The 55,420-nt window shown below is 64.3% G+C and carries 57 protein-coding genes, 1 tRNA gene and 2 pseudogenes (1 of these 60 cut by a window edge); 31 read left to right on the top strand and 29 right to left on the bottom strand.

The features are described from left to right. The 3 genes from C481_RS08735 to C481_RS08725 all read right to left on the bottom strand — a co-directional run. Positions 1 to 1,458: the 5' portion of a Na+/H+ antiporter NhaC family protein gene (locus C481_RS08735; RefSeq protein ID WP_006108819.1), read on the bottom strand. It extends 279 nt beyond the left edge of the window; 1,458 of the gene's 1,737 nt are visible here — the first part of the coding sequence; it begins with the start codon at positions 1,456 to 1,458; its stop codon lies off the left edge, out of view. Between the two features lie 99 nt (positions 1,459 to 1,557). Then, a complete protein-coding gene (locus C481_RS08730) occupies positions 1,558 to 2,565 on the bottom strand; it encodes a hypothetical protein (protein ID WP_006108818.1) in 1,008 nt (335 codons plus the stop codon). A 102-nt stretch (positions 2,566 to 2,667) separates the two neighbouring features. After that, positions 2,668 to 3,780, bottom strand: a complete 1,113-nt coding sequence (locus C481_RS08725) for an OBG GTPase family GTP-binding protein (RefSeq protein WP_006108816.1) — start codon at positions 3,778 to 3,780, stop codon at positions 2,668 to 2,670. 209 nt (positions 3,781 to 3,989) lie between these two features. On the opposite strand from C481_RS08725, the gene C481_RS08720 reads away from it, so the two are divergent. Further along, positions 3,990 to 4,193: a VNG_1110C family protein gene (locus C481_RS08720; RefSeq protein ID WP_006108815.1), complete on the top strand. Its 204-nt coding sequence runs from the start codon at positions 3,990 to 3,992 to the stop codon at positions 4,191 to 4,193. A 35-nt stretch (positions 4,194 to 4,228) separates the two neighbouring features. On the opposite strand, the gene C481_RS08715 is transcribed toward C481_RS08720, so the two are convergent. Then, positions 4,229 to 5,617 carry a tRNA(Ile)(2)-agmatinylcytidine synthase gene (locus tag C481_RS08715; RefSeq protein ID WP_006108814.1) on the bottom strand — a complete coding sequence of 463 codons (1,389 nt, stop codon included), beginning with the start codon at positions 5,615 to 5,617 and terminating at the stop codon, positions 4,229 to 4,231. A 236-nt stretch (positions 5,618 to 5,853) separates the two neighbouring features. Here C481_RS08715 and C481_RS08710 point away from each other — a divergent pair, with 236 nt between their 5' ends. Continuing rightward, the gene (locus C481_RS08710) at positions 5,854 to 6,819 is read left to right on the top strand and encodes a transcriptional regulator (RefSeq protein WP_006108813.1); all 966 of its coding nucleotides are present in this window, start codon (positions 5,854 to 5,856) and stop codon (positions 6,817 to 6,819) included. A 139-nt stretch (positions 6,820 to 6,958) separates the two neighbouring features. Here the strand turns inward: C481_RS08710 and C481_RS08705 are convergent, their stop codons facing one another. Beyond that, the gene (locus tag C481_RS08705; protein ID WP_006108812.1) at positions 6,959 to 7,204 is read right to left on the bottom strand and encodes a glutaredoxin family protein; all 246 of its coding nucleotides are present in this window, start codon (positions 7,202 to 7,204) and stop codon (positions 6,959 to 6,961) included. 246 nt (positions 7,205 to 7,450) lie between these two features. Then, a complete protein-coding gene (locus C481_RS08700; RefSeq protein WP_006108811.1) occupies positions 7,451 to 8,896 on the bottom strand; it encodes an NCS2 family permease in 1,446 nt (481 codons plus the stop codon). Between the two features lie 185 nt (positions 8,897 to 9,081). Here C481_RS08700 and C481_RS08695 point away from each other — a divergent pair, with 185 nt between their 5' ends. After that, positions 9,082 to 9,732, top strand: coding sequence for a potassium channel family protein (locus C481_RS08695; RefSeq protein ID WP_006108810.1), 651 nt, complete (start codon positions 9,082 to 9,084; stop codon positions 9,730 to 9,732). A gap of 3 nt (positions 9,733 to 9,735) precedes the next feature. Here C481_RS08695 and C481_RS08690 read toward each other — a convergent pair whose 3' ends face one another. The 3 genes from C481_RS08690 to C481_RS08680 form a co-directional block, all read right to left on the bottom strand. Next, on the bottom strand, positions 9,736 to 10,848 hold the full coding sequence (locus C481_RS08690) for a class I SAM-dependent methyltransferase (protein WP_006108809.1): 1,113 nt from the start codon (positions 10,846 to 10,848) through the stop codon (positions 9,736 to 9,738). Between the two features lie 130 nt (positions 10,849 to 10,978). Next, on the bottom strand, positions 10,979 to 11,254 hold the full coding sequence (locus tag C481_RS08685) for a DUF7513 family protein (protein WP_006108808.1): 276 nt from the start codon (positions 11,252 to 11,254) through the stop codon (positions 10,979 to 10,981). Beyond that, positions 11,251 to 12,822, bottom strand: a complete 1,572-nt coding sequence (locus C481_RS08680) for a Na+/H+ antiporter NhaC family protein (RefSeq protein WP_006108807.1) — start codon at positions 12,820 to 12,822, stop codon at positions 11,251 to 11,253. Before C481_RS08680 ends, C481_RS08685 begins: the two co-directional genes overlap by 4 nt. A gap of 142 nt (positions 12,823 to 12,964) precedes the next feature. Here C481_RS08680 and C481_RS08675 point away from each other — a divergent pair, with 142 nt between their 5' ends. Beyond that, positions 12,965 to 14,071, top strand: coding sequence for a calcium/sodium antiporter (locus C481_RS08675; RefSeq protein WP_006108806.1), 1,107 nt, complete (start codon positions 12,965 to 12,967; stop codon positions 14,069 to 14,071). Between the two features lie 56 nt (positions 14,072 to 14,127). Beyond that, positions 14,128 to 15,132: a glutathione S-transferase family protein gene (locus tag C481_RS08670; protein ID WP_006108805.1), complete on the top strand. Its 1,005-nt coding sequence runs from the start codon at positions 14,128 to 14,130 to the stop codon at positions 15,130 to 15,132. A gap of 104 nt (positions 15,133 to 15,236) precedes the next feature. Here C481_RS08670 and C481_RS08665 read toward each other — a convergent pair whose 3' ends face one another. The 3 genes from C481_RS08665 to C481_RS08655 form a co-directional block, all read right to left on the bottom strand. After that, positions 15,237 to 15,446 carry a DUF7535 family protein gene (locus C481_RS08665; RefSeq protein WP_006108804.1) on the bottom strand — a complete coding sequence of 70 codons (210 nt, stop codon included), beginning with the start codon at positions 15,444 to 15,446 and terminating at the stop codon, positions 15,237 to 15,239. 99 nt (positions 15,447 to 15,545) lie between these two features. Then, positions 15,546 to 15,971: a hypothetical protein gene (locus C481_RS08660; RefSeq protein WP_006108803.1), complete on the bottom strand. Its 426-nt coding sequence runs from the start codon at positions 15,969 to 15,971 to the stop codon at positions 15,546 to 15,548. A 152-nt stretch (positions 15,972 to 16,123) separates the two neighbouring features. Then, positions 16,124 to 16,894 carry an NAD-dependent epimerase/dehydratase family protein gene (locus C481_RS08655; RefSeq protein WP_006108802.1) on the bottom strand — a complete coding sequence of 257 codons (771 nt, stop codon included), beginning with the start codon at positions 16,892 to 16,894 and terminating at the stop codon, positions 16,124 to 16,126. A 394-nt stretch (positions 16,895 to 17,288) separates the two neighbouring features. Between C481_RS08655 and C481_RS08650 the strand changes: the two genes are divergently transcribed. From C481_RS08650 to C481_RS08645, 3 genes are all read left to right on the top strand, one after another. After that, positions 17,289 to 17,774: an SRPBCC domain-containing protein gene (locus C481_RS08650; protein WP_006108801.1), complete on the top strand. Its 486-nt coding sequence runs from the start codon at positions 17,289 to 17,291 to the stop codon at positions 17,772 to 17,774. Between the two features lie 98 nt (positions 17,775 to 17,872). Continuing rightward, positions 17,873 to 18,079 (top strand): DUF7577 domain-containing protein, encoded by a 207-nt coding sequence (locus C481_RS23315; RefSeq protein WP_449406453.1) that lies wholly within the window; start codon positions 17,873 to 17,875, stop codon positions 18,077 to 18,079. 268 nt (positions 18,080 to 18,347) lie between these two features. After that, positions 18,348 to 18,998: a DUF6735 family protein gene (locus C481_RS08645; RefSeq protein WP_006108799.1), complete on the top strand. Its 651-nt coding sequence runs from the start codon at positions 18,348 to 18,350 to the stop codon at positions 18,996 to 18,998. 46 nt (positions 18,999 to 19,044) lie between these two features. On the opposite strand, the gene C481_RS08640 is transcribed toward C481_RS08645, so the two are convergent. Further along, on the bottom strand, positions 19,045 to 20,865 hold the full coding sequence (locus C481_RS08640; protein WP_006108798.1) for a MutS-related protein: 1,821 nt from the start codon (positions 20,863 to 20,865) through the stop codon (positions 19,045 to 19,047). 207 nt (positions 20,866 to 21,072) lie between these two features. Between C481_RS08640 and purF the strand changes: the two genes are divergently transcribed. After that, complete coding sequence (gene purF / locus C481_RS08635) at positions 21,073 to 22,545, top strand: amidophosphoribosyltransferase (protein ID WP_006108797.1); 1,473 nt, start codon at positions 21,073 to 21,075, stop codon at positions 22,543 to 22,545. 151 nt (positions 22,546 to 22,696) lie between these two features. Continuing rightward, positions 22,697 to 22,840 (top strand): hypothetical protein, encoded by a 144-nt coding sequence (locus C481_RS22155; protein WP_006108796.1) that lies wholly within the window; start codon positions 22,697 to 22,699, stop codon positions 22,838 to 22,840. 29 nt (positions 22,841 to 22,869) lie between these two features. Here the strand turns inward: C481_RS22155 and C481_RS08630 are convergent, their stop codons facing one another. Together C481_RS08630 and C481_RS08625 are read right to left on the bottom strand one after the other, a co-directional pair. Beyond that, positions 22,870 to 23,439 (bottom strand): DUF420 domain-containing protein, encoded by a 570-nt coding sequence (locus tag C481_RS08630; RefSeq protein ID WP_006108795.1) that lies wholly within the window; start codon positions 23,437 to 23,439, stop codon positions 22,870 to 22,872. A gap of 270 nt (positions 23,440 to 23,709) precedes the next feature. After that, positions 23,710 to 23,794 (bottom strand) — tRNA-Leu (locus C481_RS08625). 143 nt (positions 23,795 to 23,937) lie between these two features. On the opposite strand from C481_RS08625, the gene C481_RS08620 reads away from it, so the two are divergent. The 4 genes from C481_RS08620 to C481_RS08605 all read left to right on the top strand — a co-directional run bounded on the left by C481_RS08620 (position 23,938) and on the right by C481_RS08605 (position 28,355). Beyond that, positions 23,938 to 24,456 (top strand): helix-turn-helix domain-containing protein, encoded by a 519-nt coding sequence (locus C481_RS08620; protein ID WP_006108794.1) that lies wholly within the window; start codon positions 23,938 to 23,940, stop codon positions 24,454 to 24,456. A gap of 106 nt (positions 24,457 to 24,562) precedes the next feature. Then, positions 24,563 to 25,855, top strand: a complete 1,293-nt coding sequence (locus C481_RS08615) for an alanyl-tRNA editing protein (RefSeq protein ID WP_006108793.1) — start codon at positions 24,563 to 24,565, stop codon at positions 25,853 to 25,855. A gap of 206 nt (positions 25,856 to 26,061) precedes the next feature. Further along, positions 26,062 to 26,553, top strand: coding sequence for a redoxin domain-containing protein (locus C481_RS08610; RefSeq protein WP_006108792.1), 492 nt, complete (start codon positions 26,062 to 26,064; stop codon positions 26,551 to 26,553). 356 nt (positions 26,554 to 26,909) lie between these two features. Further along, positions 26,910 to 28,355: a GntP family permease gene (locus tag C481_RS08605; protein WP_006108790.1), complete on the top strand. Its 1,446-nt coding sequence runs from the start codon at positions 26,910 to 26,912 to the stop codon at positions 28,353 to 28,355. 180 nt (positions 28,356 to 28,535) lie between these two features. Here the strand turns inward: C481_RS08605 and C481_RS08600 are convergent. Further along, positions 28,536 to 28,766, bottom strand: a pseudogene (locus C481_RS08600) (sugar ABC transporter permease); the annotation flags it as partial. Positions 28,767 to 28,858: 92 nt separating this feature from the next. On the opposite strand from C481_RS08600, the gene C481_RS08595 reads away from it, so the two are divergent. The 6 genes from C481_RS08595 to C481_RS08570 all read left to right on the top strand — a co-directional run bounded on the left by C481_RS08595 (position 28,859) and on the right by C481_RS08570 (position 35,987). Beyond that, entirely contained in the window at positions 28,859 to 29,944 is a 1,086-nt protein-coding gene (locus C481_RS08595) for a TrmB family transcriptional regulator (RefSeq protein ID WP_006108787.1), read from the top strand. Between the two features lie 136 nt (positions 29,945 to 30,080). After that, positions 30,081 to 30,734, top strand: a complete 654-nt coding sequence (locus C481_RS08590) for a bifunctional 4-hydroxy-2-oxoglutarate aldolase/2-dehydro-3-deoxy-phosphogluconate aldolase (protein WP_006108786.1) — start codon at positions 30,081 to 30,083, stop codon at positions 30,732 to 30,734. 510 nt (positions 30,735 to 31,244) lie between these two features. Then, positions 31,245 to 32,324 (top strand): glucose 1-dehydrogenase, encoded by a 1,080-nt coding sequence (locus tag C481_RS08585; protein ID WP_006108785.1) that lies wholly within the window; start codon positions 31,245 to 31,247, stop codon positions 32,322 to 32,324. A gap of 64 nt (positions 32,325 to 32,388) precedes the next feature. Next, positions 32,389 to 33,627: a mandelate racemase/muconate lactonizing enzyme family protein gene (locus C481_RS08580; RefSeq protein WP_006108784.1), complete on the top strand. Its 1,239-nt coding sequence runs from the start codon at positions 32,389 to 32,391 to the stop codon at positions 33,625 to 33,627. A gap of 167 nt (positions 33,628 to 33,794) precedes the next feature. Beyond that, positions 33,795 to 34,952: a S1C family serine protease gene (locus tag C481_RS08575; RefSeq protein ID WP_006108783.1), complete on the top strand. Its 1,158-nt coding sequence runs from the start codon at positions 33,795 to 33,797 to the stop codon at positions 34,950 to 34,952. Between the two features lie 78 nt (positions 34,953 to 35,030). After that, positions 35,031 to 35,987 (top strand): TIGR03557 family F420-dependent LLM class oxidoreductase, encoded by a 957-nt coding sequence (locus C481_RS08570; protein ID WP_006108782.1) that lies wholly within the window; start codon positions 35,031 to 35,033, stop codon positions 35,985 to 35,987. A gap of 10 nt (positions 35,988 to 35,997) precedes the next feature. Here C481_RS08570 and C481_RS08565 read toward each other — a convergent pair whose 3' ends face one another. After that, entirely contained in the window at positions 35,998 to 36,234 is a 237-nt protein-coding gene (locus C481_RS08565; protein WP_006108781.1) for a hypothetical protein, read from the bottom strand. Positions 36,235 to 36,334: 100 nt separating this feature from the next. On the opposite strand from C481_RS08565, the gene C481_RS08560 reads away from it, so the two are divergent. Both C481_RS08560 and C481_RS08555 read left to right on the top strand, forming a co-directional pair. Continuing rightward, a complete protein-coding gene (locus C481_RS08560; protein WP_006108780.1) occupies positions 36,335 to 36,511 on the top strand; it encodes a protein translocase SEC61 complex subunit gamma in 177 nt (58 codons plus the stop codon). Further along, complete coding sequence (locus C481_RS08555; RefSeq protein WP_006108779.1) at positions 36,511 to 36,948, top strand: transcription elongation factor Spt5; 438 nt, start codon at positions 36,511 to 36,513, stop codon at positions 36,946 to 36,948. Before C481_RS08560 ends, C481_RS08555 begins: the two co-directional genes overlap by 1 nt. An 88-nt stretch (positions 36,949 to 37,036) precedes the next feature. On the opposite strand, the gene C481_RS08550 is transcribed toward C481_RS08555, so the two are convergent. Beyond that, the gene (locus tag C481_RS08550) at positions 37,037 to 37,324 is read right to left on the bottom strand and encodes a DUF7565 family protein (protein WP_006108778.1); all 288 of its coding nucleotides are present in this window, start codon (positions 37,322 to 37,324) and stop codon (positions 37,037 to 37,039) included. 265 nt (positions 37,325 to 37,589) lie between these two features. Here C481_RS08550 and C481_RS08545 point away from each other — a divergent pair, with 265 nt between their 5' ends. Further along, a complete protein-coding gene (locus C481_RS08545; RefSeq protein WP_006108777.1) occupies positions 37,590 to 38,363 on the top strand; it encodes a PHP-associated domain-containing protein in 774 nt (257 codons plus the stop codon). A gap of 80 nt (positions 38,364 to 38,443) precedes the next feature. Here the strand turns inward: C481_RS08545 and C481_RS08540 are convergent, their stop codons facing one another. From C481_RS08540 to C481_RS08530, 3 genes are read right to left on the bottom strand one after another with little or no spacing between them, the layout of a single operon-like run. Further along, positions 38,444 to 38,950 (bottom strand): Mut7-C RNAse domain-containing protein, encoded by a 507-nt coding sequence (locus tag C481_RS08540; RefSeq protein WP_006108776.1) that lies wholly within the window; start codon positions 38,948 to 38,950, stop codon positions 38,444 to 38,446. Between the two features lie 27 nt (positions 38,951 to 38,977). Beyond that, positions 38,978 to 40,762, bottom strand: a complete 1,785-nt coding sequence (polX, locus tag C481_RS08535; RefSeq protein ID WP_006108775.1) for a DNA polymerase/3'-5' exonuclease PolX — start codon at positions 40,760 to 40,762, stop codon at positions 38,978 to 38,980. A 5-nt stretch (positions 40,763 to 40,767) separates the two neighbouring features. Then, positions 40,768 to 41,208: a DUF5788 family protein gene (locus C481_RS08530; protein WP_006108774.1), complete on the bottom strand. Its 441-nt coding sequence runs from the start codon at positions 41,206 to 41,208 to the stop codon at positions 40,768 to 40,770. Positions 41,209 to 41,324: 116 nt separating this feature from the next. On the opposite strand from C481_RS08530, the gene C481_RS08525 reads away from it, so the two are divergent. The 5 genes from C481_RS08525 (at position 41,325) to C481_RS08505 (ending at position 46,656) form a co-directional block, all read left to right on the top strand. Continuing rightward, positions 41,325 to 42,272 (top strand): rhomboid family intramembrane serine protease, encoded by a 948-nt coding sequence (locus C481_RS08525; RefSeq protein WP_049904536.1) that lies wholly within the window; start codon positions 41,325 to 41,327, stop codon positions 42,270 to 42,272. A gap of 237 nt (positions 42,273 to 42,509) precedes the next feature. Continuing rightward, on the top strand, positions 42,510 to 43,313 hold the full coding sequence (locus C481_RS08520) for an endonuclease V (protein WP_006108772.1): 804 nt from the start codon (positions 42,510 to 42,512) through the stop codon (positions 43,311 to 43,313). A gap of 116 nt (positions 43,314 to 43,429) precedes the next feature. Then, positions 43,430 to 44,800 (top strand): MATE family efflux transporter, encoded by a 1,371-nt coding sequence (locus C481_RS08515; protein ID WP_006108771.1) that lies wholly within the window; start codon positions 43,430 to 43,432, stop codon positions 44,798 to 44,800. Between the two features lie 117 nt (positions 44,801 to 44,917). Next, complete coding sequence (locus tag C481_RS08510) at positions 44,918 to 45,940, top strand: SDR family oxidoreductase (RefSeq protein ID WP_006108770.1); 1,023 nt, start codon at positions 44,918 to 44,920, stop codon at positions 45,938 to 45,940. A 65-nt stretch (positions 45,941 to 46,005) separates the two neighbouring features. Further along, positions 46,006 to 46,656 (top strand): hypothetical protein, encoded by a 651-nt coding sequence (locus C481_RS08505; RefSeq protein ID WP_006108769.1) that lies wholly within the window; start codon positions 46,006 to 46,008, stop codon positions 46,654 to 46,656. Here C481_RS08505 and C481_RS08500 read toward each other — a convergent pair. Both C481_RS08500 and C481_RS21150 read right to left on the bottom strand, forming a co-directional pair. Further along, the gene (locus C481_RS08500) at positions 46,630 to 46,857 is read right to left on the bottom strand and encodes a MarR family transcriptional regulator (protein ID WP_006108768.1); all 228 of its coding nucleotides are present in this window, start codon (positions 46,855 to 46,857) and stop codon (positions 46,630 to 46,632) included. The two genes, C481_RS08505 and C481_RS08500, sit on opposite strands and share 27 nt — an antisense overlap. Before the next feature lie 227 nt (positions 46,858 to 47,084). Then, positions 47,085 to 47,286 (bottom strand): annotated as a pseudogene (locus C481_RS21150) (anion permease); the annotation flags it as partial. Positions 47,287 to 47,695: 409 nt separating this feature from the next. Here C481_RS21150 and C481_RS08495 point away from each other — a divergent pair. After that, positions 47,696 to 48,100 carry a hypothetical protein gene (locus C481_RS08495; protein ID WP_006108766.1) on the top strand — a complete coding sequence of 135 codons (405 nt, stop codon included), beginning with the start codon at positions 47,696 to 47,698 and terminating at the stop codon, positions 48,098 to 48,100. Between the two features lie 243 nt (positions 48,101 to 48,343). Here the strand turns inward: C481_RS08495 and C481_RS08490 are convergent, their stop codons facing one another. The 4 genes from C481_RS08490 to C481_RS08475 form a co-directional block, all read right to left on the bottom strand. Then, positions 48,344 to 49,600, bottom strand: coding sequence for an ArsA family ATPase (locus C481_RS08490; RefSeq protein WP_006108765.1), 1,257 nt, complete (start codon positions 49,598 to 49,600; stop codon positions 48,344 to 48,346). A gap of 92 nt (positions 49,601 to 49,692) precedes the next feature. Next, positions 49,693 to 50,136, bottom strand: coding sequence for a universal stress protein (locus tag C481_RS08485; protein ID WP_006108764.1), 444 nt, complete (start codon positions 50,134 to 50,136; stop codon positions 49,693 to 49,695). Further along, positions 50,133 to 50,525 carry a DUF2267 domain-containing protein gene (locus C481_RS08480; RefSeq protein ID WP_049904545.1) on the bottom strand — a complete coding sequence of 131 codons (393 nt, stop codon included), beginning with the start codon at positions 50,523 to 50,525 and terminating at the stop codon, positions 50,133 to 50,135. Before C481_RS08480 ends, C481_RS08485 begins: the two co-directional genes overlap by 4 nt. A 155-nt stretch (positions 50,526 to 50,680) precedes the next feature. Continuing rightward, positions 50,681 to 51,781, bottom strand: coding sequence for a pyridoxal phosphate-dependent aminotransferase (locus tag C481_RS08475; RefSeq protein ID WP_006108762.1), 1,101 nt, complete (start codon positions 51,779 to 51,781; stop codon positions 50,681 to 50,683). Between the two features lie 151 nt (positions 51,782 to 51,932). Here C481_RS08475 and C481_RS08470 point away from each other — a divergent pair, with 151 nt between their 5' ends. Both C481_RS08470 and C481_RS08465 read left to right on the top strand, forming a co-directional pair. Beyond that, positions 51,933 to 52,538 (top strand): CinA family protein, encoded by a 606-nt coding sequence (locus tag C481_RS08470; protein WP_006108761.1) that lies wholly within the window; start codon positions 51,933 to 51,935, stop codon positions 52,536 to 52,538. A gap of 48 nt (positions 52,539 to 52,586) precedes the next feature. Continuing rightward, the gene (locus C481_RS08465) at positions 52,587 to 53,072 is read left to right on the top strand and encodes a metal-dependent hydrolase (protein WP_006108760.1); all 486 of its coding nucleotides are present in this window, start codon (positions 52,587 to 52,589) and stop codon (positions 53,070 to 53,072) included. Between the two features lie 22 nt (positions 53,073 to 53,094). Here the strand turns inward: C481_RS08465 and C481_RS08460 are convergent, their stop codons facing one another. Both C481_RS08460 and C481_RS08455 read right to left on the bottom strand, forming a co-directional pair. After that, complete coding sequence (locus C481_RS08460) at positions 53,095 to 54,102, bottom strand: DUF7139 domain-containing protein (RefSeq protein WP_006108759.1); 1,008 nt, start codon at positions 54,100 to 54,102, stop codon at positions 53,095 to 53,097. 100 nt (positions 54,103 to 54,202) lie between these two features. Beyond that, positions 54,203 to 55,420, bottom strand: a 1,218-nt coding sequence (locus tag C481_RS08455) for a thiamine pyrophosphate-dependent enzyme (protein WP_006108758.1), incomplete at its 5' end; no start/stop codon positions are given.

The raw sequence follows: 55,420 nt of genomic DNA, 5'->3' as shown, positions 1-55,420 counted from the left end.
CGCGCCGGTGAACGTCGAAGAGAGTACGGAGGTGTCCGAGATCGGCGAGGTGTGATCGCCGAAGATTGCCCCGGAGAACACTGCGCCGACGACGATCGGCATCAGTTCGAAGTTCCCGGTGAGGTTGTAGGCGACCGTGATAGCGGTCGGCGTGACGATGCCCATGGTCGCCCACGACGAGCCCATGGTGAACGAGACGAACGCGGAGACGAACAGGATGGCGATCGGGAGGAGTTCGGGCGAGACGACGCCCTCCGCGACGGTTGCGACGTAGTCACCGGTGCCGAGGTCCTCGGCGACGGCGCTGATGGCCCAGGCGAGGACGAGCACGGTGACGGCGGTGAGCATGAGGTGGAATCCTTCGAGTACGGTCTCGATACCGTCGTCGAGGTCGAAGAGGTCGTAGACGATGCCGATAGTGACCGCCGTTGCGACCATCGCGAACGAGCCCCAGATGAGGGCGGCGGCGAAGTCGCCGTTGCCGACGATGTCGACGAAGACCTGGATGGCACTCCCTGCCCAGTCGGTGAGATTGCCGCCGCCGATTGCTTCAAGTAGGGCCGTTGGCTCGCCCGCGTCGGCCTGGTCGGTGAGCCACGTCTGGTACCCGGTCCAGAACGCACCCGAGAGCGCGACCGCGATCAACACGCCGATCGGGGCGAAGAACGTCCGCAGCATCGGCCGTTTCTCGATCGGCGCGCGGAGGTCGTCCTCGGCCTCCTGTAACGGCTGTGCATCATCGCGATTGACTTTCCCGGTCTGCCAGGCGCGGTGTTCGGCACCGAGCATCTCCCCGTAGTCGCGACGCGAGATGATGATGATACCGACCATCACGATCGCGAGCAGCGAGTAGGTGTTAAAGGGGATCGAGGCGGCGAACGTGTCGAACGCATCCGGTGTCTCCGCTGCAGCCACGTTTACCTCCTCGCTGTCGACGAGGCTCGCATACCCGTCCTCGATCATCGAGAGCTGGAAGGCGACCCAACTCGAGAGGCCGAGCGTCGCAACCGGTGCGGATGTCGAGTCGACGATGTACGACAGTTTCTCGCGGGAGATCCGCATCTGATCGGAAATCTCGCGCATCGTATTCCCGACGATGGCAGTATTTGCGTAGTCGTCGAAAAATAGGAGCATTCCGAGAAGCCAGGCCGCGAGACCGGCCTTTCGCTGGGTCTTGAGCCGTGCGGTCGCCCAGTTTCGAACCGCAGTCGCACCGCCGAGTCGCCAGATGAGTGCAACGCCCGATCCGAGCAACAGCGTGAAGATGAGGATCTGAGCGTGGAACATATCCGCCATCGAACCGGCGATCCAACCGAACGCCCGTCCGAGTCCGATACTCCCAGTTGCGATGACGCCACCCGACCAGATCCCGACGAACAACGACAGGATCGGCCGACGCGTCACGATCGCGAGCATAATCGCGAGCAACGGTGGCACGAGTGAGAGCGCTTCCGCCATATGCTCATACTCAGCGAGTCGCGGTATAAATAGGATCGGCATCCGAAGTCGCCGTGTCTCTGACTCAAGTATCGGAGAACTGTGTAGTATCAGACATGCTCATCCGCTTTCGCCAGTATTGCTCCATTCGGTAGTATCCAGTTCGACCGTCACCGCAACTGCGAACTCGTCGTCCGCGAGTTCGTCTCGGTAGTCCGTCGCCTCCGCGCGCTCGAGCAGTCGGTTTGCCTGTCTCTCGTGGGCCGTTCGAGCGGCCTCGAGAACGCCCTCGTCGGCGTCGAGTTCAGCGCCGACCTCGACCGTCCAGGCGTCCGCGGGGACGGGAAAGATGACGCGGCCGTCGACCGAGAGCGGTTCTCGACCGGGAACGATATCCTCGATGCTCAGGAGGTCGTACTGGTGGATCCTCTCGAGTGCGTCGGCGAGTTCGCTCTCGGCGGTTTCGGTTTCGTCGACGACTGTTGCGATGATCTCCGCATCGATCGGTGCGTCGACGGTTTCGAGGCGCGGCGTCGCCCTGGTTCCGGCTTCGGCGTCAGTATCGGCCCCGAACTCGTGAGCGAGGGTTTCCTCGGCGACGGGATCGCTTTCGGACGGCGTTTCGGGAAGCGGCTCGGCGTCGAACGGCGTTCCGTCGGCGAACCTGGCCGGGAGGAGGCCGATCGTCTCGTCGGTCGCGACGGCTTCGAACAGGAGCGGGTTGTCGTCGTCGTAGGCCGCCAGGTCGATACCGAGTCCGCTGCTCGGATCGATCCGTAGCAGGTCGTCGGGGACAGGTGCGTACGTCCCGTCGTCGGTCTCGATGACTCGCCGCGGGAAGGCCGCGTCGTCGATCTCGTCCGGCGGGAGGGGTGCGAAGACGAGCATCGGGTCGGCATCCCGGTCGTCGGTGCTCCAGTCGATGATGGGGTCGGGTGGAAGCTCCGTACGCTCGACGAGATCGGTTATGTTCACGACGTACGTTCGCTCGTCTCCGCTCTCGGTGCGGCGCTGATCTGCGGCGGCCGGGAGTGGATCCGAATCCGTCTCGGCCGGGAGCACGGCATCTGCCACGCGGAGTTCGAGGAGCCGGTCCACGTCCATCGTTCCGGTCGGGCGTTTCGACATCGGTGGTCGTAGAACGGCACGGCCGGTAAGTCTCGTGCCGGCGAACGACTGTTCATCGCCCCGGGAACTGTCGCACCAGACCAGACACCGCTCGGTCGATCTCTACCGCCGTAAAATGAGCTTCAACACGTCCTCGTCCTCGAGCACGTGGCCCTCGCCGACCTGCTGCTCGTCGTGGGTCGCACTGGGGCCGCTCACGCGGGCGAATCGGAAGCGCTCTTCCATCTCGCCGCCGAGTTTCTCGACCGCCTCACCGACGGTCGAACCGCGTTCGATCACGAGCGGTTCCTCCCAGTCGATGCCGCGGCTCGGCTTGTCCATGTAGATGCGGATCAGATCGAGGTTGTTCCAGATTCGATCCTTGAGCGCGTCGAGTCCCTTCTCCTTCTCGGCGCTGATGAACGTCACCTCCTCGGGATCGAGGTCGCGCTCGCGAAGTTGCTCGTCGACCGTTTCCTTGTAGGACGGTTCGATCAGATCGACCTTGTTGACGCAGGTGATCGACGGGATGTACTCCCGGTTCTCCATCAGGCCGTCGATCAGCCGGTCGATCGTGACGTTCTCCTGTAAGTTGAGATCGGCGTTGACGTAGCCCTGATCGCGCAATACGTCCGAAATCGTCTCCTCGTCGAGGTCCTGCTCGGTGCTCGAGGTGATCTTGATCCCGTCTTTGATCTTCGGTCGCACCGTCACCCGCGGCGGCTCTCGGTCGACGCGGATGTTAATGTCGTACAGCTCCTCCCGTAACCGGTCGTACTGCTCGATCTCGAACACCGACAGCACGAACATGATCAGGTCGGCGTTCCGGACGACCGCGAGCACCTGCTTGCCGTCGCCGCGGCCCGACGCCGCCCCCTCGATCAGTCCGGGCACGTCGAGCATCTGGATGTTCGCCCCGCGGTGGCTGAGCATCCCCGGGTTGACGTCGAGCGTCGTGAACTCGTAGGACCCCGTCTCGCTCTCGGCGTTGGTCAACGAGTTCAGCATCGAGGACTTCCCGACGCTCGGGAAGCCGACGAGGGCGACCGTCGCGTCGCCGTGCTTTTCGACGGAGTAGCCGCCGCCGCCGCCGGAGCCGGATTGCTGGTTCTCGAATTTTTCCTTTTTCTCCGCGAGCTTGGACTTGAGGCGACCGATGTGGGCCTCGGTCGACTTGTTGTAGGGGGTGTTGGCGATTTCGTCTTCGATCTCCTCGATATCCTCCTCGAGCCCCATTTGTCTATACCCAGCCGGTCGTCCCGAAAAACCCTTTCCATGCGACGGAACGAGCGGCGGGGGCCGCAACGCGGTGACGATCGCCCCCAGCGAGCATCAGCTGTCGCTTGCGGATCGTCTCGATTGCAGTGGCGTGCGAACTCCAATCACCAATACAAATATACATCGACACACATAAACGAGGTGCGAATAGAAGATCGCCTAGACGAATGTCGGATCCGTCGCAGTTGCGCGAGAGTACGCAGATCGTGCTCCCTCGGGAGACGCTCGAGAACCTCGAGCCGCGGCTCGACGACGAGTTCGTCGTGACGATCGTTCCGGAGGGCGAGCGCTACTATCGGATCATCGGCAGTCCGGTCGAGATCAAGGACGCGAGCGAGTTTCTCGTGCGCCGCGGCGTCAGTATGCCCTGACTGTCCCTGATCGTCCCGGCTGGAGAGCCCGGCGATCAGCGCTCCGGGTGAATCGGGCCGTCGAATCCGCCCCGGACCAGCGGCTTCGCGATGTGTCGTCGCGCGCACGGCGGCACCTCGTACCAGCCGCGCTCGAGCGACCGCTCGATTGGCACCCGCTCTTTTCCGGCTGCACTCGTCTTGCAGTCGCGACAGCGATACCCCTGATTTCGCCCGGCGCTTTCCATCGTTCGCTCGCAGTCCGGACAGGTGGGCGTGGCGAGTTCGGTGGTCACGAGGTCGCGGAGGGCGAACTTCTCGAGTTTGAGGGTGCCGCCCGCGAGTTCGCCGCAGACGGTGAGTTCGTCCCCGGGGCGAAGGGCGCGGATGCGGTCGCGAAAGCGTTTGGTGGGTTCGAAGGCGGCGCAGGTGAGTGTGTGGCGTGACGGCGTGGTGGATGCGGCGTCGACGTCGCTGGCCGTCGCTCGAGTTCCGTTCGCGCCCGTAGCTACCTCCACGAACACGTGTCCTCCGCGCCGCGTTTCGGGCGGTTCGGCGACGCGCGCGTCGAGCCGATAGGAACGACCGTCCCGCAGTTCGGCCGGCGGGTGCGCCGCGTCCGTCTCCGATTTCCGCGTTTGTTTCGCCGCTTCGTCCGCGGTCAGATCCCGCAGATGCACGTCCGTTCCCTGGTTCGTGACGAACAACTGGCTCGTCCGCACCGGCTCGCTCTCGATCCGTTCGGCGACCCGGCGGACCCGATCGGGATCGTCCCCGCGGATGCCGTGCAGAATCGGCCCCGGCGTGTGTGGCACGCAAACGGTCTCGTTCTCGTCGCGGTCGACGGTGTCCCAGACTGCAGGATAGCCTCGCTCCGCCGCGACGAAGACGCTCTCGGGATCGACCGTCCGCGTCGTCCCCCAGCGATCCGACTCGCGGTAGGTAATGAACTCGTACGTCCACGCGGAGAGCGCGCGCCAGGCACCGATCGCGGCCAGCGCGCCGATCCGCCCGCGGCCGTTACCGGCGTGCCACGACCGGTACCCGTAGCCGTCGATTACAGCCCGTGCCTCCTCGAGGGAAAGGTGCTCTCGAATCGCTCGCATCGCGAACCGGCCGAGTTCAGCCGGCAGGTCGTCGGCGTCCGGGCGGACGTCGGCGACGACCAACCCCGGGTTCGTTCGTTCGTCTCCCGTTTCCGCGAGCGACTCGAGTTCAGCGCGCGCGAGTTCGAACGCGCGGTCGGGGTCGCAGTCGGTGTGAATCGCAAGCGCCGCGTTCCCGCGCGTCTTGAACTCGACGGCGGGATTGAGCCGGACGAGGAGAACGCGATCGATCGAAGCGCCGGCATCGCGGCGCAGCCGCTCGGCGATCGTCGCGGCGGCGTAGGTCGTACACATGCCGCGTTCGCGGGAGTCCGTATCGTCGATCCCGACGACGGTCATCGACGGTGGTTGTGCCGGCGGCGAGTAACGCCTTTCGATGCGAGCGACGCGTTTCACCTGGGACGAGGACAGGTGCCGCGAGGACGGCGGCGGTGTAGCGTCAGCCGGAACGAACAATTATCACAATGCAATAGAAGCAGTATATAAGTATACTGCTGATACACCCCGCAATCGCGACACCGCAGACGGGCCTCTCGGGGAAACGCTCTTATATGAGGAATAGCTTACATCCCCCTATGTCCCGCTCCGCACTGGTCGGCAACGTGACCGCGATGTTAGAGGACGCGGGATTCGTGGTGAGCGATCGGTGTGCGATCCGACCGAAGAGTTTCGATATCGCTGCGCGTCGCGGCGAGGATCTGTTACTCGTCAAGATTCTCGGCAACATCGACGCCTTCAACGAGGCAACCGGCCACGAGATGCGTCGTCTCGGTACCTACCTGCAGGCGACGCCGGTCGTGATCGGCTTGCGCAGTCGCGACGAGGATCTCAAACCGGACGTCGTCTACTTCCGACACGGCGTTCCGGTCTTCAGCCCCGATACCGCGTACAACCTGTTCATCGAAGGCGTCCCGCCGCTGATCTACGCCGCACCGGGCGGCCTCTACGTCAACATCGACGGCGACTTGCTCGCCGACGAACGCGAGGACCGCGACTGGAGTCTCGGCCAACTCGCGAGCGAACTCGGCGTCTCCCGCCGGACCGTCTCGAAGTACGAGGACGGGATGAACGCCTCCGTCGAGGTCGCCATGGCGCTCGAAGACCTCTTCGAGGCACCGCTGACCAGTCCCGTCGACGTCCTCGATGGAACCGACGATGTCCACGAGACGGAGTCGACGCCGGACGATCCCGAGGCGGACCCTGGCGACGAACAGGTCGTCGCCGTCCTCACGCGGGCCGGCTACAGCGTCCACCCGACGATCCGCTCGCCGTTCAAGGCCGTCAGCAAGGACGAAGACGACAGCGAAGTCGTCCTCACCGGTCACTCCGAGTTCACCAAAGCCGCCGAGAAACGCGCCCGAATCATGAGTTCGATCGGCCGCGTTACTCGCACGCGCTCCGTCTACGTCGTCGACCGGGCGAAACGCGACGCCGTCGACGGCACCGCGCTCGTCGAGCGCGATGAACTCGCGGATCTACACGACACGGACGAACTTCGGGACGTGATTCGGGAGCGAGCCGAGCACGAGGAGGCGGCTTGAGTTCTGCGACGGCGGATTTCTGGCGCGAGTTCACTAGTAGTACCGGTATCGCGTAAACCGACGGCTGATCGTCAGTTCTGGTGAACGTCAGAAATCTCAGTAACCGACGAATAGCCGCTCGCTCGCCCGACGCTCGGTTCTATGCGTAGGTTTCTTCTAAGTATTCGACGATGTCGTCGCTTTCGTGCATTCCATCGATACCGTTGTCCTCGTCGGTGATGACGGGCACGCCGGTCTGGCCGCTTACCTCCTCGACTTCGGTCCGCTCGCCGTGTGAGCGCGGTACCTCGATGGTGTCGTACTCGAGTTCGAGTTCGTCGAGTTTCGAGCGGACTTTCGCACAGTACGGGCAGCCGGGGAGTTCGTACATGGTAATGGCAGCCATAGTGCAAGATAATGACGCGGGACGTATGAGCGCACCGGTCGCGGCGGGTATCGGCCGTGAGTTCGAGTAGTTGGGGTTCTGCGTTCGATAGTCAGTGTACGGGGTCCCGACATTTGGCGACCGAATCTCGTGTCACTGACTCTGCGGGGGCGGAGTGAGTGTGCAGGGGCGGAGTGGCGGAGAGTGGAACGGCAGCGGAACACGGTGGAGTAGGCGGATCAGGGAACGGGACGGAGTGGGAGAGAGTTAGAACGTCAGGAATCCGGCGTCCGTGGCGAAGTACGCGCCAAAGTAGAGGACGAACGCGAGGGCGAGCGCCCACTGACCGGGCGAAACGTCGGCTCGTTCGCCGGCGGCAGCCTTGACGAGGGGGTAGCTCATGATCCCGGCGGCGAGCCCGTTCGCGATCGAGGTGGTAAGCGGCATGACCGTGATCGTCAGGCCGCTGGGGATGAGCCAGGTCGATTGCTGCCAGTCGATATCGGCTGCGCCCTGGAGCATGATGATGCCGACGACGACGAGGGCGACGTAGATCGCGTACTGCGGGATGATGGCTACCAGGGGGACGACGAGCAACGAGAGGACGAAGAATCCGCTGACGACGAGCGCGGTGAAGCCGGTTCGGCCGCCCTCCTCGAGTCCGGCGGAGGACTCGACGAACGTCGTGACGGTCGACGTGCCGATCATCGCGCCGACGGTGGTGCCGACGGCGTCGGCCAGCAGCGGCTTTTCGATTTCTGGGAGATTCCCCTCGTCGTCGAGGAGGCCACCGATCTGGGAGACGCCGATGAGCGCACCCGCCGTATCGAAGAAATCGACGAAGAAGAAGGTGAAGACGACGAGTGCGAAGACAAACGGGTCTTCGGCGATCATCCCGAGGCCGTCGACGAAGCCGGCGATGAGCGGCGTGAAGTCGTACTGGACGTTCAGAATCAACTCGATGATACCGCTTAGCCCGTCGTTCGTGACCAAGTTATACTCTCTTTCGAGTGCGAGTTCACTCGGTGAGACGACGCCGAGGAGGGTCACCAGCCAGCCGGCGAGGGCGGTGAAGATGATCCCGATGACGATTGCACCGCGGGTGCCGCGGGCGTAGAGGACGAGCGTCAGGGCGAGGCCGACGACCGAGAGGGCGGCGATGGGGCTGGTCGCGGCGTTGCCGAGGGTGACAGCCGTTTCGGGGTCGGAGACGACGAGTTCCATTTCCTGCAAGCCGAGAAAGAGCAGGAAGATCCCGATCCCTGCACCGACGGCGAACTTGACGGGTTCGGGGAACAGTTCGATGATGTAGCGGCGTGCGCCGATCACCGTCAGGAGGATGAAAATGATCCCCTCGACGAAGACGGCGGCGAGGGCGACTTGCCAGGGTACGCCGAGACCGAGGACGACGGTGTACGCGAAGAACGCGTTCAGTCCCATGCCAGGTGCGAGTCCGAACGGGCGATTCGCCCACAGCGCCATGACCGTGGTCCCGACGACCGACGCGAGGATGGTCGCGACGGCGATCATTTGCGTCACCTGCGCTCCGGAGTAGCCCTCGATCTCGATTGCTTCTCCCAGGATAAGCGGATTGACGACGATGATGTACGACATCGCCAGAAACGTCGTCAGTCCCGCGATCAGTTCGGTCGAGAGGTCCGTCTCGTACTCGTCGAATCCGAAGTAATCCGCGATCGTTTCGGTAACCCCCATGTTGGATGGTCAAGCATAACCACAGACCTTAGTTAAAAGTTCTTGTCTGGCCTCCCACCCATATCCTACACGTTCGTGCATACACAGTCGGCGACGTGGAGTGCCGTCCGCACACCGTTGAACGACTGCGACCGAGGTTCTATCGAGACCAACGTATTTTAGCCCCGGCTACGTACTGTGATACCATGAGATTCGTCATCGTGGGGTATGGGAGAGTCGGCTCGCGAACAGCCCGCATCCTCGCGGAGGAGGGCCACGAGGTCGTCATCGTCGACAACGACCACGATCGGATCGATCGAGCCGCGGACGAGGGCTTCGAGACGACCCACGGCGACGGCGCTGACGAGGCGGTTCTCACCGACGCCGGAATCGCAACCGCCGACGCCATCGGCGCGTTTACGCCCGACCTCAACGCCAACTTCGCCGCCTGCATGGTCGGCAACCACCACGGCTGTCGGACCGCACTCCGGATCGACGAGGACTACCGCGAGGACATCTACGAGCAGTACGCAGACGAAGTCGACGAAATCATCTACCCCGAACGCCTCGGTGCCGCCGGCGCGAAGACCGCCATGCTCGGCGGCGACTTCAACGTCGTCACCGACCTGGCGGCGACCCTCCAGCTCACGGTCCTCAAGATCCCGGACGAGTCAGCCGCTATCGGTAAACGAATGAGCGAACTCAACCTGCCGGAATCCGCCCGAATCTACGCTCACGGTCGCGCGCGCGAATCGCTTACTATCCCGCTTCCCGGCACCGAACTCGAGGCCGGCGACGAAGTCGCCGTTGTGACGGAAACCAGCAGTGCAGACGAAGTCCGAGCGGCGCTCCAGTAGCCGCTATGCCCGGTCAGACGTGGATTCTCCGTCCGGCCGAAACACGAGCACGTTCTGGTGGACCATCGACGGCACGAACGAGAACGGATAACCGTAGACGTGCAAGTCCTTCGTCGGATCGTACCAGATCAAATTCGCCGCGAGCGTCACCGGCGCAGTCGACTCGATCGCGCGTGCGAGTTCAGCCGAGAGGAACTCGTAGGACTGGTCGCGGTACATGTCGCCGATGAAGACGACGATGTGGCCGTCGGGGGCGACGGCGTCGGTGAAGCGGTCGAATTTCGTGGCCATGTCGTCGAGCCAGTCTGCTTTCGTTGCGGTTGTTGATTCGGACGCGGACGCGGACTCAGTTCCGGTCTCGGCCGTCCCCTCACTGTTTGCATCCGCTGCGCCTGCTGCGTCGGCCTCGAACGATCCCAGTTTGCTTTCCCGCGTCTCGCGTTCGTTTCGCGTCTGTTCGAGTTCGTCCATGTGCCAGTAGGGAACGTCGGTCAGCAGGAGGTCGACGCTGTCGTCGGACACGTCCTCGATCAGCTCGCGACAGTCGCCGTGGCGGAGCTCCTGTGCGGCGAGTTCGGGCTCGCCGCGTGCGCTGCGGGCGTCGTTCTCGCGCTCGAGGACGTCGTCGTAGATTTCGACCCACCGCTTGGTGCGCTCGAAGCCGATAGCCTCCCGGAGACCGGTCCCCTCGTGTTCGCAGAAACTCGCGCCGAGGAGGGTGCCGCCGACGCCGGCGAACGGATCGAGGACCGTGTCGCCGGCCTTGCTGAACCGGTCGATGAGAGCCGCACAGAGTCGGGGCGGTTTCTGCCCGCCGTGTTCGCTGCGTAGGTCGTGTTGCACGTCGGGCGGATACCCCTCCGCGATCACCGATTTGGTCGCGTACTTCCACTCCTTGCCGGTGAGGTCGTTGATCCGGTTTCGGTCGTCGTAGATCCCTCTCCCCTCGACGTAGTGCTGGTGGTCGGCGAGTTCGTCCGTGTCGATGACTTCGCCGTCTTCGATCGGGAGGGATTCGGTGCGGGCGCGCTCGGCATCGAACTGGCCGTCGTCGTCGGTGACGAGTCGACTCTGTCGGTGTCGCCCTTCGTCGGCTGCTTCGCCCTCGTCTGGCATGCTCGGGACCACCTATATCCAGTGGATGCACACGCACCCGCCTTAAAGACTTGATTCCAGTCTGCACGCACACCGTTCCGACAAAACGCGCAGCGGAGCGAAAACGACTCCATCGGGATCGCAGGCAACGCTAGTTCGTGTACGAACTCTCGCCGACGATCTCGATGAACTCGGCACGACCGGTTGCGTTCGTCTCGTTGAACTCGGTGACTTCGACGCGAACGCGCCGTTCGACTGTCTCCGGACCAGCGCCCTCAACGAGCAGGTGCGTATCGCCGATGTAGACGTGACCGTTGCCATCGCCGTTCGCCTCGGCGACGAAGACGCTACATTCCTCGCCCACGGTGAGCGACGGACTCGAGTCACGGAACTGCCAGCCACGAAGGAATTTTGTGAAGACGCTCATAGCCGTGCCACCTCCTCGCTTTCGCGATCGATAATGTACTCCCGGCCGAAACCGGTCAGCGCTGCGATGATGAAGACGGCGACGAGTAACCAGCCCTGGAAGACGAACGGCACGACGTCGATCGGCGTCACGAGCATGCCGGTGTCGAACCACTCGAACTCGCCGGGCAGCTCCTGCATCGCCGAATAGCCGGCGAGCACGCCGCCGGACCACGGGAAGATGTAGCCAAGCGCGGCGGTCTGTGCGTCCAGAATGTTCGCTCGCCGGTAGCCGTTCAGGTTGAACCGCTCGCCGATCTTCGAGATGTACGGCCCGATCGCGACCTCCGCGGCCGTGTTGATCGTGATGACCGCGTTGATTAGCGCCGCCGAGCCGACCATCGTCAGTTCGGCGTTGCGAACGTTCGTCGCGAGGTTCTCGATCGACCAGTCCAGAATCGCCTCGAAGGCCCCGCCGCGGATCATGATCTGCGCCGCCGCGATGATCAACAACACGAGGATCGCGAGTTCGAAGAAGCCGGCCGCCCCCTGGATGAGGCTGCCGCCGACGCCGACGTCGTCTGGGTTCTCGACAACCGTCAGGATCGGCAAGAACTCGAGCGGTTGGGAAAGCGGCGCGTCCGCCGGCGCGTTAAAGGAGACGATGTCCCCGAGCGACAGCAGGCCGAGCGCGAGACTGGAGGCCGCCGCGACGACGATGCCCCACGAGATCGCCTCGACGATGTGGCGGCCGGCGACGGCCGTGCCGATCACGACGCCCATCGAGAGGAGGTGAACGAGCCCGATCGGTTCGCTTTCGGCGACGAGAAGTTCCTGCGCGTTGCCGCCGATCCCGAGGCCGCCCATGAACTGACCGGCGACGAGGTAGCCGGCGAACGCCACGATCGCGGCGACGATGACGTATTTGAATCGGGAGGCGACGACGCCGCCGATGTCCGAGTCCTGCGTGACGGCGCTGACGATCGTCGTGTCGCTGACGGGTGCGAGGTTGTCACCGAAGATCGCCCCCGAGAGGATCGCGCCGAACAGCAAAATCGGGTTGGCTCCCAACAGGAGTCCGGCCGGGAAAAACAGCGTGACGAACGCGATCGACGCGCCGTAGCCCGTGCCGATCCCCGTCGTGAACACCGCGGCGAGGACGAACGTCGCCGCCGGGAACAGCGCACCACCGATCCCGGCGGTGTTGGCGAACCAGACTAGACCGTCGACGAAGCCGCCGTCCTGGAGCAACTGGGCGAACATCCCGGCCCAGATCCACGCGACGATCGCCGTCACGGCGACCGGCTGGGTCATTCCCTCGAAAATCGTATTCGCATAGGTCTTCCAATCTCCCCGAACGAAGAACATCCCCCCGATCAGGCCGACCAGAATACCGACGACGAGTCCACCTTCATCCGAGATTCGCCAGAAGGCCGTCTGGGCAATCGCCCAGAGGATGAAGAACACGATCGGAAACGCGCTCATTCCCCGGCCACCGTAGAAATCGATTCGTGGCCCCTCTTCGCCGGTATCCTGGACGAATGACTCACTCGGGTCCGCGTCGGGTGAGTCACTATTATCAGTACTCATCGTAACACACGCGACTCGTTATCAAACTCGGCAGATAAGTGTTGTCGAATGGTGGCGACCTCACCCGCTCCCCCGGGCTATGAGATATCAGTCCTGCAGCGGTGAAACGGGTTTTTGTCGCAGCCGCACGATTGTTCGACTCGTGTCGACGCTCCTCACTGTCGTTGCACTGCTTGGCGCCACGATCGGCCTCTGGCTCGGCGCACGATGGCTCGTCGCTGCAGCAACCAGCATCGCGAGCGCAGCCGGCATCTCCCCGCTCGTGATCGGTCTGACCGTCGTTGCGTTCGGGACTTCCGCCCCGGAGCTGGCCGTCTCGACGGTCGCCGCATTCGAAGGAACCGGCGACGTTGCCGTCGGAAACGTCGTCGGATCGAACGTGTTCAACCTGGGTGTGATCCTCGGCATCGTCGCGATCCTCGCGCCGTTTCGCGTTACCGAAACGATGATTCGCCGCGATGCCCTCGCGCTGGCTGCAGCGACGGTAATCGCGGCGGGCGTTCTCGCAAACCGCGTCGTCTCGCGCCCGGAAGGCGCTCTCCTGCTCGTGCTGCTGATCGCGTATCTCGGAGCAATCGGCATCGAAATTCGGCGAACAACCGCGGACGAAACGACTACAGCACCCGCTACGAACGGTGTGCCCTCACAGACCCGAGACAACACTGCTGACGCCGCCGAGTCGGTACGCGGTGCGAGCAGCGATTCGAACACCGACACCACGAACGACGACCTGCGCGACCGACAGCGGCCGACCAGCCGACGGGGATCACCACGGGCCGCTGACCGGGAACACCCACAATCCCTGCACCGCAGCTACGAAAGCGCCCGCTTTCTCGTCGGCCTCCTCCTCGTCATCGGGAGTAGTCGCTTACTCGTCGATTCCGCGACGACGATCGCCCTCTCGATCGGGCTCTCCACGTGGCTCATCGGCGTCACGGTCGTCGCCGCCGGCACATCGCTTCCTGAACTCGTCACGGCCGTCGTTGCAGCCCGCCGCGGCGACGTTTCGATCGCCGCGGGAAACGTCATCGGTTCGAACGTGTTCAACCTCTTCGGCGTTCTCGGACTCGCCGCGACTATCCGACCACTGGCCGTCGATCCCGCCGTCCTCCCCGGGCTGGCGTGGCTGCTCGTCGTGACGCTCGTCGCAACGGTGCTGCTCGCGACCGGACGACGGGTAAACCGACTCGAAGGCGTCCTCCTTCTCGCCGTCGGCGTGGGATACTGGGTCGGGAGTGCGATCATCTGATCGCCGGTCTGCCGTCTCGGCGAGTCCCCTTTAGGGCTCGCCCGAGTACAGCCCCCATGAACATGCTCGTCGACGGCGAGTGGCGAACCGATGCGTCCGAATCGACCGACGACGAGGGAGCGTTTACTCGCCACGAGACCACGTTCCGGGACCGGGTTCGCGACGATCCCGACGCGCGATTTCAGCCGGCGGCTGACCGCTACCATTTGTACGTCTCCTACGCGTGCCCGTGGGCGCACCGAACGCTCGTGACACGCGCACTGAAGGGACTCGAAGATGCCATCTCGGTCTCCGTTGTCGATCCCTACCGCGAGGCGGGCGGCTGGCAGTTCACACCCGACAAGGACGGCTGTACGCGCGATCACGTCCACGATGCCGATTACTTGCGCGAACTGTACGTGCGGGCCGATCCGAACGCGACCTGCCGAGTGACGGTGCCGGTTCTCTGGGACACACAGGAAGACACCATCGTCAACAACGAGTCCGCGGAGATCATGCGGATGCTCGATACCGCGTTCGACGACCTGGCTCCACGCGATGTCGACCTCTACCCCGACGGCTACCGTGACGAAGTCGACCGAATCATCGACGAGATCTACGATCCGATCAACAACGGCGTCTATCGCGCCGGTTTCGCCACGGAGCAAGAGCCCTACGACGAGGCCATCGACGACCTGTTCTCGGCGCTCGAGCACTGGAACGACGTGCTCGAAGGGCAGCGATACCTCGCCGGAGACCGACTCACGGAGGCCGATATCGCGATGTTTACGACGCTGATTCGATTCGACCAGGTCTACCACACTCACTTCATGTGTAACGTCAAAGCCATCCACGAGTTCAGCGCGCTCTGGCCGTACCTGCGGGATCTCTACCAGACGCCGGGGGTCGCCGAGACGGTGAATATGGCCCACATCAACGAACACTATTACACGACGCATCCGGACGTCAACCCGAGCCGGATCGTCGCTCGCGGACCAGATCTGGCGTTCGATGCGCCTCACGAGCGGGATGAACTTTCGGGCGGGCCGCCGGATGAACTCGAGTCGTTGGTGTCCGAGTGAGCGGCAAGCGGTGACCAGTAAGCGGTGGCCGAGTGAGCGGTGACCAGTAAGCGGTGGCCGAGTGAGCGGTGACCAGTAAAAGCAGAGAGGATGGACCGCTACAGCTACTGATTCTGCGTCTCTGTGCGCCAGTCCTTGTAGCTCGACTCGACGGGCTCCTCCGCGAAGAAGACGCGCCAGAGGATCCACGCCAGAACGATGATCGGCAGCGCGGGCAAGAGCAACACCGCGAGCACCGCCGCCATCACGTAGCCGAACGCCGACATCTGGGGATTCGGCACGTAGCCCGTGGAGTCGGACACCTTCGTGGACATACGAGACGGTACGAACGTCCCGATATTCGGTCTTTCGATCCGAAAGGGACGCCCAAGACGGTTGCAACGTCGCCTAACACCGGCTGAGTCCGGCGTTTCTCACTGGACGGAAACGTCCGCCGTTCGCTGCCAGCGACGACCCGTGCGAACGGCTCCCTGCAAGAGTACGACCGCCGCGAGGACGATTCCGCTCAGGAGCGTAAACGCGCCACCGACGAAGACGCCGCCGGCCTCGGCGGCGTACAAAATGTACACGCTCATCGTCGCGAGAAACAGCGTCAGGGAGCCGAGGACACCGACGATCGGCGTTGCGCCACTGAACTCGTCGGTAAGAAGCCGTAACAGCACGACCAGGCTCAGCAGCCCCGGGAACACGAGTTCGGGATTTACCGGGACGGGACCGAGCGTCGGCCATGCTGGGTAGGGCTCTGGCACGCCGGTGAACGTACACACTGCAACGGCCACCACGACGACGGCGAGTGCGTAGTCGATGAGCCGTGGAAGCGACCGTCTCCCTCTTCCCATCACGCAAAGACATTCGCGTATCGATATAAAAACGTACGTGTGGAGCGGGTGCCCGTGGGGCGACTGGCTCACCCGGACTGCTGTCAGGCAGTTCCGAAGCACCCGCGACCCGTCCCTGCGATTGCGACGAGAAATCGGTACAAGGGACCGTCTCACTCGAGAACGGCTGCCGAGTCGTCCTGCGGTCGGTAACCCAGTTCGAGAAGCGTTTCCGAGAGCGAGAGGAATCGTTCTGCGTTGTCCGAAATACCGTGAGCAGTTAGGGGCGTTTCCGAGAGCGAGGCCGTCACGGAGACGCGCATGAGTTGTCGGCAGTCCGCGGGGCTGAGCCACATCGCGCGGGCGAATCGTTCGCCGGCACCGTCTCGGTCGGCGACCTCCGCTCGCAGTTCATCCCGCGTGAGGAGCCAGCCGATCCGGAGGTTGAGCACGTCCAGGCCGTGACGCTTGGCGTAGTACGATCCCATCGCTTCGCCGAACACCTTAGTCACCCCGTAGTAGGTGTCCGGATCGAGGGTATCGTCGGGCCGAACGATGTCGGGACTTCCAACTGTCGACTCCGGTCGCGTCGGGGAGACGGTGTTCGCCATGTTGACCGCGTGATTCGAACTCGCGAAGACGACGCGCCGTAGATCGTTCTCGACGGCCGCGGCATAGATATTGTAGACGCCCTCGATATTTGGCTCCATGACGGCGTCCCAGTCGGCGCGCGGGTCCGGATTGGCGGCGAGGTGGATCAGTACGTCCTGGCCTTCGAGTGCGTTCGCGACCGCCTCGCGGTCGGAGATTTCGATCGGTGTCGTCTCGAGATCCTCCGACTCACTGTGTGAGAACAGCGTAAGCGTCTCTTCCCGGTCTGCAAACGCCTCGATAGCTTCTCTCCCGACCCGGCCGGATGCACCGGTGATCGCGACGTTCGTCATAGGAGCATAGACACGAACTGCGGGGAAATAGGTCGGCCCGGCGCGTTCCGGGACGATTCCCGGTTGCAGTGTCCTTGGTGAGACAGTTCCCGAACGCTCCGTTCCGCGCCAATACGGACCGTAACTGCGGATCCGTCTTCTCTCGATCACGCCGGGACGCCATCGATCCTTTTCGTAGCTTTTCCGAGACGTTTCACAGATTATCCTCCCCCTGGGACGGCTGTAGAGAGTGTCTCCCGGAGTTTTATAATAGCTCTAACAGACGCAAATAGCTAAGTGGCGTGTTATGGCAGTCTACGAACGGGCTCGAGACGAATACTGACACGCCCTCGCGCCGATACTCACGGAGTAACGATCGGATACGCGAAACGTAATCGGAACGGTAACAACCACCATGAACGTAATCGAAGTATTCGAGGATATCGACGCCCCACCAGCCGTCGTCTGGGACGTACTCCTCGAGTTCGACAGCTACCCCGAGTGGAATCCGTTCGTCCGGTCGATCGAAGGAGACCCGACGGTGGAAGCAGAGTTGGAGGTCCGAATTAAGCCGCCCGGATCGCGGGGGATGACGTTTACGCCGGTCGTCGTCGCTGCCGAGGAGAACCGCCGGTTAGCCTGGCTCGGCCGACTCGGAGTCCCATTCATCTTCGACGGCTATCACGAGTTCCACCTCGATTCGATCGACGGGGGCGAACGAACCAGGTTGCTCCACCGCGAGACGTTCCGTGGGGTGCTCGTTCCGTTCCTGTTCGATGAACAGCAACTCGAACGGGGGTTCAGGGCGATGAACGAGGCGCTCAAAGCGCGGGCTGAGGAGCGAGTTCAGTCTCCGACGAACGGCCCCAACGATACCGACAACAACCCTGAAACGTCCTGAATCCTCCCGCGGTCTCCTGCAGTTCTTGGAGCAGCTTCCGTGAACTCGGAGACGGAATTCCTGTTACGGAATTACACGGACGGCGATATCGCTCATGAATGCCACGCCCTGCTACTGACGGTCCCTTCGAATGCCGGAGCTATCCTTTTCGCCGGCCGAACCGACGCTCGCATATGCGCGAGTCCACCGGTCTATCGACCGAGCCAGCCCCGCAGGGGCCGTGCCCGTACTGCTCGACGGAGAACGACTATTTCTATACGTTCTGTCGGAACTGCCTTCAGGAGCTGCCGAGCCGAACCGGATAGGAACCAGATAGAATCGATCCCGCTACCGGGAGTCGCTCGCTGTTTCGAACTCGTTCCACGCGGACTCTCGCATCAGTTCACTCCCGGCTTTCGCCCCGAGGTTCAAATACCGGGACGGAACCAGAACCAGCAATGGATCTCGAACCGAGTGGCCGTCGGCTGCCGGACCACTGGCGTGAGCGCGAAGGCGCGGATCTGTGCGGAACGAACGTTGATGCGGTGACCGGAGCGAACGACGCGAGCATGCCATCCCGTTCGGAGGGATCGAATGGGGCATAGAGCGCTCGTCGCGTACCGTCGGCCCGACCGCCTCTACGACCTCCGATACAGCCACTGGGGCGGGACCGATCTCACGCTTGCAGACGAGATTACCGCTGAGACGCCACTCGCCGATGGTACCGTCTCGTCGGAGTTGCTCGCGGACTCGATCGCCCGCGACCGAATTCTGACCGCTCATCTCGATCCGTGCGTTCACGAGGCGCTGTTTCTCGCCGACCCCGCCACCGGCTATACCGTCTCATCGTATCACGTTTGCTGGCTCGAGTGGGGGGATGGTCACGGCGACGAACGCGGCGCGATTGTCGAACCCGACCCGCACGACGGCACTGCGATCAGGACCTGGTTTCGCGCAACGAAGACGACGCTTACGGATATCATCGAGATGGGTGTTCTCGCGCGCCCTGCCGCACAGGCGTACCTCGAAGCGCGGGTTTGCGAGGAGTACGGCGGCATCGTCTACACCCATCTCGGAAGCGAGCAACAGGCCAGTCACGACGCTCGAGCACCGTCGGGCAGCGTCGCCGCATCGAGCACGACGGATACGACGGATACGACAGATACGACGGATGCGTTCGACACCGACAACTGGCCCTCGGAACGAACGTCTCGGTTCGACGCCGGCGACGACCGAGAGCCCTGACGGCCGCTGCGGTCCGCGGTCTCGATAATCACGTACGCCGGCCGCCCTACTCGCTCCAGCGCGCATCGGCCAGCGTCCGCTGGACCACGTCGTTCCCGACCGCCTCACCCAACGTTTCAAAGCCCGCTCGCTCCCCGCGGTCGTCCGCGTTCGCAACCAGACGCGAGACGATGAACTCCGGCGTCGACCGCCCGACCGTATCGAACCGCGGCTGGTAGTCGACCAGCAACTCGAGTTCGGGATTGAGCCCTTCGGCGAAGATGCCGTCGACGCGGGCTTCGGGCGGCAGCGGCTCCAGGTCATCGGCGAGGTGCGTGACGAACACGCCGAGGGCGTCGCGGTCGACGGTCAGCGTTACGAGGCCGTGTAACAGGTCGGCTGCGCTGCCGGGTTCCGTGATCGCTTCGAACTCGTCGACGAGCATCAGCGTGCGGCCGTCGGCGGACAACGGTGGCACGATCGAGCGGAGCGTCGACTCGAGCACGCCGGCGTTGAAACTGGCGTGGCGGCGGTGGAAGACGAGCGAGTCGACGGGCGTTACCTCGGCCCCTTTGGCGGGGACGGGAAGCCCCATCGACGCGAGCAGGACGACCTGACAGAGCGTTTCGAGCAGGGTCGTCTTCCCGCCGCTGTTCGCGCCCGTGAGGACGGAGACGCGCTGGCGGTCGGGAGCCGCGTCGGTGCTCCCGGGGACGGCAGCCGGATCGGTGACGCCGTGGTCGCCGAGCGCGTAAGTGATCGGCTGAACCGGTTCTTCGCCCTCGGTTCGTGCGGCGTTCGCGTCGGTCGCTGGCGACGCGAGCGTCAGGTTCCGCGCTTCGACGACCGATACCGCGGCCGATTCGCCCTCGACGAACGTCGGCCGGGTGCAGTCGTACGCGAGCGCAAAGCGCGCGAGCGAGAGGTGCAAGGCGATGTCGTCGACCGCCTCGACGGCCTGGTCGATGGCCGCCCGGGAGTCCTCGAGCGCGTCTCTGAACTCGCCGGCGACCCGCTCTTCACGTTCGTCGATCGCCGCGGTGAGGTCGCCGCGCAGCGTGCGCAGCGTCCCGCCGACGAAGTCCGTCGCGTCGGTCGCGTCGGTGGGCATCGCGTCGCGAACCTGCTCGACCGTGACCGCCGTCTCCGAGAGCAGGTGGTCCTCGAAGGCCTCGCGGAACTGGCTCACGTCGCGGACGCCGTCCGAGCGCAACTCCTCGATCAGTTCGAGCGCGTTCGCGTCCATGTCCTCCACCGTTCCGAGCGCGTCGCGGAGCCGATCGAGTTCGTCGTCGGCACCGCGGCGAAGCCGACCGCGGCCGCCGTCGTCCTCGAAGGCCGAAAGCGCGTCGGCGGCCGCCGCGAGCGTTTCGCTGTCGAGTTCGGCGATCGTTGCGAACGGGCCGGAGTCGACGCCGGCCTCGAGCAGCGCGAGTGCGGTTTCGACGGCGGCGCGCTCGCTCTCGTCGCGGTCGTCGTAGCGCTCGTAGGCCGCGAGGACGGCGTCCCGGTCTCCCTCGTCGAGGGCGGCCCAGGCGTCCCGGGCCGCGAGCACGTCGTCGAGTCGCGATTCCATCTCTTCGCGGGTGGAAAGCGGCGTGAGAACGCGGATTCGATCGGCCGCACGCTGCGTGACGGCGTGATCGACGGCCAGATCGAGCAGGTCCTTGTACGCCGCTCGGGCGTCGCTCGTCGCCAGAACGTCCATGCCGTCGCCGCCGGTCGCCCGTCGCAGGATGCGGGTCGCTCGCCCGCGGGCGAGGCCGGCGGTCGCGAGTTCGCGAACGTCGCCGCTCTCGATCGCGCGGACCGCGCGTTCCCGTCCCAAGTGCGTGACCAACGTCTCCCTCGTCTTCGGGCCGACTCCCCAGTACTCCTCGAGTCGCATACGCAAGGTGTTCGGGTCAATACGCTTGAATACTGTGTCATCGGTCGCGCCGACCGGCCGCGTTGTGCTCACAATATATTCACATACATGGATAGATGTTCGTTCCATCAGCCAGAAGGGAGGCACAAACACGGGGATTTTTATCGGGTCGAGGTCCTATGGACGACCATGACTGATGGGCGGGGCGAGACTCCCCGGCGAACAGGAATGACCGAAAAGTGCGGCGTCGTCGGCGTCTCACTGGACGGTCGAGACGCGGCACGACCGTTGTACTACGCGCTCTACGCACTCCAGCACCGCGGCCAGGAGTCCGCCGGGATCGTCACCCACGACGGCTTCCAGCAACACAGCCACGTCGACATGGGCCTCGTCGGGGACGTTTTCGGGGAGGACGACCTCGACCCGCTCGCGGGCTCGGCCGGCATCGGCCACGTCCGGTACCCGACCGCCGGCTCCGTCGACTCCTCGTGTGCACAACCGTTCTCCGTCTCGTTCAAAAGCGGCTCGCTCGGCCTCTCGCACAATGGCAACCTCGTCAACGCCGACGAGATCCGCGACGAACTCGCCGCCCTCGGCCACGCCTTCACGAGCGACGGCGACACCGAGGTCATCGCACACGACCTCGCGCGCAACCTCCTCGAGGAAGACCTCGTTCGTGCCGTCAAACGCACGATGGGACGCATCCACGGCTCCTACGCGCTGACGATCAGCCACGACGACACCGTCCTCGGCGTCCGCGACCCCCAGGGCAATCGCCCGCTCTGTATCGGCGAACTCGAGGACGGCTACATCCTCGCCTCCGAATCCGCCGCGATCGACACCTTAGACGGCGACCTCGTCCGAGACGTTCGGCCCGGTGAACTCGTCGTCCTCGGTGAGGACGGCAGCGGATTCGATTCCTACCAACTCGTCGAGGCGGACAATACCGCCCACTGCTTCTTCGAACACGTCTACTTCGCGCGTCCGGACAGCATCATCGACGACACGCTGGTTTACGAGGCTCGGCGGAATCTGGGCCGCAAGCTCTGGGCGGAAAGCGGCGTCGAAACCGACGTCGTGATGCCCGTTCCCGACTCGGGACGCGCCTTCGCGTCGGGCTACGCCGACGCGGCGACCGAGACGACGGCCGACGGTGAAGCGCGCGACCAGGACGACGACGGCGTCGAGTTCGCCGAGGGACTGATGAAAAACCGCTACGTCGGCCGGACGTTCATCATGCCGACCCAGGACGAGCGCGAGCGCGCCGTTCGCCTGAAGCTCAACCCGATCAAATCGACCGTCGAGGGCAAGACCGTCACGCTCATCGACGACTCGATCGTGCGGGGAACGACCTCGACGCAACTCGTCCAGTTGCTCAAAGACTGCGGTGCCGAGGAGGTCCACATGCGCATCGGCGCGCCGGAGATCGTCGCGCCGTGTTACATGGGAATCGACATGGCGACCCGCGAGGAACTCATCGCTTCGGACAAGTCGGTCGGCGAGATTCGGGATTCGATCGCTGCCGACAGCCTCGCGTACCTCTCGACGGACGCCGTTGCTGAAGTCCTCGGAAAGGGCCGCATCGATCTCTGTCTGGGCTGTGTGACCGGCGAGTACCCCTACGATATCGAGGGCGAAGAGACGGATCGCGACGTACAGCGACCGTCGCTCGACGGACCGACGCTGTCGGCCGACGACTGAGCGGGCTGGTGTGCCGATTTATCGGCGCAACCGCAGGACGGTTTGCGGTTGCCCCGAACATGACTGACAGGAGTTCGGACGAACGGGCCGCTCGGATGACCGCTCGCCCGTTTGCGCTAATTTTAAAATAGAGACGCGTGAACACCCAGCTATGGACATAAACGAGTTCCTCGAGGGGAGTTCACTGACCGGAAGGCAAGCAGTGGTTATCTTCTTTACCTTCCTGCTGTTGATCATCGTTTCGGCGTTGATCCTGATCCTCTTCAGCGACTTCTTCCAGCAGCTCATTTCATAGCCCGTCGTCTCGGGTTCGGTGACTCGGTATCAGTAGATGACGTAGCCGAGCAGGTAGACGACGATTCCGAGCGAGAACGAGATCAGCCAGAGCGTCGCGGCGAACCGGCCGATCCGAGCGTGGGCCGTCCGGCGGAGTGCCACAATCGGTCGAGAGAGCGCCAGGAGGAGGACGTAGTACAGCAGCGGAATACAGACGACTGCGAGGAAGATGTGAATCGCAAGTATCGGGAGGTACACGTACAGATAGACCCGTTCGGGTCCGGGAAAGGACGCCGGGCCGCCGATCGCGACGAGCCGGTAGAGATAGAGCCCGAGGAACGTCACGAAGAGGGCGAACGAGCCGAGCATCGCCCGACGGTGTGTCACGACGGCTCCGCGGCGAATCGCCCGCCAGCCGATCGTAATTGTGACGATCGCGGTCGCGCTGAGCGCGACATTGACGTGCGGGATCAAATCGAGAACCCACGCTGAGGGGGCCGGCACGGCCGATTGCGGAACGCGACCGCCCGCCGCCGAAAAGACGACCGCGAGTGAGACCACGCTCAGAACGGCCGTAAGCAACCTGACGCGTTCGCGGGGAACGAACTCCGTGTCCATACGTGATCGTCGGCTAGCAGGACGAAGTGCGTATCGACTTCGGGTCAGACCGTGTGTACCGTAAAAGCGGTGTCGCGACGACGGTGACGCCTCGAGAGCCCGCGCTCCGGTCGGGACCGGTGTGAAACCGGAAATCCAAACCGAAACCTGTTGCTCTCGATCAGTAGCACCGAAAGGAATTATGCGTGGGTGATGTCCACGAAGGGAAATCACCTGCATCGTTAGTGGTGGACAATCGTTCACGTGCAGTGAACGACTCCCACCAGGCGATGCGTGGGACCGGATTCGAACCGGCGGACCCCTACGGGACAGCGCCCTCAACGCTGCGCCGTTGGCCTGGCTTGGCTACCCACGCTCGCACTTGCGTTCTCTTTGTCTGCACTCAATCGTATCCAGTGTGGTTATAAAAGCCCTTTCCTTTGTGCTTGCGTCTGCGGCGAGGTCACATGGGACCGACCGGAACGGAGATTTCAAATGGCACAGTTGCCAAAGAATACCATGGCTAAGTACTCGACCGGCTCGTCCGGCAGCGGTGGCGGGACGAACTGCGAACTCTGCGGGGCCGAAAGCGATTCGCTCCGACGTGCATCGGTCGCCGGCGCTGAACTCGAAGTCTGTCCGGACTGCGCACCGCACGACGACGCCCAACAAACACAGCGCCAGCAGCGTTCAACCCGCGACTCCGACGACTCCCATGACGAACCCAGCCGCAAACAAAAAGCCGCCCAGAACGTCGCCAAAGCAAATCCCGTTTGGGACGACGACTCAGAGCACTGGGAGCAAGACGGCACCAACTACGACGACGACCCGCTTCCATACCTCGTCTCGGATTACGGCGAGACGCTCGTCGATTCCCGCCGCGATGCCGGCCTCCAGCGATCCGAACTCGCGGACGAACTCGACGTTCCCGAGAAGGACCTGCTCGCTGTCGAGCAGGGTCGGGCGACGCAGGCCGGTATCGGCGGCGGCCTGATCGAGGCGCTCGAGGATCGACTCGGTGTGACACTTTCCGAGTAACGGATCGAAATCGATCGATCAACGACCGAACGACGAAATCAATCGAACAACGACCGACCGCAGATCGGCGAGCAGCTTTTTGGTACCGGGCAACGGAGTGAGACCGATGAGTGGGCAACGGGCGGCAGCGGAGCCGTACGCCACGCGGTTCGAGACCGAAGTGACGGCGATCGACGGCCGACGAGTCCGGCTCGATACGAGCTACTTCTACGGCGAAAGCGGCGGCCAACCGGCCGACCGCGGCACGATCGGCGGCATCGCGGTCGACGATGTCCGACTCGAGGACGGCGAGCACATCCACGTGCTGGCCGACGACCCGTCGTTTCGTTCCGGCCAGCGCGTCCTCTGTTCGATCGACTGGACCTTCCGCATGTACTGTATGCGCGCACACACCGCCAGCCACGCACTCTACGGCGCCGGCCGCCGCGTTCTCGAAGACCTCGGCTACGGCGGCTTCGACATCGGCGAGGAGAAGATCCGCGTCGACCTCGAGACGAGTTCCGAAATCGACGACGAAACGCTCCTCGAACTCGAGTCGCTCGTCAACCGTGCCGTCTGGGAGTCACGTCCCGTTTCCTGGGAAGACGCGCCGGTCGCGAATGCGCGCGAACGGGACCGCATCGCGTTCAACGAGGCGACCGAAGACGGCGCGTTCCAGCAGGGCCGCGTTCGCATCGTCACGATCGGCGGCGCGGACGAGAACGGGGGCGGGAGCGGGACGCGAGCACGAGCCCCGTCCGGCGGCCCCACCGTAACCACGAGCACCGACGGCTCGGCCGAACCGTGGGACGTCGCCGCCTGCGGCGGTACACACGTCCGGAACACGCGAGAGATCGGCCCCGTTACCGTCCTCGACCGCTCGAACCCGGGCGAGGGCCTCACCCGGATCGAGTTCAGCGTCGGCCCGGACGCGATCGACCGTCGCCGCGTGGAGAAGGCGGCGGCACTGACCGCTCGCCGAACGCTCGGCGTGCCGCTGTCGGATGTCGGCGACGAATTGGCGCGGCTTCGGGACGAGCGCGAAGCGGCTACCGAGCGAGCGCGGTCGCTCGAGCGCGAACTCGTGGAGACGAAACTGGAGGGGAGCGAGCCGTTCGAGCGGGATGAACTCGAGTGGGTGACGACGACGGTCGCGGAGATGGAGATGGACACGAACGACGCGGGAGAACTCGCGCGCGAAGCGGCGGGCGAGGTTGCGGATGTCGTCGTGATCGTCGGCGGCACCGACACCGCCTACGCCGTCGTCGCTACCGACGCTACGTCGTCGCGCTCCGCCGAGGCGGTGGTCGCGGAGGTAACCGACGCGTTCGGCGGTGGCGGTGGCGGCTCGGCTACCCTGGCGCAGGCTGGCGGGTTCGATGCGACCCCGGCGGAGATCACTGCGGAACTGGAGCCTTGACGTCTCAGGCTGTAATGTGGGGCTGTAATGTGAGGTGCTCGGGATACGGCAGTCGAGCACCGGGTGCTCCGAAGCCAGTTCAAGCCGCGGGTCCGACCGCCGCGGTTACCGCGACGGAGACCACGCGTCTCAATATCGGTTACGACCGCGACCGCGCCGACAACTGCCGGGACCACCGCTTTCGGTCTCCATCTCGTACGCTGCGTATGGACCCCGAGATCGCCTCGCTCGAGTTCCCAAACGTGGGAGCGGGGCCCGATCCGGTCTCGGTCGCCGCACTCGGATCGAACTCGTCGGCTGTCGTCTTGCTGCTGATGCAGAGCAATCAGAGCGGCGCGTGTCGACAGCAGGCTCGCGAGGTCGCTGACTCGTACGATCGCTTTCGACGGCGGGACGTCGCCGTGGCAGTAGTCGTGCCGGGCTCGTATCCGAAGGTGCGCTCTTGGCGGCGACTCGTCGATCCGCCGTTTCCGGTCCTGGCGGACAGCGAGACGGCGCTCGCGGCGGCCTTTGCACAGCAAACCAGATACGGAAAGCTCGGGCGGATGGCCCAAGCGATCGGTCGAGCGCCGATGACGATCGTCCTCGAGTTCCGGAACGGCGAGCCGACGGTCACGACCAGCTACCAGGGGACGAACTCGTTCGATCGGCCGTCGGTTCGCGAACTGCTGATGCTGATCGACGATCCCGTGGGCTGACTGCACAGACTCCGCATTTCGTCTGTACCGACTGCAGAGATGTCCCGCGATACGACGCTTCGTTCTCGAGTGCGACCGTTCGAAGATATGTTCGCCCACTGAGTATTGCGGTCCGGTGGCGGACCGTCCAGTCAGCGATTTGCCGCGTAGACCCCGAATATATAACAATTTCAAGGAGTGCTCGAACCGAGTGTACGCACACACATATCTGATAAGAATTGTTAAATCCTTTCCTCGAATCTCGATAGCTATTCTTTACTCGTCCATTAATAAATAACAATCATGGATGATTGGGTGCTTTTGGTACTCGTTCTATATGGTGAAATATAATACGGGTCAGCGTGTGCGAATCAGCCATGGCAATCGGTAACCCCCTGATCGTCTTTGCGATCGGATTGATCGCAGTCATCGCACTACTCGTCTGGCTGAAACTACCGGCGTTTCTCGGACTCGTTATCGCATCGCTGATCGTCGGTGCTGCAACGGCGGCGGTGCCACTCGGTGAAGTTCCCGCCGAAATCGCTTCCGGGTTCGGCGAGACGATGACCGGGGTCGGGATCCCCATCCTGATGGCCGCACTCATCGGCAAGGGAATGATGGAAAGCGGCGCTGCAGAGCGCATCGTTCGGTCGTTCCAGTCGGTGACCGGCGAAGAACGATCCTACCTCGCGCTCTGGGGGAGCAGCAGCGCGCTTTCGATTCCGGTGTTTTTCGACAACGTCTTCTACCTGATGGCACCGCTCGCTCGCTCCATGCGAGCCCGCACCGGCCGCGACTACGCGCTCTTCCTCTGTGTCGTCGGCGCGGGCGCGTCGACGACGCACGTGTTCGTCCCGCCGACGCCCGGCCCGCTCGCGATCGCGCTCGAACTCGGCGTCGATCTCGGCACCACGATGATCGCCGGCGTTCTGGTCGCCATTCCGACGACCGTCGTCGCCGGCATCCTCTACGGTCGGTGGATCAACGACCGCCTCGACGACATCCCGCTCCGCGAGACGATGGGGTCGAACGCCCGCGAAGTCGAGGAACTGGCGGAACTCCCCGATAGCGAACTGCCGGGACTGTTCGAGGCAACGCTCCCGATCCTGCTCGCCGTCGTCCTCGTCGCACTCAGTACGACCGCCAATTACCTTTTCGAGATGGCTTCGACGGGCGTTAGCGTCCCCCTGGGACCGCTGGGCACGCTCAACTTTGCCGCGTTCGAAGGCCCGCTGGAGGCGGTGCAACCGGCAACGGCCTTCCTCGGCGACCCGAACTTCGCACTCACCGCGGCCGCCCTCGCAGCAGCGCTTACGTACCTGCGCGTTCGCCAACTCGACCGCGATATCTGGACCGACGAACTCGTCGAGGCGCTCAAAAGCGGCGCACACATCGCCGCCATCACCTCCGCCGGCGGCGCGTTCGGCGGCCTCCTCGCGACATCCGGCATCGGCGACTACATCACTGACCTCGTCTCCGTCGGCGGCGGAAACGGCGTCATGGTGCTCGTCTCGGCGTGGGTCATCGCCGCCGCTATTCGCATCGCGCAGGGATCGGCGACCGTCGCGATGATTACGACTGCGGGCATCATGGCACCGCAGGTTCCAGAGCTGGCAGTCCATCCGGTCTACCTGGCGCTCATCATCGGCGCCGGCGGAAACATCTGCTCGTGGTTCAATGACAGCGGATTCTGGCTGGTCAAAGAAATCGGCGGCCTCACGCAGACCGAGACGCTCAAAATCTGGACGGCGCTGACGACCATCGTTTCGGTGACGGCGTTCGTCATGATCGTCTCCGTCGCGTCGGTCCTCCCGCTGGCCTGATCGTCACAGCGACCGGCGATCGGCGACCAGCGATCACTAACGCGGACTCTCCTTGCGAGTTCAACGGATCGGCTCGACAAGCAGCATTCGAAGCCGGGTTGCTCGTCGGACACCGCTACTGAGGCCTCCCGTCCTTGATTTGCACTTCGAACGGAAACACCGGGAACGGCGAGAACGAGATTATCCTTCCATGCCGCCGGACGAGAGCCCGCTCTCGACGTAACTCTGGGCGAAGAAGTAGATCAACGCTACCGACATCGCAAACGACATTGCAAACGCCGAGAACTGCGTCCGCGGCGTATCGTACTGGCCGGCCGTCGCGAGCGCGTAGAGTTCAACCGAGGGGGTGTAGTTCTCGGGACGAAGCAGCGTCCGGGCGACGATGAACTCGTTCCAGACCGCGAGTTCGGTCGACGCGGCGAGCGTGTCGCGGCGCTCGCGACGACGGCGTGACCGCGAATCTTTTTGCCGCCCCACCGCAATCCGCGACGTACTGAATATTCATGGATACCGACGGTATCGCAGACCGCCTCGATCGGTTCGGTCTCTCCGGGAAGGAGATCGACACGTACCTCGCGATTCTCGACCGCGGCGCGTCGAAAGCGAGTACGATCGCCGACGCCGCCGACGTCTCGAAACGTTACGTCTACAGCATCAGCGAAGAACTCGAGGATCGCGGTTTCGTCGAGGTCGACGATCACGCTGTCCCGACCGTGATCCGGCCCGTCGATCCCGAGACGGTCGTCGATCGGCTCACGAAAAGCGTCGAGGAGATCGAACCCGAATTGCGCGAACGCTACACCGCGACCGAGCGGTCCGGCGAACAGTTCGAGGTCGTCAAGTCGCGCCAGACGGTCATCAAGCGACTCGAAGAACTGCTCGCACGCGCCGAAACCGAAGTGACGCTCTCGCTCCCGATCGACGTGCTCCCCCAGATCCGCTCGACGCTCGAAGAAACCGTCGACCGCGGCGTTCTCGTCCTCCTCCTGCTCGGTGCGACCGGCGACGACGAGCAGGACATCGCCTCCCTCGCGGACGCTGCGAGTACGGTTCGGACGTGGGACGCGCTCGTCCCGACGATGCTCACGGTCGACCGACAGCACGGGCTGCTCGCGCCGAGCCAACTGCTTACGAGTTCGACGAGCGATACGCGCGCCATCACGCTCTCGCAGGACCAGCTCGTCCCGGTGCTCGCGGGGTCGTTCCTGGCGAACTACTGGCCGACCGCCGAGGAACGGTACGTGACGACGCCACAGGACCTCCCGCAGACCTACGACGGGTTCCGGAACGCGGTCTTCCAGATCGCGCTGCATCGGGCGACGGAGACGAACCTCGAAGCGACGGTGACGGGCGCACCGGTCGCCGACGAGGACGACGCGCTCCCGTCGACCCTCTCGGGAGCGATCGTCGACGTTCGACAGAGCCTCGTTCGCCCGGTAACTTCATCGCTGCCGATCGAGAACTCGTTCACGATCGACGTCGACGGCGCGCAGTACGTCGTCGGCGGCACCGGCGCGTTCCTCGAAGACTTCGAGGCGGACTCGGTGACGCTTCGGCCGCTCGCCGACGCGGAAGCCACTGGAGAATAGCCACCGTCGCTTCCACCGATAGAGTCAGCTGTGAGTAAATTTCTTTGCGTTCCCGGGAGAACGCGGACACGATGCCTTCGAACCACGCCGACCCATGCGGTGGGAACTATCCGTCACGCACACGTGGAGGAAACCGATGACCGACACGCGAACCATCACGGACCGAATCGTCGAAAGCGGCGTCATCGCCGTCGTTCGCGGCGTCGACGAGGAGCAAGTCGTTCCCGTCTCGCGCGCGCTCTACGAGGCCGGCGTCGAGGCCCTCGAAATCACGGCCGACGGCACCCGCGCCGCCGAGATGATCGCCGCCGTCGACCGCGAACTCGCGGACACCGACGCGATAATCGGTGCCGGAACCGTACTCGACGCCGCGACGGCCCAGTCCGTGATCGACGCCGGCGCGACGTTCGTCGTCTCGCCCTCCACCAGTCCCGAGGTCGTTCGCACCTGCAACCGCCACGGCGTCCTCGCGGCACCGGGCGTCATGACGCCCACCGAAGCCGTCACCGCGATGGAGGCCGGCGCGGACGTGCTCAAGATGTTCCCCGCCTCGACGGTCGGTCCCGGACACATCAGCGCGCTCAGCGGCCCGCTCGGCGATGTCGACATCATTCCGACCGGCGGCGTCTCGGCGGACAACGTCGACGCGTTCTTCGACGCCGGTGCGGTTGCGGTCGGCGCGGGCGGCGCGATCCTCGACAAGGAAGCCATCGACCGCGGCGATATGGACGGGGTCCGAGCGACCGCCGAATCGTTCGTCGCCGCCGTCGAGGACGCCCGCGACAACTGACGGTCGAGGCCTCCCCGCCGTTCTGAACTCGTTTTCCCCTTCCGAGATACCCGTTTCGCCTCTCGTTCGCGCTCGGAGTCGATGATAACCCGTCGAATAGCAACCTCCCCCTGGATCGTCGTTATCTCAACCGTTCTCCCAATTCGTTACTGATGGTCCGGGACAACCATTCAAAAATAACTGCTGTCCGGCAGCTAGTGCCGATATATAACGGAAAACAACCACATTCCGAACGCACCGATCCGCATCGAACACCGGTTACCAATCCGGAGAGTCACGATATACAGAATGTGTCGCCGAAGATAGTGTGGCCAGTCGCCGGACTCCGATCGCGCTCGGCCGAACGAACGCCTCACAGCCCGTCACTCGCCGTATCTAGTAAGTGATTGACGCTGAATCGGTCGCCCGCTACTGTAATAACTATTATAGGTACTGCTGACGGTCGACCCGCGTTCAGATATTTACTACTGGAGAGGTAAATTTTTATTTCGTCGGTTCCCAGATCCGGGTATGAAAGCGATCGCTGTCGAACCGGGTGCCGGGGAACCCGCGCTCGTCGAGCGGCCCCGTCCCGAACCCGAACCGGGTGAAGCGCTCGTGCGCACGCTTCGCGTCGGGATCGACGGGACCGACCACGAGGTAATCGCGGGCCACCACGGAAACCTGCCCGCGGGTGCGGACCGACTCGTCCTCGGCCACGAGGCCGTCGGCGTCGTCGAAGAGCCAAACGGCACCGAACTCGAAGCCGGCGAGTTCGTCGTGCCGACCGTCCGTCGCCCGCCGGGTCGCTCCAACGAGTTCTTCGAGCGGGGCGAGCCGGATATGGCACCCGAGGGCGAGTACCTCGAGCGCGGGATCGTGGGTGCCCACGGATTCATGGCGGAGTACGTCACCAGCCCCGCCGAGTATCTCGTGTCGATCCCGCCCGAACTCGCCGAACTCGGCTTTCTCGTGGAACCGATCAGTATCTCCGAAAAGGCCATCGAGCACGCCGTCGCGACGCGCTCTGCGTTCGACTGGACCCCCGAGACAGCGCTCGTCCTCGGTAACGGTCCGCTCGGGCTGCTCACGCTCGCGATGTTCGAATCGGTCCTCGACATCGACCGCACCTACTGTCTCGGTCGGCGGGATCGCTCGCATCCGACCGTCGAACTCGTCGAGGATCTCGGCGCGACCTACGTCGACTCCCGCGAGACGTCGGTTTCGGAAATTCCGGACGCCCACGAAGCCGTCGATCTGGTCTACGAGGCGACCGGCCACGCCAAACACGCCTTCGAGACGGTCGACGCGCTCGCACCCAACGGCGTCGGCGTCCTGCTCGGCGTCCCCGAACCCTGGGAGTTCGAGGTCGACGGCGGCCGCCTCCACCGCGAACTCGTCTTGCACAACAAGGCGCTGCTCGGCACCGTCAACTCCCACCGCGGCCACTTCGAGGCCGCCATCGACACGCTCTCGCAACTCCCCGAGTGGTTCACCGACGAACTCGTGACGGGCGTCTACGATCTCGACGAGTACACGGAAGCATTCAAGGACGGCGACGATGTCGTCAAAACTGCGGTCGAGTTCGACGCGCCGGCGGGCGGCTTCTGAGTGAGACTCGTGAACTCACCACGGATTCAAAACAATTACTACCATAGGTGTAAGTGAGGTTTCTATGGGAATCGATTACTCGCAGCTTCACGACCCGAACGCCGAGTACACGATGCGCGAACTCTCGGCGGAGACGATGGGCGTTACACGAGAACGCGGGGGCGGCCGCGATGTCGAGATCACGGACATCCAGACGACGATGATCGACGGCAACTTCCCGTGGACGCTCGTGCGAATCTACACGGACGCGGGGACCGTCGGTACCGGTGAGGCGTACTGGGGCGCGGGCGTTCCGGAGCTGATCCAGCGCATGACGCCGTTCCTGCAGGGCGAGAACCCGCTCGATATCGATCGACTCACGGAACACCTCGTCCAGAAGATGTCCGGCGAGGGCTCGATCGGCGGCGTCACCGTGACCGCAATCGCGGGAATCGAGGTCGCGCTCCACGACCTCGCGGGGAAAATCCTCGACGTGCCGGCCTACCAGCTGCTCGGCGGCAAGTACCGCGACGAGGTCCGCGTCTACTGCGATTGTCACACCGAGGAAGAGGCCGACCCCGACGCCTGCGCCGACGAAGCCGAGCGCGTCGTCGAAGAGCTCGGCTACGACGCCCTGAAGTTCGACCTCGACGTCCCCTCGGGCCACGAAAAGGACCGCGCGAACCGCCACCTTCGCGAACCCGAGATCGAACACAAGGCCTCGATCGTCGAAGCCGTCACCGAACGCGTCGGCGACCGCGCCGACGTGGCTTTCGACTGCCACTGGACGTTCTCCGGCGGCTCCGCCAAGCGTCTCGCGGAACGCCTCGAAGCGTACGACGTCTGGTGGCTCGAAGACCCCGTCCCGCCGGAGAACCACGACGTCCAGCGGGAGGTCACGCAGGGGACCACGACGCCGATCACCGTCGGCGAAAACGTCTACCGCAAACACGGCCAGCGCCGCCTGCTCGAAGAGCAGGCCGTCGACATCATCGCCCCCGACATGCCCAAGGTCGGCGGCATGCGTGAAACGCAGAAGATCGCCGACCTCGCCGACCTCTATTACGTGCCCGTTGCGATGCACAACGTTTCCTCACCCGTCGCGACGATGGCGAGCGCCCACGTCGGCGCGGCGATTCCGAACTCGCTCGCCGTCGAGTACCACTCCTACGAACTCGACTGGTGGGCGGACCTGGTCGAAGAAGACGTCATCGAGGACGGCTACATCGAAATCCCCGAGAAACCGGGGCTCGGCGTGACGCTCGATATGGACGCCGTCGAGGAGCACATGATCGACGGCGACGAACTCTTCGACGAGGCCTGAGACGGTCTGGTGTAGCGATTTCCCGGCGCAACCGCGGACGGGTCAGGGGTGCGCCGGCACTGACTGATAGGAGTCCGTATGAGACGCACGCCACCGTCTGATCTCCATTTCCGCGCCCGTGCTGGGGCGTGTTTTATAGCGTTCGTCGGGGTGGGACCCCCACGACGATGCAACGACAACGAGAGCGAGCGCTTCCGCGACGGCAGTTCCTTCGAACACAGGCTGGCCTGGTCGGCACAGTTGCCCTGATCGGCGGCGGGACCACGACTGTACTGGCACAGGACTCCGAGAACGAATCCGGGTCCGAGACTGCATCCAACTCCGGAACCGAATCCGAAAGCCCGTACACCGAAATCTACGACGAGAGCATCGACGATGTCGTTCTCGTCGTTGTTGGTGGTACCGGTGACGGCACCGAGACCGAAAACCAGCAGGGCGGGCTCGGGTCCGGATTCGTCGTCGACGACCACGTCATCACCAACGCCCACGTCGTCGGCGAGGCGAGCGACGTTGAACTCCAGTTTCGCGACGAGCAATGGCGAACCGGCTCGGTCGTCGGCGCCGATCCGCACAGCGACATTGCCGTTATCGAGGTCGATGACTTCCCCGACATCGTCAACGGACTCTCGTTTGCCGACGACGATCCCGTGATCGGCCAGGAGGTGCTCGCCCTCGGCAACCCGCTCGGATTCGACGCCTCCGCCTCACAGGGAATCGTCAGCGGGATCGACCGCTCGCTTCCGAGCCCGACCGGCTTCGCCATCCCCGCCGCGATCCAGACCGATGCGCCAGTCAACCCCGGCAACAGCGGCGGCCCGCTCGTCACCCTCGACGGCGACGTGCTCGGCATCGTCTTCGCCGGTGCCAGCCAGACGATCGGCTTTGCCATCTCCGCCCTCCTCGCGGAACGAGTCGTCCCGCAACTGATCGACACCGGAACGTACGAACACGCCTACATGGGCGTCGGCGTCCTCCCGGTCGGGCCACAGATCGCCGAGGCGAACGACCTCGACGAGCCGCGCGGCGTACTCGTCGCGGAAACCGTCCCCGATTCTCCCGCCGACGGTGTTCTCGAACCGGTCTCCGGGGAGACGACCGTCGACGGAACGGCCGTCCCCGCCGGCGGCGACGTAATCGTCGCCATCGAAGGCGAACCGATCCCGAACGAGGACCGCCTTTCGACCGTCCTGGCGCTCGATACCTCTCCCGGAGACACGATCGAAATCGAGATCATCCGCGACGGAGACCACCAGACGGTCGAGCTCACACTCGAAGAGCGACCCGAACAAGAGGCTCGGACCCAAACGCCGCCCGAACCGCCCTGAGCAGCCGCTCGCCGAGACGCGGCAGTTGCAAGCGCGCAATTGTCGGCGTCGGATATGGAGTGACCGATCACCAGACCCATGACCGACATCGGCTACAAACTCATCTGCGAGGAACACGGCCCGAGCGAACTCGTCGACTACGCTACCCTGGCCGAACAGTCCGCCTTCGAGTTCGCGATGATCTCGGATCACTTCCATCCGTGGACCTCGACGCAGGGCGAGAGCCCGTTCGCCTGGAACGTGATCGGCGCGATCGCACAGGCGACGACCGACCTCCGACTCGGCACCGCGATCACGTGCCCGATTATCCGCTACCATCCGGCGATCATCGCCCAGGCGGCCGCAACGGCCGGCGTCCAGCTCCCCGGCCGGTTCTTCCTCGGCGTCGGCACCGGCGAGCAACTGAGCGAACACATCCTCGGCGACCGGTGGCCGGAACACGAGGTCCGACTCGAGATGCTCCGCGAGGCCGTCGACGTCATCCGTTCCCTCTGGGACGGGACCACCACGAGCTATCACGGCGACTACTACACCGTCGAGAACGCTCGCATCTACACGCTCCCGGATGACCTCCCGCCGATCCACGTCGCCGCCGACGGCCCGAAAACCGCGCGAGCCGCCGGCGACATCGGCGACGGCCTCGTCGCCGTCCGTCCCGACGACACCCTCGTCGACTCCTTCGAGACGGACAGCACCGCAGACGCACCCCGATACGCTGAACTCGACGTCTGCTACGCCAAAGACAAACAGGAGGCGATCGAGACGGCTCACGAGATCTGGCCGCAAGCGGCACTGCCGGGGAAACTCATGTGGGAACTCGCGACGCCCGCTCACTTCGAACAGGCGACTGAAACGGTTACGGAGGACGAAATCGCGGAGCTGGTCGTCTGCGGGCCGGATCCCGAAGCGCACATCTCGGCGATCCAGGAGTACATCGACGCCGGCTTCGACCACGTCACGATCCACCAGATCGGGCCGAACCAGGCCGAGTTCGTCGAGTTCTACGAGAACGAAGTGATACCGGCGATCGAATGAGTACCGTGTGTTAGCCGGTTGTCTCCGCTTGGTCGTCCTCGTCCTCTTCTTCCTCGCTCGTTTCTTCGAGTTCATCGTCGGCAGTCCCGCCGCGGTCGTCACGCCGTGGGGCGCTCTGTGAGCCGACTTCGGTGCTCCCTTCGTCGGCTTCGTCGCGGTCGCGGTCGATCCGTTCGAGTTCGTCTTCGATCTCTGCCTCGCGTTCGGCTTCGTACTCGTCCGCGCGGTCGGTATCGTCTTCTGCCATGTGTCAGGCTTCGTTGCCGAACGGTTTGGACGACAGGCCGTCGAGTGCAACGTGGGACACGAAAGACAAATAAAAGACCCCGCGCTGTGAATAGACAAATATGGACGTTCCCTACGACCTCACCTCGTACGTTCGGGTGTTGAAAATGGCGACGACACCCACCAGTCAGGAGTTCTTCCAGGTATCGAAAATCGCCGGTGCAGGAATCCTCCTGGTCGGATTGCTCGGATTCATCATTGGAGGGATCATGCTCCTGTTGCCGGGCGGTGGTCTCTGATGGGCATCTTCGCTGTCAAAACGACGGCAAGTCAGGAGCGCACCGTCGCGGACATGATCATCAACCGCGAGGAACCCGAGATTCACGCCGCACTCGCGCCGGACTCGCTCACCTCCTACGTGATGGTCGAGGCTGACGGTGACGCCGCCCTGAACCGCGTCCTCGAGGACATTCCCCACGCCCGCAACATCGTCCCGGGTGAGTCGGATATCTCCGAAGTCGAGCACTTCCTCTCGCCGAAGCCGGACGTCGAAGGGATCGCCGAGGGCGACATCGTCGAACTCATCGCCGGCCCGTTCAAGGGCGAGAAGGCCCAGGTCCAGCGCATCGATGAGGGCAAAGATCAGGTGACGGTCGAACTCTACGAGGCGACGGTTCCGATTCCGGTGACGGTCCGCGGCGACCAGATTCGCGTGCTGGACAGCGACGAGCGCTAAGACGACCACTGTCTGACGCATCTCGTCTCGAATTGAGAACAATTACCAGCACCGCTTTTCTCTCGACCGGCGCTGTCGCGCTAACTCGCTACCGATCTAACTCAGTTGCAATCGCTTCGGTGTCCGCCGCATCCTCAATCGCCGAAAGCAGTTCCTCGCGCTCGCGAACCTCGGCTGAACTCGCGCCGTACGCACGGACGAACTCCGCACGACTATGTTCCGTAAAGGCGTGCCGAATCGCGAGGTAGCCGTCCGGAACGACCGTCCCACAGACTTTGCACTCACACTGGTCGTGTTCGGTCGCCTGATGGACGACGGCCGATTCGACATCCGCGAAGACCTCGCCACAGCCATCGATTCCACATTCCCATGCCATTCGTCTTCACGGTGAACTCGAGAGGCCGTCCTAATGGTCTTTTCGCAGTATGTGTGACCGCAAACAGACGTAGAAATGGCACCTCCACGGAGTGAGATGGTAATCGTGACCATAGAATCGGTAGCGACAGACGTAAAAATGACAAGAAGTCATCGTAAAACGCCGGGTCTGATAGTGACGGCCATACACTACTCCGGCCCAGATCTAACAGTTAATCGAGTTCAGAATCAGAATTCATAACTTTTCGGTCCCGAAACGAGGGCACGTGAGTGACGTGAGCGACGGAGTGGCGTCTCGAGTCGACTGTCACACGAAGGTCCTCAACGAGGCTGTAATCGAACGGGCGACCGAGGCAGGGCTCGACGCGATAGTCTATGCACCGCATTTCCGGCGGCTACCGGAGATTCGCGAGATTGCAGCCCGGTATTCGACCGAAGAGCTGTTGGTAATCCCCGCCCGCGAGGTGTTTACCGGCACCTGGACGGACCGGAAACACGTCCTCGCGCTGGGTCTCGAGGAGCCAGTTCCCGATTTCATCTCGCTCGAAGCGGCGATGGCCGAGTTCGACCGCCAGGACGCAACGGTCCTCGTTCCGCATCCCGAGTTCGCCACCGTCAGTCTCACAGCCGCCGATCTGTACCGATACGAGGGGACGATTGACTCGATCGAGATTTTCAACCCGAAACATCTGCCCCACCACAACCGGCAAGCTCGGGAACTCGCAACTGAACTCGAGTATCCGCCGTTTACGTCGTCCTACGCCCATCTCCCGCGTTCGATCGGGAGCGCCTACACCGTCTTCGAGCGGGCGATCGAAACGGAACAGGACCTCCTCGATGCATTCGACGACGGTGTCTCGCGGCGCGTCGTCTATAAAAACGGCCTGCGACGGTGGCGAACGACGGCGAACGAGTTGCTCCATCTGGGCTATGAGAACACCTGGGAGAAGGCCGACCGCCTGTTTCTCTCCGGCACGGAGCCGACGCACCCGGACCACATCGCATACGACGGCCGGTTCGACGATGCGGCCGTTTACTGATGATAGATCGTTTCTTATCGCGTCATAGCATCGTCCCCTCCGCTCCCTCTGCTCCCCTGCGCTGTAATCCAAAGCATCGGTCAACAACCGGGTAGCGTCTCGCTAACCTGGTCCCAGTGACTGCCGCGCCAGAAGTACTGCCCGCACGACTGACAGCGCCAGACCGGGGTGGGCCCCGTCGACGACCGCGACGATCCGTCGTCCCGACCGGCGGCCGGCGTTTCGCTCTCGAACGCGCCGGGTTCTGGCGCGTACCCCGGCGTCGATTCTGACGGATCGACCCGTTCGAGCCGTCCGTTACACCGCCCGCAAACGGCCGGCTCCGGCGGGAGTTCGAGTTCAACGCCGGCCTCGTGCAGTTGCGCGAGTTGCTCGTCGACCTCGTGTGCCGTCAGGAGAATCGCGTCCGCGGCACGGTTCGCGAGTTCACTATCGCGCGTCACGATCGTTCGGTTGTCGGCGCGAGCGGCGGCGATCACGTCGTCGTCCGCCTCCAGATTCCGGTCGCCGGCGTAGACGGTGTCGTAGTTGCACATTCGGAGGTACGAGACGAGGCCGCCGCACATGGTGTCGAGGAGAAATTGCATGGACCGTTCGAAAACGGGCACAGCCGATCAGTGTAAGAACTCGCGTACCTCCTCGGGTTCCCAGGTGTTGATCACGTCTCCCGGCTCGGCCCACCCGCGGCGGGCCGTGTGAACGCCCCAGCGCATGAACTCGAGCGTCGACGGCTGGTGGGCGTCCGTGTTGATGGCGATCTTCGCGCCCGCGTCGATGGCGGCCTGGACGGTGCTACCCCACAGGTCCAGGCGTCGCGGGTTGCTGTTTACCTCGAGTGCGGTGTCGTGTGCGGCGGCCGCCTCGGCGAGGGCGGTCGCGTCGAAGTCGAGTCCGGAGCGTTCGTTCAGCAGTCGGCCGCTCGGATGGCCCAGTACGTCGACCGCGGGGTTTTCGACCGCGCGAACGAGCCGGTTCGTCGCCCGCTCGGTGTCCTGGTCGAGGGCGCTGTGCGTCGAAGCGACGATCACGTCGAGGGCGTCGATGGCCGCCTCGGAGAGGCCGATCTCGCCGTCGGCGTCGACGTTCGCCTCGATGCCGGCGAAGACGTCGATATCGCTCGCGGCGTCGACTTCGCGAATCTGCTCGACCTGCTCTAGGATTTCGGTGTCCGACAGTCCCATTCCGCCGACGATACCCGGTCCCTCGGCGTGGTCGGCGAGTCCGAAGTAATCGTAACCGCGCCCGTCGGCGGCCCCGACCATCTCCTCGATGGTGTTGTTGCCGTCCGACCACTCCGTGTGGCTGTGGAAGTCGCCGCGGATGTCCTCGCGGGTAAGCAGGTCAGGGAGCGTTCCGGATTCGGCCGCCGCGATCTCGCCCCGATCCGTCCGCAACTCGGGCGGCATCCAGGACAACCCGAGCGCCTCGTACATTCCCTCCTCCGTCTCGCCCGCGAGTCGATCGCCGATGCGTTGACTGCCGCCCGTCGCCGAGCCCGACTCCGCGCTACCGTCAGGGCCGGCGTCGACTTCGCTAACGTCGAACACGCCGTACTCGTTTACCTTCAGCCCTCGATCGATCGCGTAATTTCGCAGGCTGACGTTGTGGTCCTTGTTCCCCGTAAAGTACTGCAGCGCCGCGCCGAACTCGTCGGGGACGACGACGCGAAGATCCACGCGAATCTCGCCGACGCGGACGCTCGCCTTCGCCGGCCCCGACTCGATCTCGCTGTCGACGGACCCCCACTCGACGAACTGCTCGATGACGGCCTCGTTGTCGTTCGTTCCGACGAGGACGTCGACGTCGCCGATCGTCTCGCGCCACCGCCGGATCGAGCCGGCGACCTCGCAGCGTTCGACTTCCTCGATCCCCTCGAGAAACGCGAGCACGTCGTCGGCGAGCGGGCGCGCCTCGCCGAGCAACTGGCGCGTCCCGACCTCGCGGGCGAACTCGATGTTGTCGCGGATGTTCTGCTCGGTTTTCGGGCCGAAACCCGAGACCGCCTGTATCTCGTTCGCTTCGGCGGCCGCCTCGAGATCGTCCAGGGTTTCGATACCCAACTCGTGGTACAGCTTCCCGGCCGTCTTCGGGCCGACGCCCTCGATCCGGGTGATGTCGGCGATGTCGATCGGGAGTTCAGTCTGCAGTTCCTCGAGTTCATCGATCGAACCCGTTTCGACGTACTCGACGATTTTGGTGGCGATCGCATCGCCGACGCCGTCGATGTCTTCGATGGCGTCGCGGTCGCCCGCCTCGACGTAGTCGGCGATCGGTGACGGGTGCGCACGGACGTTTTCAGCCGCGCGGCGGTACGCGCGCGGTTTGTACTCCACGTCGTCGGCCTCGAGCAGGTCGGCGAACTCCTCGAAGCGGCCGGCGATTTCGGCGTTGGTCGCCATCGCGATCAGCGCCCCCTCCGTGAACTCGCGTCGTCCTCGCGGCCGAGCGCCTGTTTCAGGAACGACATCCAGCGTTTCGTGTCGGCGGCCTGCTTGGCTTGCTGCTCGCGCTCGAGATCCGTCGGGCCGAGGTTCTCGAGGGCGTTCAGACCCCGGTCGATACCGATGATGCTCTGTGCCAGTTCCTCGCCCTCCTCGCGGGTGATGTCGCCCTCCTCGATCGCCTCGATGCGCTCGACGCGTTCCCGTCGGAGGTTGCGTTTCGCCTGCTCGACGCGGTCGCGCTCGCCGGCTGGCACGGTCTCGCGGCGTTTGATCTCGAAGACGAACGTTCGGAGGTCGATCTCCTCGCCCTGGACCGTGATCGTCTCCGGAATGTCCGCGCCGACGGTCGCGCCCTCGCGCTCGACGCGCTCGAGCAGTTGCTTGCGCTCGAACTCTTGCACGTCTCAGTATGGGGCTCGCGTCGCTAAAAATGTACAGTCCGGCCAGAACTCGAACACTGCTTTCGTCAGTCACACGAACCCCAAACCCCTTAGCGACGCCGTGCATACCCCCACCAATGGCTACGTGCGACGTGTGTGGGAAAGACGAAAACATGCCGTACAACTGTCGGCACTGTGGCGGCACCTACTGTGCCGACCACCGGCTGCCAGAGAACCACAATTGTTCCGGCCTGCAAAACTGGAACGATCCGAACAGCGTCTTCGACAGCGGCTTCGACGAGAGCGTTAACGGCGGGACAAACACGTCAAAGAGCGCGAGTTCGCGCGTTCTCGACGCCCTCCCGATCGATACCGGACCGGGCGGGCCGCTTGCCTACTTCCGCGGGAACATGACGTATACGTTCCTCGCGTTGATATGGCTCACGTTCCTCGCGCAGTGGCTCACGCTTCTTATCGGGGGTGGGGCCCTCCACCGAACGCTATTCATTCTGACTCCCCAACATCCTGAATACGTCTGGACCTGGGTAACCTCGGTATTCTCACACAATCCAGGTGATATATTACACATCGTGTTCAACAGCATCGTGATATTCTTCTTCGGCCCGCTCGTCGAGCGCTACGTCGGGTCGCGGAAGTTCGCGGCGCTGTTCATCGTCAGCGGTGCCCTGGCCGGACTCAGCCAGGTTGCCATCCAAATCTATCAGGGGCCGGTCATCCCGGGCGTTGGCGGCGTCCTCGGTGCCAGCGGCGCAGCCCTCGCGATCATGGGCGTGCTCACCGTCCTGAACCCGAAACTCACCGTCTACCTCTACGGGCTCGTCCCGGTCCCTATCTGGCTCCTCACGGCCGGGACCGCGGTCATTAGCGTCGTCCTCATCGGCACCGGTGGCGGCGGAAACGTCGCCCATGCCGCCCACCTCGTCGGTCTCCTCGTCGGCCTCGCCTACGGCGAGTACGTCAAACGGACCAAAACCGTCCGCACGTCGGGGCAGTTCAGACTCGGCGGCGGCGGACCGGGTGGCCCGGGCGGTCCGGGCGGACCCGGCGGCCGTCGGCGCTTCTAACGGATCTCTCCGTCTTCTTTCCACGCCCGCACCCGGGGAGTTTGTCACACGGTCCTTCTCACGTCCGCAGTTTTCCACACCGTATCATCGGCTACGCAGCGCTTCGGCACGTCTTCGCAGAATCATCCCCTACACACCGCCATCCGTTTTTCCCACATCCCAACCGCTAACCGCCACCGCGCTCCATCATCCTCAACGCCTATTTTCTCCCGGTCACAACACCCACTACCACGACCAATGTGTGCACCTCCGCCCCGCCCCGACCTCGCACCCGATCCCGAACTCGATCGCGCGGCAATGGAAGCCCTCCAGCGCGAAATCGCCGCCGCCGCCGTCTTCGTCGACGAGTTCACGTTCGACCGCGAGCCGCTGACGAACCCGCTGGCCGCGAGTGCCACGGCCGATGGCGATCCGCCGACCGTCGTCGGCATCGACCAATCGTTCCTCACGAACGAGGCGGGCGACCAGGACCGAGCACTGAGCGCCGTCGTCGCCGTGCGCGGCGGCGAAGTAATCGAGCGCGTCGCCGCCGTTACCGACCTCGAAACGCCCTACATCCCGGGGTTGCTGTCCTTCCGCGAGGGCGGTGCCATCCTCGCGGCGCTCGCCGAACTCTCGGTCGAGCCCGACCTCTTTTTGTTCGATGGAAGCGGCCGCATTCACTTCCGCCAGGCGGGCATCGCGACCCACATCGGCGTCGTTCGCGACGTGCCGAGCATCGGCGTCGCGAAGAGTCTCCTCTGCGGCACGCCTCGCGAGGAGACGGCGAACCTGTCGACCGGAACGCGCGTCGGCATCGAGGCGAACGCGAAGGTCGACGCACCGGAGGGGACGCTGCTCGGCTACGCCGTCCAGACGCGCCAGTACGACTCGCCGAACCGGTACATCAACCCGCTGTACGTCAGCCCCGGTCACCGCGTCGGTCCCGAGACGGCCGCCGATATCGCGCTCGCGCTCGCGTCTTCCTACAAGCTGCCGGAGCCGGTCCGCCTCGCCGATAGCTACGCCACCGAGGCCAAGCGCGACTACGTGGACTCCTGAATTTTGAATCCGCATTCGTGTCCCGCCGAACGCGGTGTTCGATACGCAGACGGCACCGGGATTCCGCTATCGGCAGCCTGATATGACGGATCCACCTCTTGCCAACGTAGAGACAGATGGTCGACCGATCGCGCGTGCTCTCAGTCTGGCGACGGACGATTTCACTGTCCTGGCCGATCGCGCTCCAGCAGACGTTCAACACGCTGATGCGGACGGTCGACATCGTCGTCACCGGACTCTTCTCGCCGGCCGCTGTCGCCGCAATCGGGCTCGCGGACCTCTACGCGCAGATTCCGCTTCGAATCGGACTCGGACTCGGGACCGGCGCAATCACGCTTTCCAGTCAGGATACCGGCAGGGAGGCGACGACGACGCGCGACCGGGCGATCACCCAGGCGATCCTCATCGGGCTCCTGGCCGGCCTCCCGATGATCGCCGTCGGCCTCGCTATCTCGGACTCCCTGATCGCCGTCCTCGGCGCCGAACCCGAGGTCGTCCGAATGGGCGGCCAGTACCTCGCGCTCGTCTTCGTCGCAGCGCCCATGCGCATCGTCGGCCTCGTCGGCGCGCGGTCGTTCCAGGGAACCGGCGACACGCGGACGCCGATGGCCGTCAACGTCGTCGCGAACGGGGTCAACATCGTCGTGACGGTCGGGCTCGGTCTGGGGATCGGCGTCTTTCCCGAACTCGGCATCGTCGGCGTCGGGCTGGCGACGGCGGTCAGTCGAACGATCGAGGCCATCATGATAACCGCCGCAATCGCGAGCGCCTGGACTGAACTCTCGTTCGCCCGGCCGCAATCGCTGACGATCACGCGCCAGTTGGTCGCCGTCAGCCTCCCGAACTTCGCGGAGGGAATGAGCACGTCGCTCGCGAACTTTCCGTTCAATGCGCTGTTGCTCACGTTCGGTACGGAGGTAAACGCCGCCTATCACATCGGCCGCCGAATCTACCAGCAACTCGCCGGACCGCTGTACCGATCGTTCAACGTCGCCGCGAGCATCGTCGTCGGGCAAACCCTGGGTGACGGCAGACCGGATGATGCACGGTTTTCGGGGCTCGCAATGACCGCGCTCAGCGTCCTGACGCTCGGAATTGCCGGTGTCGTTCTGGTCGTCGGTGCAACGCCGATTGCCCGCGTGTTCACGAACGACGCCGAGACGCTCACCCACGCCGCCACGTTCACCCGCGTCTTCGGCGTCTCGATGCTGTTCTTCGGCATCTTCTTTCCCATCTCCGGAAGCCTTCGGGGCGCAGGTGACACGCGGACGCCGTTTTACGCCCGCTTTACCGGCACGTTCGGATTCATGCTCGGCGTGTCTTACCTCGCGGGGATCACGCTCGACTACGGCCTTCCCGGCGTGTACGCCGGTCTCGTCCTCAGCTACGCCTGGTGGACGGTCGTCGTCACGGCGGGCTTCCTCTGGAGCGACTGGGCCGACACGGCAGCAGCACTCATGGACGAACGGCGAAACCTCTCGGAGTGAGATGTCGCTGCACCGATCCCAGTCCCGATCGCACGACTGACCGTCGTCGCTGATAGAACTTCCACCGAGCGCGACAAACCGTCGATACTTAGGTATCGTCTCACGAACGGGTCACACATGGCCACCGCTGAGGAAGCCGAGAGTCCCGCGGAATCCGACGAGGTCGGGGCCGACGGCACCGACACTGACCGATCCCGGGAATCGACCGATCCCGAGACCGCGACCGCAACCGGAACCGGAACGACACCATCCCAGTCCGACCGTGACGACCGCACGTCGTCGAACACGGACGACGGCGACGACCGGTACACCCGAAAACAATCCGTCCTGATCACCGGCTGTTCGTCCGGTATCGGGCGCGCCACTGCCGAGGCATTTCTCCGGCGAGACTGGCAAGTCATCGCAACGGCCCGCAACGCGGACGACATCACCGATCTCGAGGAAGCCGGCTGTACAACACTTGAACTCGACGTGACCGATCCCGACCAGATCGCGTCCGTCGTCGAACGAACCGTCGATCTCACCGGCGCGATCGACTGTCTCGTCAATAACGCCGGCTACGCCCAGATGGGTCCGCTCGAAGACATCTCGACGGCAGATCTCCACCGCCAGTTCGATGTCAACGTCTACGGCCCCCACCGACTCATCCGCGCCGCACTGCCGCACATGCGCGCCCAGGGTGAGGGGCGAATCATCAACGTCTCGAGCGTGGTCGGTCGCATCTCGATTCCCGGCTCCGGCACCTACGCCGGATCGAAACACGCACTCGAGGCGATGACCGACTCGCTGCGCGCCGAAGTCGACGAGTTCGGTATCGACGTAACCCTGATCGAACCCGGCCCGGTCGAGACGAACTTCACGGACCGCGTCGACGAGGAACTGCCCGACGACGAGCGGACCCCGGCCTACGAGTCGCTGTACGAACTCTACGACGAGGCGCAGTTGATCGGCGGTGGGGCAGGTGGCCCCTTCGCGTCCGAAGCCGACGACGTTGCGGCGGCGATTCTCGATGCGGCTTCGACGCCGGAGCCGCCGGCGCGGTATCCCGTCGGTCCGCTGGCCCAGTACGGCGTCTACGCCCGATTCCTGCCGGATCGGCTGCGGGATGCGGCCTACGGACTCCTTCGGAAACTCGCCTGACGCTGTCGTGTCACGACAGCAACTCTATTCACGATTCCCCGAATAGAAAGCGACGGTTACCGATCATGTCGAACTCGGAACTCGATACCGTTGAACTCGCGGACGCGGTTTCGAACGTCCTCTACAGTATCGCCGGTTGGCTCTCGATCGCCGTTGGACTTCTCGGGACGCTCACAGTCGCTCTAAAGTTCGCGAACGAAGGACTCACAGATGGTGAGCTACTGCCGCCGGCGATTGTCCTTGCCGTCATGCTCGGCCTCGTCGCTCTCGGTATCTTCGTGACGCCCGGGTTCCGACGCCGACTGAATCGACGAGGCGCATTGTCGCAGTTCGGATACGCCCACTCCGTCGACAGTCGTGTCATCCGCCCGGAAGCGGAGTGTGCCGAACGCTGTGCGAGCTGTCGCTCCCGGATTGAGAAGGGCCTGGTGCGACGGTATCGAGCCGAGTTCACAGTCGCCGGTATTCCCGTCTACACCGGTTCCGAGGGACGCAACCACTACTGCTTCGAGTGTGCACTCGACGAAGTGTTTCCAGCAGGGAGCGGGCGTTCGGCTCCGGAGGGAGCGGGTTTCGACGACAGAGACGTACGGAACTCGACGGCAAGGCCGGCAAGGACACCGACAGGGACACGACCAACCCCGCTGCATTCACCACGCGCGACTAGTCGCGCCGTGATCGGCGACAGGTCAATCTGCAGCCGCCTGCCGTACTGACGCTCCAGAACAGGTCAACGTGTACGCGCCACCCGGTCGTCTATTCACGTAGCCCGCCCGCTGCAGCGCTCGACAGTGTCGGTCGACCGTCATCGGGTGGATCGTTATCTCGAGTGCAGTCGCGATCTCCGCGACGGTTATCGCTTGCGTCGTCTCGAGAACGGCGAGAATCGAACGTTCCTGGGCTGAAAGCGATGTCATGGGACAGAAGGGCCGAAGGATGACGAGTGCGATGCTATGGGAGCGCGGTATCCGAGTGTGGCGTTTCGCCTGGGGACAGGTCGGGCGTCAGCTGAACTCGGCTGCGTCGTCGCGTCGTGGTCATCGTGCCCGTGCCTATCGTTGGCGAGTTTCCCAATCAAGCGGCGCGCTGATTCTCAGTTGATGGGAACGGTCCGGTATCGCGGGAAAACGCCGGCTCGAGGGGGTTAGCCGCCCCAGGACTCGACGACCTCGGTGGGGAGTGTTCCCAGGTCGATACCCCGCGCCATCGGGAGCCACAGCAGTGCGACGAATGTGATCAATACGATCTCGATGACGTTGAGTCCGACGCCGACGCGGGCCATCTGGGGGCGGGATGTAGCCGCTTCCGAAGGCGATGGCGTTGGGTGGTGTCGCAACCGGGAGCAGTGTCGATTCCCGTCTTTGCGACGGACCTGGGCGGTACCACAGACGTTCAGCCACCGGTCGTCTGGAGGTGGACGGAGTTCCACTCACCGTCGTCACAGCAGCACAATCGCGAAGCACGACCGGTTGTGACGGATCGGACTACTCCGAGTCGGTCTCATCCCGTTTCTGCGTCTGCCACCAGTTGATCGCCCAGTTTGGAAGGAATAGCAGAACCACGGCTACGACGCTTACGAGCGCGATTATCAGTGTCTCGATCATCGATGCTTGGACCGAATACCACGCGATTTGTCGTACGTGTTTTGCCGCCGTACCGAACGAGTTCAAAGCGGTGCCTGCCGGTGGAAACCCTGCCGGATAGGAAGGGTGCCGATCAGTATCGATATATAGCGACTTCCCGTCTACGCGATTGATGGAACGCAGCGGTACCGATACGCCTTCGGGGGAACCTGCTCTCGGTGTAAAAACTCTTGCGGGCGTCACGGGCCTCTGTGCGTTCGTCGTGGCCGGTTTCGGCATGTTCTCCATCGTCGAGCTTGAGCCACGTCTCGCGTCGAGAACTCTGCTGTCGCTCGTCGTCCCAGCGTTGCTACTCGGGTTCGGCCTCGGTGTGCTCGTTTTAGCCGCGGGATTGTGGAGCGGGCTGTACTGGGCCTGGAGTTGGATGGTTCTCCTCTATACCGGGAGTACGTTCGGTGGCCTTGCCGCAGGAATCACCACCGGTGACCTCTCAGCGCTCGGTAGCGCCGTGGGTTCGGGACTCATTGCAGCATACCTTTACCGTCACCGCAACGAGTTCAACGCGACGAATCGCTGAGCGCGGTGCTTCCGTTGCGATCGTAACCGGCGCGGCCGATACAGGTGACGGCACGCCGAGACGGACAGCGGAAAATCACTTTCGGGCCCACATCGAATCATCGCCCACGTATCGCGTGTTGCTTCCCGTCGACGAGCAGGAATAATCGGACGTAAGCGCAGGTGAACGCCGTTCTCGACGTGACGACCGGATTGTCGCGACGGATTCGAGAGGCGTTTCGACGCGAGACGATCGAGTGGCCGGCTACCGGAGACAGGCCGCGACGACTTCGAGCATCCCGATTCCGCGGACCTCGTCGGCGAACAGCGGCACTCGCCGCACGTCCGGTCCCCGAAAGAGGTCCTGGGCCTCCGCGAGCGCCGACTGCTGGACGTCCCAGCGGCGCTGGCAGAACTCGCAGTCGTCCAGGTTCGGCCGCAAGAACTCGCCGTCGACGTCGTCGGTGACGTTCGAAAGCGGCTCCATCACGCGGTTGACGACGACCGTGCCGACGGGGATCTCGAACTCCCGCAACTGCTCTCGCAGCCGCGTCGACTCGTAGACGCTCATCTCCTCGGGGATCATCACGATCCGAAAGTCCGTTCGCGTGGGATCCTGGAGCGCCGACCGGAGCCGTTCGATACGCGTTCGCAACTCCTTCAGATCGGACAGATCCTGCGTCTGCTCCTCGTCGTCCTGGCCGCCGAACAGCCCCTTCATGCCCTCGAACATGCCGCTTAGCCGCTGGCGGAGTTTGAGCATCCGGCCGACCATCGTGTCCATGACCTCCGGCAACTGAAGCAATCGCAAGGTGTGGCCCGTCGGTGCCGTGTCGACGACGACGCGGTCGAATCGCTCGTCGTCCATGTACGCGAGCAACAACTGCATCGCCGCGGCCTCGTCCGCGCCGGGCATCGCACCACCGAGCATCGCTTCCATGGGATTCTCCCCGCCGAGCATGTCGCCGAGGCCCCCGAGATCACCCAGCCCGCCGGCCCCGCTCTGGTCGCCGGAGCCGCCGAACGGATCGCCCTCGCCGAAGCCGTCGGATCCGTCGCCGGCACCGAACTCGGCGTCCTCACCGCCGCCACCGAAAATCGCCTGGCCGCGTTCCGCAGCCGCTTCGGGGTCGATCTCGGCACCGTAGAGCGGCACGTCCTCGCGAAGTCGGGCCGGTTCGGCGGGCACGTCGATCTCGAACGTATCGGAGAGCGAGTGGGCGGGGTCCGTCGAGACGACGAGCGTGCTGGTCCCGCCCCGGGCGCTATCGAGCGCGGTCGCGGCGGCCATCGTCGTCTTGCCGACGCCACCTTTCCCGCCGTAGAGGACGTACTCCGGCCCGTCGATCGGCTCGTCGGACGGCTCGACATCGACCGTTTCCCGCGCTGGCTCCTCGTCAGGTGAACTCGTCGGCGTGACCTCGATCGTATTCGAGTCGCCGCTGTCGGTTTCGCCGCCGTCTGCACCGGCGACAGTCTCCGTCTCGTCCTCGTCGACGACTCCAACGTCGATTCCACTCATGTCAGTCGCTTCGATTCGATCACACGAGTATTCGTCGGTCCAACGTAGGTCTCTGGCCGAACGAAGGACGGAGGTACAACGGAAAACGCGAGTTATCGGACGACCGTAACCGGGACCGGTGACCGCCGAACGACGCTCTCCGCGACGCTCCCGAGCAACACGCGAGACACGCCGTCTCGCCCGTGACTCCCGATAACGATCGTCTCGTAACCCTCATCGGCCGCCCGATCGACGATCCGCCGCTCCGGCTTGCCCGCCGCGACCTCCGTTTCGAGTTCACGATCCGCGCTCGCAGCGAGCGCGGTCGCCTCCTCGAGGAGGTCGGTCGCGTACTCGCGGGCCCGCTCGGTGACGGGCAGGCGAAGTTCCGGTCCCTCGAGCGGCTCGAACGTCGTTTCTGCGATCGGGATCACGTAGAGGGCGGTGATCGCCGCGTCGGGGAACGTTTCGAACGCGAACTCGAGTGCGGCCGTCGCCGGTTCCGAGCCATCGTAGGGGACGAGTATGCGGCTGTCACCGGCGTGCTCTCGGGTCATTCGAGAGCGGACTCGTCGATCAGTTCGAACAGCGGATCGAAGTCCTCCGGCAGGCCGTTCCGTACTTTTTCGATGTTTCCCGGGGGAACCACGGACGCGACGATAGCAACCAGTTGCTGGGCGTGGTAGTTCGCATCGGAACGATCGACGCCTTCCCGTTCGGCAACTCGGTCGAGAAACTCCTGATAGTCGAAGCGCTGTCCGTGATCGGCCGCGATCAGGTACCGGTCGATCTCCATCGGGAGCGGGCTGGCGAGGTCGGTTGCCTCTCCCCCCTGGAGCCGTTCTCCCAGCGTCGTCAGGACGGCTCGGGTCGCCCGAACGGCCTGGCCGGCCCGTGCGAACTCGAGTTCGTGTTGGACCTGGCCGATGAACTCGGTGTAGTTCATAGCGATAGGGATGACGACATCGACCCGGCTGATAAAGCTAGCAGTGGCAGCGGTACCCGCTCGGTCTCGCTGCTTCAGCGGCGTTCGAAAGCGCGAACTCGAGGGTCGTCGGCGTTCGAACAGCGGAGCGAACTCGAGTCGGCAGGAACGGCCGATCAATCGAAGTACTGCACCAACCGTTCGGCGGCTTCCTCGACGCGCGGGGTGACGAGGGCGAACCGGAGCCAGTCGCTGCGAGAGTCCCCGAACGCGTCGCCGGGCATCCCCGCGACGCCGATTTCGTCGATCAATTGCTCGATGTTTGCGAGCGTTCCCGGATACCCTTCGAACCGAGCCATGACGTAGAACGCCCCTTGTGGTGTTGTATAGGCCGCGCCCGCGGCGTCCAGCGCATCGGTGAACGTCTCGACGCGCTCGCGCAGCAGCTCGCGGTTGCGCCGATAGTAGTCCGGGTCCGTCTCGCGCAGGGCGTGTAACACCGCGTACTGGGCCGGGCGGCTCCCGGCGACGTTGACGAGCATGTGCCGACTCCGCGCGTTTGCGACGAGTTCAGGCGGGAAGATGGCGTACCCGACCCGGAAGCCGGTGATCGCGAGCGATTTCGAGAAGGCGTTGGTGACGATTCGGTGATCGGAGTCGACGCCGAGGGCGCTCGAGAACTGGCCCGAGAGATCGAAGTGGTCGTAGACCTCGTCGCTGATGAGGATCGCGTCGTACGCTTCGGCGGCGGCGACGAGTTCGCGAACGGTTTCCTCGGGGTATACCGCGCCCGTCGGGTTGTTCGGCGAGTTGACGACGATGGCGGCCGTCTCGTCGCTCGCGGCGGCGCGCACGTCGGCGGGATCGAGTTGGCCCGCCTCGTCCGTCGAGACGAAACGCTGTGTGCCGCCGAGCATCGTCGTCTTGCCGGGGTAGTAGGGGTAGACGGGTTCGGTCAACAGGATCTCGCTCCCCCGGTTGCGTTCCATCGCCCGGGCCATCGCGAGGTAGTTCGCTTCGCCCGCCCCGTTCGTGATGACGACCTGGTCGATGTCGACGCCGCGGCGGTCGGCGATTTCCGCGCGGAGTTCGATCAGTCCGTCGCTCGGCGGGTACTGGAATCGGTCCGGGTCGGCGTCGGCGAACTCGTGGAGGCCGGTTCGAAGCGCCTCGGGTGGCTTCCAGTCGGGGTTGCCGCTGACCATGTCGATGACATCTGTCTCCGCTCGGTCGGCGTACTCCATGACGTGGAAGAAAAGCGGCGTCTCGTACTCCATGGGGGTGTATGGGACTGCCCGTACCGTCGTTCTTTCCGTTCCGCCGTTCTCTTCGTTCCGTCGCTCTCGATGGCCTCGTAGCCGTTCCGTCCGTCGCCTCCGACGGTGAGCCAACCGCGCCTTGACAACGCTGGATCCCCTTCGGACAGCTATGAACGACGACATCGATCGCACCCTCCCGATGGACGTTGCCGACGCGCTTCGAGAGACCGAAGAAACGCTTTCGGTCGCCGAGTCCTGTACCGGCGGCCTGATCGGGGCGGCGATCACCGCCGTGCCGGGCGCGAGCGACTACTTCGAGTCCGGGCTGACGACCTACGCCTACGACGCCAAACGCCGCCACCTCGGCGTCGGTCGAGAACCGCTCGATGAGCACGGCGCTGTCTCCGAACCGGTCGCACGGGAGATGGCCCGCGGCGTCCGCGACGTGACGAACGTCACCTGGGGCGTCTCAACCACCGGCGTCGCCGGGCCCACCGGCGGGGGCGAGGAGACGCCGGTCGGCACCGTCTTCATCGGCGTCGCCTACGCCGGTCCCTGGGGAAGCGAATCCTCTTACGCGACGGTCTCGCGCTACGAGTTCAGCGGCGACCGGGCGGACGTTCGCGCGAAGACCGTCGATCGGGCGCTCGCGGATTTGCTCGCGGAAGTCAAAGGCCAGCATCCCGAGGCGGTCGACGCCGAGACTGATATCGATCTCGAGACTAACGCTGACACTGACACCGACACCGACACCGATACTGATACGGCCGAGTGAGAGTCACAAAAGAAAGCTATTCGGCGGTCGGATTTCGAGTATCGGGTGATGAACAAGAAGGGGCACGTCCTCAACGCCGCGCTGTTGAGTATCGGACTGGGATACCTGCTCGAACCGGCCGGGAATCTGGCGACCTTCGAGACCATCGTCTCAATCGGCGTTCCGATCACGCTCGGCGCGCTGTTTCCGGACGTCGACACCGCGTTCGGCAAGCACAGAAAGACGCTGCACAACCTGCCGATTCTGGCCGGCTTCGCCGTCTTTCCCGAACTCTTCGGCAACCTCGAGTGGGTCTGGGTCGGTATTCTGACGCACTACGTCCTCGACGTGGCGGGGAGCAAGCGCGGGATCGCGCTCTTCTATCCCCTCTGGAAGCAGGAGTTCGGCCTGCCGGTCGGCGTCGCGGTCAGCAGTCGGCGCGCCGATCTCGTGACGGTCCTCGTGACCGCCGCGGAGGTCGCACTGGCGGCGGTTCTCGTGTTCCGGTTCCCGCAGGAAGGAATTGAACTCGCGCGGCAGTCGATCGGCTTCTAATCGGTACCGCGACTGCTATCACTTACCGGCGGTTCGGCGTCCACTCTTCACAAGCGTCCATATCGTCCATGCCCTGTTCGTGGTAGGCGCAGTACGGAACCATTCCCGAAGACGAGCGGACGTACTCGAAGTGCCTGCAGTTGCCACAGTAGCGATCGGTCGGCTCGGCTGGTTCGGTCGCTGTGGCATCGTCCGGCGCATCCGTGACGATTTCTGCGTCCGTGCCGTCGCCGAGCGGCTCGGACTCGATCGGCGAGGAGAGTTTGGTTGCGGTTGCGCCCCCGTCGCTTGTGACGGCTCCGGTGGCGGCTGTCGACTGTGTCGTGGCCCCCTCTCTCGCCTGTCCGGCTTTCGAGGCGGCTGAGGAGGACGAAGTCGATCGGGAGGAGGATAGACCGCCGTCGGTTTCGTCGCCGTTCGTCTGCGTTTCGACGTCTCCGTCGGGGGTTCCACCGAGGAATCCGATACCGCCGAGCCCGCCCGGATCGGTCGACTCCTCGACTTCGACGACCGTCTGATTGTGCCGCGTCACGTTCATCTCGAGCATGCCGCCGGGGTCGTTTCGCGTTTTGAAGTTGACGACGGCGACGAACAGACACCAGACGGCGATGAAGAGGCCGAGGAGGTAGATCGCGGAGACTTCGAGCGTGAGTTGATCGCTGCCGTAGCGCCAGCGATGGGGGTAGGCGTACCAGAAGAGCACGACCCCGAGGAGGCAGAGACTCGCGCTGATCGCGGCGGCGGCCCGAACGCGGCGGCTCGCCGGCAAAACCGTAAAGACGCCGACGAGTGCGGCCGGGACGCCGATCCCCGCGAGGACGCCGGCGACGCGGACGACCGCGTACCCATCGCCCATTCCCCAATCGGTGAACCCGACCACGAACTCGGCGGCGACGTCCGTCGTGGCGACGAGTACGGCGACGACGGCGAGAATCGCACCCACCAGGACGAGCCCCGTGCCGGCGTACAGCCGCCGTCGGCTCGTCACCTCCCGGGTGTTCCCCTCGTACGCCTCCGTCAGGCTTGTCATGCTGGCCCGTTCGCTCTCCCAGCACAAAACGATACGTCAGACATATATAAAAGAACAGATATTTTTCCGACGCGAGTACACGGCCGAAACTGGGGGCCCCTCAACGGTCGACGACCGGCACGTCGACGACGACCGGCCCCTCGTGCTCGAGCGCCTCGCCTATCGTCTCGCCGATCTCGCCCGGGGACTCCAGGCTGATACCGGTTGCCCCGTGCGCCTCGGCGCTCCCGACCAGATCGACCGGCGGTTCGAACTCGATGCCGGCGTAGTCGAACTCGTCCGGATCGCCGCCCATCAGCGCCGCCGTGTTCTCCTTGAGGATGCGATAGTTCCGGTTGTCGGGGATGACGACGGTCAGATCGAGGTCGTACCGCGTCGCCGTGTACAGCGTCTGCGGATAGTAGAGGTACGAGCCGTCGCCGACGTACCCCAGGACGGACCGATCGCCGCCCGCCTCGCGTTCGGCGACGGCAGCGCCGACGCTCGCGGGCAGTCCGTAGCCGAGTCCGCCGCCCTTCGTCCCCAGTAACTGGGTGGCCTCGAACGGGAACTCGTCGAGGAGCGGCGGCGACGCGGTGATGGCTTCGCTGACGATAAGCGCGTCAGGCGCGGCGCGGCGAAACGCCCGCGCGAGACCGGCTTTCGTAAGCGTCCCGTCGACCGTCTCGGGCGTCGCCGAACCGGACGCCTCGCTCTCGGCCCACGCGCGGACACCTTCGAGTCGCCGCTCCCGTTCGCCCTCGTCGACGGCCGCCGCGACCCGCTCAGCGAGTTCGGGCAGGATCGCCGCCGGATCGCCGAGCACCGCCGTATCGGCGGGGGCGTGCTTGCCGAGTTCCCAGGCGTCGGCGGCGATGTGGACGCAGTTCGCGTCGTCGGGGACCAACCGTCTCGTCGGTCGCGTGACCGTCGTATTCGTCGAGCAGCCGACGAAAACGAGCGTATCGGTGTCCATCGCCGCCGCCGTCGCGGGCGCTTTCGTCGAGAGGACGCCCTGCCACTGCTCGTGAGCCGTCGGAAAGTTCACCTCGTAGGCCAGGATCTCGTTGTGAACTCGTGCGCCGGCGGCCTCGGCGAGTTCGACCGCGGCTGCGACCGCTTCGGAGCCCCGGCGGCCGACCTCGTCACCGAGGACGATGACGGGTTCCGTGGCGGTGGCAAGCGCTGTGACGGCCTCGCCGATGGCGTCCGCGTCGCCGCGTCCGGCGGTCGGAATCTGGCCGAGCCGTTCGGGCGACTGGTCCGTCTCGGCCTGCTGGACGTCGACCGGGACCGAGAGAAAGACCGGTCCGGTCGGCGGCGTCAGCGCGGTTCTGAC

The sequence above is a fragment of the Natrialba asiatica DSM 12278 genome (assembly GCF_000337555.1).
In the GTDB taxonomy this organism is placed as follows: domain Archaea; phylum Halobacteriota; class Halobacteria; order Halobacteriales; family Natrialbaceae; genus Natrialba; species Natrialba asiatica.
This window is presented reverse-complemented; position numbering and strand designations above follow the sequence as displayed.

Bases quoted from the DNA above. Each gene is read 5' to 3' on its own strand.
- C481_RS08605 (WP_006108790.1), top strand. From the start codon at position 26,910: ATGGCAATCGGTAACCCCCTGATCGTCTTTGCGATCGGATTGATCGCA.
- C481_RS08640 (WP_006108798.1), bottom strand. From the start codon at position 20,865: ATGCGACTCGAGGAGTACTGGGGAGTCGGCCCGAAGACGAGGGAGACG.
- C481_RS08540 (WP_006108776.1), bottom strand. From the start codon at position 38,950: ATGCAATTTCTCCTCGACACCATGTGCGGCGGCCTCGTCTCGTACCTC.
- C481_RS08710 (WP_006108813.1), top strand. From the start codon at position 5,854: ATGTCCCGCTCCGCACTGGTCGGCAACGTGACCGCGATGTTAGAGGAC.
- C481_RS08665 (WP_006108804.1), bottom strand. From the start codon at position 15,446: ATGTCCACGAAGGTGTCCGACTCCACGGGCTACGTGCCGAATCCCCAG.
- C481_RS08585 (WP_006108785.1), top strand. From the start codon at position 31,245: ATGAAAGCGATCGCTGTCGAACCGGGTGCCGGGGAACCCGCGCTCGTC.
- C481_RS08670 (WP_006108805.1), top strand. From the start codon at position 14,128: ATGAACATGCTCGTCGACGGCGAGTGGCGAACCGATGCGTCCGAATCG.
- polX (WP_006108775.1), bottom strand. From the start codon at position 40,762: ATGGCGACCAACGCCGAAATCGCCGGCCGCTTCGAGGAGTTCGCCGAC.
- C481_RS08480 (WP_049904545.1), bottom strand. From the start codon at position 50,525: ATGAACTACACCGAGTTCATCGGCCAGGTCCAACACGAACTCGAGTTC.
- C481_RS08715 (WP_006108814.1), bottom strand. From the start codon at position 5,617: ATGACCGTCGTCGGGATCGACGATACGGACTCCCGCGAACGCGGCATG.
- C481_RS08630 (WP_006108795.1), bottom strand. From the start codon at position 23,439: ATGGACACGGAGTTCGTTCCCCGCGAACGCGTCAGGTTGCTTACGGCC.
- C481_RS22155 (WP_006108796.1), top strand. From the start codon at position 22,697: ATGGACATAAACGAGTTCCTCGAGGGGAGTTCACTGACCGGAAGGCAA.
- C481_RS08485 (WP_006108764.1), bottom strand. From the start codon at position 50,136: ATGACCCGAGAGCACGCCGGTGACAGCCGCATACTCGTCCCCTACGAT.
- C481_RS08575 (WP_006108783.1), top strand. From the start codon at position 33,795: ATGCAACGACAACGAGAGCGAGCGCTTCCGCGACGGCAGTTCCTTCGA.
- C481_RS08705 (WP_006108812.1), bottom strand. From the start codon at position 7,204: ATGGCTGCCATTACCATGTACGAACTCCCCGGCTGCCCGTACTGTGCG.
- purF (WP_006108797.1), top strand. From the start codon at position 21,073: ATGACCGAAAAGTGCGGCGTCGTCGGCGTCTCACTGGACGGTCGAGAC.
- C481_RS08570 (WP_006108782.1), top strand. From the start codon at position 35,031: ATGACCGACATCGGCTACAAACTCATCTGCGAGGAACACGGCCCGAGC.
- C481_RS08510 (WP_006108770.1), top strand. From the start codon at position 44,918: ATGGCCACCGCTGAGGAAGCCGAGAGTCCCGCGGAATCCGACGAGGTC.
- C481_RS23315 (WP_449406453.1), top strand. From the start codon at position 17,873: ATGCCACGCCCTGCTACTGACGGTCCCTTCGAATGCCGGAGCTATCCT.
- C481_RS08620 (WP_006108794.1), top strand. From the start codon at position 23,938: ATGGCTAAGTACTCGACCGGCTCGTCCGGCAGCGGTGGCGGGACGAAC.
- C481_RS08525 (WP_049904536.1), top strand. From the start codon at position 41,325: ATGGCTACGTGCGACGTGTGTGGGAAAGACGAAAACATGCCGTACAAC.
- C481_RS08500 (WP_006108768.1), bottom strand. From the start codon at position 46,857: ATGACATCGCTTTCAGCCCAGGAACGTTCGATTCTCGCCGTTCTCGAG.
- C481_RS08700 (WP_006108811.1), bottom strand. From the start codon at position 8,896: ATGGGGGTTACCGAAACGATCGCGGATTACTTCGGATTCGACGAGTAC.
- C481_RS08720 (WP_006108815.1), top strand. From the start codon at position 3,990: ATGTCGGATCCGTCGCAGTTGCGCGAGAGTACGCAGATCGTGCTCCCT.
- C481_RS08695 (WP_006108810.1), top strand. From the start codon at position 9,082: ATGAGATTCGTCATCGTGGGGTATGGGAGAGTCGGCTCGCGAACAGCC.
- C481_RS08690 (WP_006108809.1), bottom strand. From the start codon at position 10,848: ATGCCAGACGAGGGCGAAGCAGCCGACGAAGGGCGACACCGACAGAGT.
- C481_RS08565 (WP_006108781.1), bottom strand. From the start codon at position 36,234: ATGGCAGAAGACGATACCGACCGCGCGGACGAGTACGAAGCCGAACGC.
- C481_RS08505 (WP_006108769.1), top strand. From the start codon at position 46,006: ATGTCGAACTCGGAACTCGATACCGTTGAACTCGCGGACGCGGTTTCG.
- C481_RS08465 (WP_006108760.1), top strand. From the start codon at position 52,587: ATGAACAAGAAGGGGCACGTCCTCAACGCCGCGCTGTTGAGTATCGGA.
- C481_RS08460 (WP_006108759.1), bottom strand. From the start codon at position 54,102: ATGACAAGCCTGACGGAGGCGTACGAGGGGAACACCCGGGAGGTGACG.
- C481_RS08655 (WP_006108802.1), bottom strand. From the start codon at position 16,894: ATGACGAACGTCGCGATCACCGGTGCATCCGGCCGGGTCGGGAGAGAA.
- C481_RS08490 (WP_006108765.1), bottom strand. From the start codon at position 49,600: ATGAGTGGAATCGACGTTGGAGTCGTCGACGAGGACGAGACGGAGACT.
- C481_RS08475 (WP_006108762.1), bottom strand. From the start codon at position 51,781: ATGGAGTACGAGACGCCGCTTTTCTTCCACGTCATGGAGTACGCCGAC.
- C481_RS08615 (WP_006108793.1), top strand. From the start codon at position 24,563: ATGAGTGGGCAACGGGCGGCAGCGGAGCCGTACGCCACGCGGTTCGAG.
- C481_RS08680 (WP_006108807.1), bottom strand. From the start codon at position 12,822: ATGAGTACTGATAATAGTGACTCACCCGACGCGGACCCGAGTGAGTCA.
- C481_RS08470 (WP_006108761.1), top strand. From the start codon at position 51,933: ATGAACGACGACATCGATCGCACCCTCCCGATGGACGTTGCCGACGCG.
- C481_RS08610 (WP_006108792.1), top strand. From the start codon at position 26,062: ATGGACCCCGAGATCGCCTCGCTCGAGTTCCCAAACGTGGGAGCGGGG.
- C481_RS08580 (WP_006108784.1), top strand. From the start codon at position 32,389: ATGGGAATCGATTACTCGCAGCTTCACGACCCGAACGCCGAGTACACG.
- C481_RS08650 (WP_006108801.1), top strand. From the start codon at position 17,289: ATGAACGTAATCGAAGTATTCGAGGATATCGACGCCCCACCAGCCGTC.
- C481_RS08685 (WP_006108808.1), bottom strand. From the start codon at position 11,254: ATGAGCGTCTTCACAAAATTCCTTCGTGGCTGGCAGTTCCGTGACTCG.
- C481_RS08515 (WP_006108771.1), top strand. From the start codon at position 43,430: ATGGTCGACCGATCGCGCGTGCTCTCAGTCTGGCGACGGACGATTTCA.
- C481_RS08560 (WP_006108780.1), top strand. From the start codon at position 36,335: ATGGACGTTCCCTACGACCTCACCTCGTACGTTCGGGTGTTGAAAATG.
- C481_RS08495 (WP_006108766.1), top strand. From the start codon at position 47,696: ATGGAACGCAGCGGTACCGATACGCCTTCGGGGGAACCTGCTCTCGGT.
- C481_RS08730 (WP_006108818.1), bottom strand. From the start codon at position 2,565: ATGTCGAAACGCCCGACCGGAACGATGGACGTGGACCGGCTCCTCGAA.
- C481_RS08555 (WP_006108779.1), top strand. From the start codon at position 36,511: ATGGGCATCTTCGCTGTCAAAACGACGGCAAGTCAGGAGCGCACCGTC.
- C481_RS08725 (WP_006108816.1), bottom strand. From the start codon at position 3,780: ATGGGGCTCGAGGAGGATATCGAGGAGATCGAAGACGAAATCGCCAAC.
- C481_RS08550 (WP_006108778.1), bottom strand. From the start codon at position 37,324: ATGGCATGGGAATGTGGAATCGATGGCTGTGGCGAGGTCTTCGCGGAT.
- C481_RS08520 (WP_006108772.1), top strand. From the start codon at position 42,510: ATGTGTGCACCTCCGCCCCGCCCCGACCTCGCACCCGATCCCGAACTC.
- C481_RS08660 (WP_006108803.1), bottom strand. From the start codon at position 15,971: ATGGGAAGAGGGAGACGGTCGCTTCCACGGCTCATCGACTACGCACTC.
- C481_RS08590 (WP_006108786.1), top strand. From the start codon at position 30,081: ATGACCGACACGCGAACCATCACGGACCGAATCGTCGAAAGCGGCGTC.
- C481_RS08645 (WP_006108799.1), top strand. From the start codon at position 18,348: ATGGGGCATAGAGCGCTCGTCGCGTACCGTCGGCCCGACCGCCTCTAC.
- C481_RS08595 (WP_006108787.1), top strand. From the start codon at position 28,859: ATGGATACCGACGGTATCGCAGACCGCCTCGATCGGTTCGGTCTCTCC.